55 protein-coding genes are annotated in these 51,351 nt (G+C 58.9%); 31 read left to right on the forward strand and 24 right to left on the reverse strand.

Annotated features, from left to right (window positions below):
• A partial coding sequence (locus QMM04_RS02685; protein ID WP_282995592.1) for an ABC transporter substrate-binding protein occupies positions 1–388 on the reverse strand: 388 nt, incomplete at its 3' end.
• A 384-nt stretch (positions 389–772) separates the two neighbouring features.
• On the opposite strand from QMM04_RS02685, the gene QMM04_RS02690 reads away from it, so the two are divergent.
• The 3 genes from QMM04_RS02690 to QMM04_RS02700 are packed head-to-tail and all read left to right on the forward strand — an operon-like array spanning position 773 to position 5,153.
• A complete protein-coding gene (locus QMM04_RS02690; RefSeq protein ID WP_058781055.1) occupies positions 773–1,906 on the forward strand; it encodes an ROK family transcriptional regulator in 1,134 nt (377 codons plus the stop codon).
• Between the two features lie 11 nt (positions 1,907–1,917).
• Positions 1,918–3,360 carry a M81 family metallopeptidase gene (locus tag QMM04_RS02695; RefSeq protein WP_166719399.1) on the forward strand — a complete coding sequence of 481 codons (1,443 nt, stop codon included), beginning with the start codon at positions 1,918–1,920 and terminating at the stop codon, positions 3,358–3,360.
• Complete coding sequence (locus tag QMM04_RS02700) at positions 3,357–5,153, forward strand: ABC transporter ATP-binding protein (RefSeq protein ID WP_282995593.1); 1,797 nt, start codon at positions 3,357–3,359, stop codon at positions 5,151–5,153. The genes QMM04_RS02695 and QMM04_RS02700 overlap by 4 nt, the downstream gene beginning before the upstream one ends.
• Before the next feature lie 17 nt (positions 5,154–5,170).
• On the opposite strand, the gene QMM04_RS02705 is transcribed toward QMM04_RS02700, so the two are convergent.
• Positions 5,171–6,340 (reverse strand): ROK family transcriptional regulator, encoded by a 1,170-nt coding sequence (locus QMM04_RS02705; RefSeq protein WP_058759002.1) that lies wholly within the window; start codon positions 6,338–6,340, stop codon positions 5,171–5,173.
• Between the two features lie 264 nt (positions 6,341–6,604).
• Between QMM04_RS02705 and QMM04_RS02710 the strand changes: the two genes are divergently transcribed.
• The 5 genes from QMM04_RS02710 to ugpC are packed head-to-tail and all read left to right on the forward strand — an operon-like array spanning position 6,605 to position 11,629.
• On the forward strand, positions 6,605–7,843 hold the full coding sequence (locus tag QMM04_RS02710; RefSeq protein WP_125310206.1) for an extracellular solute-binding protein: 1,239 nt from the start codon (positions 6,605–6,607) through the stop codon (positions 7,841–7,843).
• A 9-nt stretch (positions 7,844–7,852) separates the two neighbouring features.
• Positions 7,853–8,764: a sugar ABC transporter permease gene (locus QMM04_RS02715; RefSeq protein WP_021508901.1), complete on the forward strand. Its 912-nt coding sequence runs from the start codon at positions 7,853–7,855 to the stop codon at positions 8,762–8,764.
• Positions 8,754–9,593, forward strand: a complete 840-nt coding sequence (locus tag QMM04_RS02720; protein WP_021508900.1) for a carbohydrate ABC transporter permease — start codon at positions 8,754–8,756, stop codon at positions 9,591–9,593. Before QMM04_RS02715 ends, QMM04_RS02720 begins: the two co-directional genes overlap by 11 nt.
• Positions 9,590–10,543 carry a carbohydrate kinase family protein gene (locus QMM04_RS02725; RefSeq protein WP_282995594.1) on the forward strand — a complete coding sequence of 318 codons (954 nt, stop codon included), beginning with the start codon at positions 9,590–9,592 and terminating at the stop codon, positions 10,541–10,543. The genes QMM04_RS02720 and QMM04_RS02725 overlap by 4 nt, the downstream gene beginning before the upstream one ends.
• Before the next feature lie 3 nt (positions 10,544–10,546).
• Complete coding sequence (gene ugpC, locus QMM04_RS02730) at positions 10,547–11,629, forward strand: sn-glycerol-3-phosphate ABC transporter ATP-binding protein UgpC (RefSeq protein WP_282995595.1); 1,083 nt, start codon at positions 10,547–10,549, stop codon at positions 11,627–11,629.
• 119 nt (positions 11,630–11,748) lie between these two features.
• On the opposite strand, the gene QMM04_RS02735 is transcribed toward ugpC, so the two are convergent.
• Positions 11,749–13,158, reverse strand: a complete 1,410-nt coding sequence (locus QMM04_RS02735; protein WP_282995596.1) for an MFS transporter — start codon at positions 13,156–13,158, stop codon at positions 11,749–11,751.
• 115 nt (positions 13,159–13,273) lie between these two features.
• Here QMM04_RS02735 and QMM04_RS02740 point away from each other — a divergent pair, with 115 nt between their 5' ends.
• The 5 genes from QMM04_RS02740 to QMM04_RS02760 all read left to right on the forward strand — a co-directional run bounded on the left by QMM04_RS02740 (position 13,274) and on the right by QMM04_RS02760 (position 15,461).
• Positions 13,274–14,128 (forward strand): helix-turn-helix transcriptional regulator, encoded by an 855-nt coding sequence (locus QMM04_RS02740; protein ID WP_282995597.1) that lies wholly within the window; start codon positions 13,274–13,276, stop codon positions 14,126–14,128.
• A 99-nt stretch (positions 14,129–14,227) separates the two neighbouring features.
• Positions 14,228–14,473, forward strand: coding sequence for an AbrB/MazE/SpoVT family DNA-binding domain-containing protein (locus tag QMM04_RS02745; protein WP_058770344.1), 246 nt, complete (start codon positions 14,228–14,230; stop codon positions 14,471–14,473).
• On the forward strand, positions 14,473–14,805 hold the full coding sequence (gene mazF / locus QMM04_RS02750; RefSeq protein WP_058770345.1) for an endoribonuclease MazF: 333 nt from the start codon (positions 14,473–14,475) through the stop codon (positions 14,803–14,805). The genes QMM04_RS02745 and mazF overlap by 1 nt, the downstream gene beginning before the upstream one ends.
• Positions 14,806–14,910: 105 nt before the next feature.
• A complete protein-coding gene (locus QMM04_RS02755; RefSeq protein WP_021508895.1) occupies positions 14,911–15,084 on the forward strand; it encodes a hypothetical protein in 174 nt (57 codons plus the stop codon).
• 29 nt (positions 15,085–15,113) lie between these two features.
• The gene (locus QMM04_RS02760; protein ID WP_021508894.1) at positions 15,114–15,461 is read left to right on the forward strand and encodes a hypothetical protein; all 348 of its coding nucleotides are present in this window, start codon (positions 15,114–15,116) and stop codon (positions 15,459–15,461) included.
• A gap of 39 nt (positions 15,462–15,500) precedes the next feature.
• On the opposite strand, the gene QMM04_RS02765 is transcribed toward QMM04_RS02760, so the two are convergent.
• Positions 15,501–16,694: a zinc-dependent alcohol dehydrogenase gene (locus tag QMM04_RS02765; protein WP_021508893.1), complete on the reverse strand. Its 1,194-nt coding sequence runs from the start codon at positions 16,692–16,694 to the stop codon at positions 15,501–15,503.
• Positions 16,695–16,957: 263 nt separating this feature from the next.
• Between QMM04_RS02765 and QMM04_RS02770 the strand changes: the two genes are divergently transcribed.
• On the forward strand, positions 16,958–17,665 hold the full coding sequence (locus QMM04_RS02770) for a phage antirepressor KilAC domain-containing protein (protein WP_021508892.1): 708 nt from the start codon (positions 16,958–16,960) through the stop codon (positions 17,663–17,665).
• 34 nt (positions 17,666–17,699) lie between these two features.
• Here QMM04_RS02770 and QMM04_RS02775 read toward each other — a convergent pair whose 3' ends face one another.
• The gene (locus tag QMM04_RS02775; protein ID WP_021508891.1) at positions 17,700–17,915 is read right to left on the reverse strand and encodes a hypothetical protein; all 216 of its coding nucleotides are present in this window, start codon (positions 17,913–17,915) and stop codon (positions 17,700–17,702) included.
• 141 nt (positions 17,916–18,056) lie between these two features.
• Positions 18,057–19,238, reverse strand: a complete 1,182-nt coding sequence (locus tag QMM04_RS02780; RefSeq protein ID WP_058781044.1) for an FAD-binding oxidoreductase — start codon at positions 19,236–19,238, stop codon at positions 18,057–18,059.
• Positions 19,239–19,445: 207 nt separating this feature from the next.
• Here QMM04_RS02780 and QMM04_RS02785 point away from each other — a divergent pair, with 207 nt between their 5' ends.
• The 5 genes from QMM04_RS02785 to crtB are packed head-to-tail and all read left to right on the forward strand — an operon-like array spanning position 19,446 to position 25,216.
• Positions 19,446–20,351, forward strand: coding sequence for a polyprenyl synthetase family protein (locus QMM04_RS02785; protein ID WP_022547229.1), 906 nt, complete (start codon positions 19,446–19,448; stop codon positions 20,349–20,351).
• Between the two features lie 14 nt (positions 20,352–20,365).
• Positions 20,366–21,643: a glycosyltransferase gene (locus tag QMM04_RS02790; protein ID WP_282995598.1), complete on the forward strand. Its 1,278-nt coding sequence runs from the start codon at positions 20,366–20,368 to the stop codon at positions 21,641–21,643.
• Positions 21,643–22,809: a lycopene beta-cyclase CrtY gene (gene crtY, locus QMM04_RS02795; protein ID WP_282995599.1), complete on the forward strand. Its 1,167-nt coding sequence runs from the start codon at positions 21,643–21,645 to the stop codon at positions 22,807–22,809. Before QMM04_RS02790 ends, crtY begins: the two co-directional genes overlap by 1 nt.
• Positions 22,809–24,290, forward strand: a complete 1,482-nt coding sequence (locus QMM04_RS02800; RefSeq protein ID WP_132463314.1) for a phytoene desaturase — start codon at positions 22,809–22,811, stop codon at positions 24,288–24,290. The genes crtY and QMM04_RS02800 overlap by 1 nt, the downstream gene beginning before the upstream one ends.
• Positions 24,287–25,216 (forward strand): 15-cis-phytoene synthase CrtB, encoded by a 930-nt coding sequence (gene crtB / locus QMM04_RS02805; RefSeq protein WP_059009308.1) that lies wholly within the window; start codon positions 24,287–24,289, stop codon positions 25,214–25,216. The genes QMM04_RS02800 and crtB overlap by 4 nt, the downstream gene beginning before the upstream one ends.
• Here crtB and QMM04_RS02810 read toward each other — a convergent pair.
• The gene (locus QMM04_RS02810) at positions 25,155–25,688 is read right to left on the reverse strand and encodes a sterol desaturase family protein (RefSeq protein WP_022547228.1); all 534 of its coding nucleotides are present in this window, start codon (positions 25,686–25,688) and stop codon (positions 25,155–25,157) included. The genes crtB and QMM04_RS02810 overlap by 62 nt on opposite strands.
• A 308-nt stretch (positions 25,689–25,996) precedes the next feature.
• Between QMM04_RS02810 and QMM04_RS02815 the strand changes: the two genes are divergently transcribed.
• A complete protein-coding gene (locus QMM04_RS02815; RefSeq protein WP_262258335.1) occupies positions 25,997–27,187 on the forward strand; it encodes an MFS transporter in 1,191 nt (396 codons plus the stop codon).
• Positions 27,188–27,189: 2 nt separating this feature from the next.
• Here the strand turns inward: QMM04_RS02815 and sfnG are convergent, their stop codons facing one another.
• Together sfnG and QMM04_RS02825 are read right to left on the reverse strand one after the other, a co-directional pair.
• Positions 27,190–28,284, reverse strand: coding sequence for a dimethylsulfone monooxygenase SfnG (sfnG, locus tag QMM04_RS02820; protein WP_021508881.1), 1,095 nt, complete (start codon positions 28,282–28,284; stop codon positions 27,190–27,192).
• Positions 28,285–28,504: 220 nt separating this feature from the next.
• Positions 28,505–28,852 carry a helix-turn-helix domain-containing protein gene (locus QMM04_RS02825; RefSeq protein ID WP_262258336.1) on the reverse strand — a complete coding sequence of 116 codons (348 nt, stop codon included), beginning with the start codon at positions 28,850–28,852 and terminating at the stop codon, positions 28,505–28,507.
• Between the two features lie 159 nt (positions 28,853–29,011).
• On the opposite strand from QMM04_RS02825, the gene QMM04_RS02830 reads away from it, so the two are divergent.
• Positions 29,012–30,238, forward strand: coding sequence for an MFS transporter (locus tag QMM04_RS02830; protein ID WP_104187590.1), 1,227 nt, complete (start codon positions 29,012–29,014; stop codon positions 30,236–30,238).
• A gap of 53 nt (positions 30,239–30,291) precedes the next feature.
• Here the strand turns inward: QMM04_RS02830 and clcA are convergent, their stop codons facing one another.
• Positions 30,292–31,656 (reverse strand): H(+)/Cl(-) exchange transporter ClcA, encoded by a 1,365-nt coding sequence (gene clcA / locus QMM04_RS02835; protein WP_058770387.1) that lies wholly within the window; start codon positions 31,654–31,656, stop codon positions 30,292–30,294.
• 336 nt (positions 31,657–31,992) lie between these two features.
• Between clcA and glsB the strand changes: the two genes are divergently transcribed.
• The 3 genes from glsB to QMM04_RS02850 all read left to right on the forward strand — a co-directional run bounded on the left by glsB (position 31,993) and on the right by QMM04_RS02850 (position 35,510).
• Complete coding sequence (gene glsB / locus QMM04_RS02840; protein ID WP_282954467.1) at positions 31,993–32,916, forward strand: glutaminase B; 924 nt, start codon at positions 31,993–31,995, stop codon at positions 32,914–32,916.
• A 372-nt stretch (positions 32,917–33,288) separates the two neighbouring features.
• The gene (locus tag QMM04_RS02845; RefSeq protein WP_282995601.1) at positions 33,289–33,705 is read left to right on the forward strand and encodes a DUF2946 domain-containing protein; all 417 of its coding nucleotides are present in this window, start codon (positions 33,289–33,291) and stop codon (positions 33,703–33,705) included.
• A 65-nt stretch (positions 33,706–33,770) separates the two neighbouring features.
• Positions 33,771–35,510 carry a DUF2534 family protein gene (locus QMM04_RS02850; protein WP_262264101.1) on the forward strand — a complete coding sequence of 580 codons (1,740 nt, stop codon included), beginning with the start codon at positions 33,771–33,773 and terminating at the stop codon, positions 35,508–35,510.
• Between the two features lie 80 nt (positions 35,511–35,590).
• Here QMM04_RS02850 and QMM04_RS02855 read toward each other — a convergent pair whose 3' ends face one another.
• On the reverse strand, positions 35,591–36,607 hold the full coding sequence (locus QMM04_RS02855; RefSeq protein WP_021508873.1) for an NAD(P)-dependent alcohol dehydrogenase: 1,017 nt from the start codon (positions 36,605–36,607) through the stop codon (positions 35,591–35,593).
• Positions 36,608–36,730: 123 nt separating this feature from the next.
• Complete coding sequence (locus QMM04_RS02860) at positions 36,731–37,000, reverse strand: hypothetical protein (protein ID WP_010616678.1); 270 nt, start codon at positions 36,998–37,000, stop codon at positions 36,731–36,733.
• 332 nt (positions 37,001–37,332) lie between these two features.
• Between QMM04_RS02860 and QMM04_RS02865 the strand changes: the two genes are divergently transcribed.
• Together QMM04_RS02865 and QMM04_RS02870 are read left to right on the forward strand one after the other, a co-directional pair.
• Positions 37,333–38,229 carry an extracellular solute-binding protein gene (locus tag QMM04_RS02865; protein ID WP_152391540.1) on the forward strand — a complete coding sequence of 299 codons (897 nt, stop codon included), beginning with the start codon at positions 37,333–37,335 and terminating at the stop codon, positions 38,227–38,229.
• The gene (locus QMM04_RS02870) at positions 38,226–39,008 is read left to right on the forward strand and encodes an ABC transporter permease (protein ID WP_282995602.1); all 783 of its coding nucleotides are present in this window, start codon (positions 38,226–38,228) and stop codon (positions 39,006–39,008) included. The genes QMM04_RS02865 and QMM04_RS02870 overlap by 4 nt, the downstream gene beginning before the upstream one ends.
• Here QMM04_RS02870 and QMM04_RS02875 read toward each other — a convergent pair.
• From QMM04_RS02875 to QMM04_RS02905, 7 genes are all read right to left on the reverse strand, one after another.
• Positions 39,005–39,394 (reverse strand): response regulator, encoded by a 390-nt coding sequence (locus tag QMM04_RS02875; protein WP_282995603.1) that lies wholly within the window; start codon positions 39,392–39,394, stop codon positions 39,005–39,007. The genes QMM04_RS02870 and QMM04_RS02875 overlap by 4 nt on opposite strands.
• Positions 39,395–39,604: 210 nt before the next feature.
• Positions 39,605–40,381, reverse strand: a complete 777-nt coding sequence (locus tag QMM04_RS02880) for an ATP-binding cassette domain-containing protein (RefSeq protein WP_058758981.1) — start codon at positions 40,379–40,381, stop codon at positions 39,605–39,607.
• Positions 40,381–41,064 (reverse strand): ABC transporter permease subunit, encoded by a 684-nt coding sequence (locus QMM04_RS02885; protein WP_058758980.1) that lies wholly within the window; start codon positions 41,062–41,064, stop codon positions 40,381–40,383. Before QMM04_RS02885 ends, QMM04_RS02880 begins: the two co-directional genes overlap by 1 nt.
• Positions 41,065–41,073: 9 nt before the next feature.
• Positions 41,074–41,793, reverse strand: a complete 720-nt coding sequence (locus QMM04_RS02890; RefSeq protein WP_058776116.1) for an ABC transporter permease subunit — start codon at positions 41,791–41,793, stop codon at positions 41,074–41,076.
• Between the two features lie 12 nt (positions 41,794–41,805).
• A complete protein-coding gene (locus QMM04_RS02895; protein WP_058776197.1) occupies positions 41,806–42,648 on the reverse strand; it encodes a transporter substrate-binding domain-containing protein in 843 nt (280 codons plus the stop codon).
• A gap of 18 nt (positions 42,649–42,666) precedes the next feature.
• Positions 42,667–43,854: a M20 family metallopeptidase gene (locus QMM04_RS02900; RefSeq protein WP_349253910.1), complete on the reverse strand. Its 1,188-nt coding sequence runs from the start codon at positions 43,852–43,854 to the stop codon at positions 42,667–42,669.
• Between the two features lie 271 nt (positions 43,855–44,125).
• On the reverse strand, positions 44,126–45,025 hold the full coding sequence (locus QMM04_RS02905; protein WP_159377597.1) for a LysR substrate-binding domain-containing protein: 900 nt from the start codon (positions 45,023–45,025) through the stop codon (positions 44,126–44,128).
• Between the two features lie 104 nt (positions 45,026–45,129).
• Between QMM04_RS02905 and QMM04_RS02910 the strand changes: the two genes are divergently transcribed.
• From QMM04_RS02910 to QMM04_RS02920, 3 genes are all read left to right on the forward strand, one after another.
• The gene (locus QMM04_RS02910; protein ID WP_058758976.1) at positions 45,130–45,834 is read left to right on the forward strand and encodes an SDR family oxidoreductase; all 705 of its coding nucleotides are present in this window, start codon (positions 45,130–45,132) and stop codon (positions 45,832–45,834) included.
• Between the two features lie 208 nt (positions 45,835–46,042).
• A complete protein-coding gene (locus QMM04_RS02915) occupies positions 46,043–46,174 on the forward strand; it encodes a hypothetical protein (RefSeq protein WP_254919537.1) in 132 nt (43 codons plus the stop codon).
• 29 nt (positions 46,175–46,203) lie between these two features.
• Positions 46,204–46,335, forward strand: a complete 132-nt coding sequence (locus QMM04_RS02920; protein ID WP_262258341.1) for a hypothetical protein — start codon at positions 46,204–46,206, stop codon at positions 46,333–46,335.
• 1 nt (position 46,336) lies between these two features.
• Here the strand turns inward: QMM04_RS02920 and QMM04_RS02925 are convergent, their stop codons facing one another.
• Positions 46,337–47,269 carry an AraC family transcriptional regulator gene (locus QMM04_RS02925; RefSeq protein WP_021508860.1) on the reverse strand — a complete coding sequence of 311 codons (933 nt, stop codon included), beginning with the start codon at positions 47,267–47,269 and terminating at the stop codon, positions 46,337–46,339.
• Positions 47,270–47,429: 160 nt separating this feature from the next.
• Between QMM04_RS02925 and QMM04_RS02930 the strand changes: the two genes are divergently transcribed.
• On the forward strand, positions 47,430–48,164 hold the full coding sequence (locus QMM04_RS02930; protein ID WP_275029570.1) for an SDR family oxidoreductase: 735 nt from the start codon (positions 47,430–47,432) through the stop codon (positions 48,162–48,164).
• A gap of 79 nt (positions 48,165–48,243) precedes the next feature.
• Here QMM04_RS02930 and corA read toward each other — a convergent pair whose 3' ends face one another.
• From corA to QMM04_RS02945, 3 genes are all read right to left on the reverse strand, one after another.
• On the reverse strand, positions 48,244–49,212 hold the full coding sequence (gene corA, locus QMM04_RS02935) for a magnesium/cobalt transporter CorA (RefSeq protein ID WP_021508858.1): 969 nt from the start codon (positions 49,210–49,212) through the stop codon (positions 48,244–48,246).
• A 96-nt stretch (positions 49,213–49,308) separates the two neighbouring features.
• Positions 49,309–49,629, reverse strand: a complete 321-nt coding sequence (locus tag QMM04_RS02940) for an AzlD domain-containing protein (protein ID WP_021508856.1) — start codon at positions 49,627–49,629, stop codon at positions 49,309–49,311.
• Positions 49,619–50,293, reverse strand: coding sequence for an AzlC family ABC transporter permease (locus QMM04_RS02945; protein WP_058758973.1), 675 nt, complete (start codon positions 50,291–50,293; stop codon positions 49,619–49,621). The genes QMM04_RS02940 and QMM04_RS02945 overlap by 11 nt, the downstream gene beginning before the upstream one ends.
• Before the next feature lie 102 nt (positions 50,294–50,395).
• Between QMM04_RS02945 and QMM04_RS02950 the strand changes: the two genes are divergently transcribed.
• Positions 50,396–50,944: an XRE family transcriptional regulator gene (locus QMM04_RS02950; RefSeq protein ID WP_125311237.1), complete on the forward strand. Its 549-nt coding sequence runs from the start codon at positions 50,396–50,398 to the stop codon at positions 50,942–50,944.
• Positions 50,945–51,073: 129 nt separating this feature from the next.
• Here the strand turns inward: QMM04_RS02950 and nadS are convergent.
• The coding region (gene nadS / locus QMM04_RS02955; RefSeq protein WP_282995605.1) for a NadS family protein at positions 51,074–51,351 on the reverse strand (278 nt) is incomplete at its 5' end.

Genomic DNA, 51,351 nt, shown 5'->3' on the forward strand with positions numbered 1-51,351 from the left:
CGGAGGCCAGCACAGGTAAAAACGCCGGATTAAGTTTCTTCAGTGTAAAGGTGACGGGTAAGTCATCTTTTTTCTGCACGTCCTGAATAAAGGTGCGAATTTTCCCACTTCCGGCAAGACCGCGCTTCGTATCCAGATGACGCTGAAAGTTTTCAACGACCGCATCGGCATTAAATGGCGTGCCATCGTGGAATTTAACGTTGGGACGCAGCGTAAATTCCCAGTGCAGTCCGCTGTCGTCGGCATGCCAGGAGAGCGCCAGGGCCGGCATGATTTTGCCATCGTCACCGAGCCGCGTCAGGCCTTCATACATCGGGTCCAGCACCGTGCCGGTAAAGGTCGCGGTCTGATTGCCCGGGTCCATGCTGCGCGGCGGTTCGTTTTGCATAATGACCAGCTGAGCAGCCAAAACCGATGCGCTGGAAAACGACGCCAGAATACCCGCGGCAAGTGTCAGTATCCTGAAATGCTTGAGTGTGCTTTGCATGAAGGCCTCAGTGAATCAGTGACAAAGAGTGAAGAGTCATTGCCCGGCAGGCAGCTGACTGTCATTGCACGCCATCGCCTGCCATACGCTTTGATCATGTTAACGGCAGCAGAAGAACGGGCTCGACGCTATATAAGGCACACTCTGCAAACAAAAGCCAAGATGTCAGTTCATATATTTTACTTATAATTCGATCTGCATTCAGAAAATAAACTAAATACGCTTGAATTTGTTTTCATGGCTGATTATTGTCGGCCAAATACAGCCTGTGCCGTGAGAATCCGGATGCTTAATGCTCATCAGCAACAAATTCTGCGTTTATTAATTTCTTCGCATGGCATGAGCCGCACGGCAATTGCGGAAAAAATGAAGCTGAGTAAAGCCGCAATCAGCACATTAATCAAAGAGATGCTTAGCGCAGGACTGCTTGAGGAGAGCATTCCGGAAAGTAACGGTCAGGGTCGGCCTTCGGTGTTATTAAAAATGCGTGCCGACAGCGCCTATTTTCTCGGTGCGTCGTTGCTCGGTGACGATGTGTATCTGGTGCTGACGGATATGCACGGTCGCATCCTGGCCAGTACCCACATGCCGCTGAATCCCGATCCTGCGCTGCTGGCTGGTGCGCTGGCCGCCGCCATCCCCGGTCTGCTTGCACAAAAAGGCATCTCCGCCGACCAGCTTATCGGGCTGGGCGTCACGCTTTCCGGCTTTGTGGATGAAAACCAGGCGGTGTGCGTTCAGTCTGCCCTGCTGGGCTGGAAAAACGTCCCGCTGGCGGCACTGCTTAACGCGCAAACCGGTCTGGAGGTGTCACTGGAAAACGATGCCAAAGCTCTGGCGGTCAGCGAAAAGATTTTCGGCGTGGCGAAAAAGGCACGGAATTTCACCCTGATTTCCCACGGCGACGGCATTGGCTCCGCGCACTTCTTTCAGGGGCAGCTGCACCGCGGCGCGCACGGTGGGGCCGGTGAAATTGCTCACTGTACCGTAGAGCCCGGCGGGCGTCCGTGCCGCTGCGGCAAACGCGGCTGCCTTGATACGCTGGCATCGCTCACTGCGATGCGTGAAAGCATGCGTGACAAACAGCTGCCCTGCACCAGCGTTGCCGAACTGGAAGCGCTGGCGGTAAAAGGCAATAGCGCCGCGATCGCCATTCTGCACCAGGCAGGTGACGCACTTGGCCTCGCCATCGCCAATATCATTCAGATGAACGATCCGGAGATGATTGTCATCGCCCATCAGCCGGATGCATTCGACGGCCTGCTCAGAACCGTGGTGATGCAGGCGGTAGATAGTCACGTGTTGCCTTCAATTATGGGTAAGACGCCCATCGCCAGCATGGCGATTGATCAGTTGAGCTGGGCCCGCGCCGCAGCCAGTGTGGCGGCTTACCGTTTTATCGTTCACTTACCCGACTAGCGGAGTCTGTTATGCGCATTGCCTATGGTGGAATTCATACTGAATGCAGTACCTGGAATCCGGTGCTCAATTACGCCGACGACTTCCGCATCGTGCGCGGTGAAACGATGACGTCCAATCCCTATTTCGCCTTTCTGCAGGATTACGCGGCCGAATTTCTGCCGACCTTTCACGCCCGCGCCATTGCCGGTGGGCCGGTAGCACGTGTGACCTATGATGCCTTCAAACAGGAGTTTCTCCGTCGGCTTGAGGCGTATTTGCCCGTGGATGGCGTTTACCTGGCGATGCACGGCGCGGTTTATGTCGAAGGGATGGAAGACGCGGAAGGCGACTGGATTAGCGCGACGCGCGAGCTGGTCGGGCCCGATTGTCCGATTAGCGTCAGCTACGATCTGCACGGCAATGTCTCGCAGCGCATCATCGACGCGATCGATATGTTTTCAACCTACCGCACGGCACCGCATATCGATGTGGAAGAGACCATGCGCCGCTCCGTCTCAATGCTGGTCAATAGCCTGCAAAGCGGCATCCGACCGGGTGTGGTGTGGGCACCGATCCCCGTGGTGCTGCCAGGCGAGCGCACCAGCACGGAAGATGAACCGGCCAAAAGCCTTTACGCCAGCCTGCCCGGGATTAACGCACTTGAACATATCTGGGATGCTTCGCTGATGGTTGGCTATGTCTGGGCGGATGAGCCACGCGCCACGGCGGCAGCCATCATGACCGGTACCGATGCCGATGTGCTGTCTGAGCAGGCGGCCAAACTGGCGCTGGCTTACTGGCAGGCGCGTGAGCAATTTGTGTTTGGCTGCGTGACCGGCAGTACTGAAGAGTGCGTACGCATGGCGATTTCCAGCCCTGGAGGACCGGTGATTCTCGCCGACTCCGGTGATAACCCGACCGGCGGCGGCGTGGGCGATCGGGCCGATGTACTGGCCGAGCTGCTGCGGCAAAATGCGCAGGATGTCATCGTTGCCGGCATTACCGATAAACCGGCCACGGAGGCGGCCTTCGCCGCGGGCGTCGGGGCCCGGCTCTCCCTGACTATCGGTGCCACGCTGGATCCTGCCGGCGGCAAAGTCAGCGGCGAGTTTGACGTGTTGCTGCTGAGTGATGATGCCCGTTCGGTTGCCCGTCAGGCGCTGCTGAAGATTGCAGGCATTACCGTGGTGGTTGCCGATCGGCGTCGTCCTTATCACAACCTGGCGGATTTTGCCCTGCTTGGACTCGATCCGCGCCAGGCAAAAATTGTGGTGGTGAAATCCGGTTACCTGTCGCCCGAGCTGGCGCCGATTGCCAATCCCAACCTGATGGCGCTGTCGGAAGGTGTGGTCGATCAGTATGTTGAACGGCTGGTGCGCAAGCGCAAGCTGCAGCCGGCTTATCCGTTCGATACTGATTTTACCTTTGTGCCGGTCAGCACCCGCTCGGCGCGCTTTGTGGCGGCACAATGAATCGCGCTGACCCGCCGGTGCTGAGCATCGAAAATCTCACCGTCGCGTTTCGCAGTGATGACCGCTGGCGTGAGGTGGTGAAAAACGTCTCTTTTACCCTCGGTGCCGGCGAAACGCTGGCGATTGTGGGTGAGTCGGGCTCAGGCAAAAGCGTAACCTCGATGGCGATCATGCACCTGCTGAATAGTCGTCACGCACGTATCAGCGGCAAAGTGCTGCTGAACGGCGTGGACTTGCTCACGCTGAGCGAGCGTGCAATGCGCGATATCCGTGGCAATGCCATTGCGATGATATTCCAGGAGCCGATGACCAGTCTTAATCCGTCGTTCACTATCGGTCACCAGATTGCTGAGGCGCTGATCGCGCACCGCAAAATCAGTGCACGCGCCGCCCGCGAGGAGACTATCCGGCTGCTGGAAAAAGTGCGTATTCCCAACGCGGCCAAACGCTTCAGCGATTACCCGCACCACTTTTCCGGCGGTATGCGTCAGCGCGTGATGATCGCCATGGCGCTGGCGCTGCGTCCAAAACTGCTAATTGCTGACGAGCCGACCACGGCGCTCGACGTCACGATTCAGGGTCAAATCCTTGACCTGATCAAGACCCTGCAGGAGGAGGAAGGCACCGCCGTACTGTTCATCACCCACGATATGGGCGTGGTGGCAGAAGTCGCCGACCGCACGCTGGTGATGTATCAGGGCGCGATGGTGGAAACCGGCAGCACCGCCGCGATTTTTTCAGCCCCGGCGGCAGAGTATACCCGCACTCTGATTGCGACCGTGCCGCAGCTGGGTGCCATGAGCGGCATCGATGGACCGCGTAAGTTTGCGCTCAACGGCGAAGCGCCGGTGGCGCAGGCGCGGCAGACGCCACAAGGGCAAACGCCGCTGCTGTCGGTGAAGAACCTCAGCACGCGCTTCAGCATTCACGAAGGGCTGTTCAGCCGTAAAACCGGTGCGGTGCACGCCGTGGAGAATATCTCGTTTGATCTGCTGCCGGGTGAAACCTTGTCGCTGGTCGGCGAATCCGGCTGTGGCAAATCCACCACCGGCCGCTCGCTAACGCGGCTGGTGCAGCCGAACTCCGGGCAGATTGCTTTTGACGGCAGCGACGTGCTCACCCTCTCCCGGCAAGAACTGCGCAAGCTGCGCTGCGCCATGCAGATGATTTTTCAGGATCCGTTTGCCAGCCTTAACCCGCGCATGTCAGTCCTTGAAGCCCTCACCGAACCTTTTTTACAGCATCGGCTGGGCAGTAAGGCCGCTGCACAGAGCAAAGCGGCCGAACTGATGACGCGCGTTGGCCTGCCCGCAACTATGCTGAAACGCTATCCGCACGAATTTTCCGGCGGCCAGCGTCAGCGCATCTGCATTGCCCGTGCGCTGATGCTCGATCCGAAAATGATCATTGCCGACGAGTCGGTGTCCGCCCTTGATGTCACCGTGAAAGCGCAGATCATCAATCTGCTGCTCGATCTGCAACACAGCCTGAATCTGTCGTATCTGTTTATCTCGCATGATATGGCAGTAGTGGAGCGCATCAGCCATCGTGTGGCGGTGATGCTGCTGGGAGAGATTGTTGAGATTGGACCGCGCGCGGCTATTTTTGAGAATCCGCAGCACCCTTACACACAAAAACTGCTCGCGTCGGTGCCGGTGCCCGATCCGGCGCGCCGCCATTTAAAACGGTACATGGACGTCAGCGAGCTGAAGAGCCCGGTGCGTGCCAATGGATTTGTGCCGGAAACACGGCATTATCAGGAAGTGAGCGCCGGACACTGGGTGATGCGGTAAAACGCTGGCCGCGTTTTTCACTTCATCAGCACCTGGAACTGCGGATTAAACTCATCAAAAATTGGCAGAGCCGCTGCGCCCAGGGCGGCGGTGTCGCTGCCGGTCATGCCGGTCTTGAGTCGCGTGCCGGTCAGATAGCGGCCGCGCACCGATTGGTAGAGCGGCGGCAGGCGCTGGATAATTTTATCCAGCAACACCGCAGGCATCATGCCGCCGATAATCACGCTCTCGGCATCAAAGATACACTCCAGCATATTAATACCCTGGCGCAGCGGCGTGAGCACAGTATCGATCCAGCGATCAAACAGCGCCGGATCAACCTGCAGTAAATCTTCCGGCAGCGCGCTCATTGGGTCCAGCCCGCAGAATTCGTAAGCGGCCTGCAGCGAAACATAACGCTCCAGGCAGCCGTGATTGCCGCAGTAACACTCACGTCCACCGGGTTCAACCACCACGTGCCCCACTTCACCGGCGTTGTGCGCATGGCCGCTGTACACATGGCCATCCATGATGATGCCCGCGCCCAGGCCCGTGCCAATATACAGATAAATAAAGGAATTAAGATGACGCGCCACACCGTGAAAGCGTTCGCCAATCGCCGCGACGGTGGCATCATTCTCCAGCGTGACCGGCAGTCCGCTCATCTCAGCGAGACGCGCCGCGATATCGACATCCTCCCAGCCGTGCAGCGTGGTCGGCCCCATTGACGAGATACCCTCCACACCAAACGGCCCCGGCATCACTACGCCAATACCCAGCACTTTTTGCCAGCGCGGCCCGGTCTGCTGTTTGATCTCCGCCAGCACCCCAGCAATGCGCGCTAATGTGGCATCCGGCTGCGGTTTTTGCACCATAATAAGGCGGCGAAAATGGATTTCACCGGTCAGGTCCACCAGCACAATCAGTAGCGTCTGATGGTCGAGATGGATGCCGATGGAAAACGCACTGGCAGGATTCAGGGTGACCGGAATCGCCGGCTGACCGCGGCCCTGCTTACGCGGCTGACGGCTGGTGAGCAGTTCCGCCTGCTCCAGTTCAGCGACAATATTCGAGACGGTTTGCGGCGTTAACGCGGTCAGTCGCGCCAGCTCGGCACGGGTCAGCTCACCGTGCAGGCGTATCGCTTCGATAATCACCCGGCGATTGTGCGCGCGCGCATGTTCCAGATTGGTTCCCGACGTTTTCATCCTGCTCGCTTCCCTCTTTTAACCACCGCTGCGGACCGCCGCCTCAATATCTATGATCGGCAACACATTTTACAACCTGTTTACCTGACAGCGGCAAAAATCTGTGCAAAGTAGTGTCGGATGGCAGCGTTGTTTTCTGCCCTGGCACGTCCCTTGCTTTAGCTCACTGCTGTCAGCCACTGCGCGCTGGCAATCTGTGCGCGATATTAAATCAATCAAATTGATTTAATTAAACACCCTCTACTGCATGAAGGCGAGAACGCAATGAAAAATCAGATGAAAGGTTGTTTTGCCGCCGTACTGTTCGCCTGCGCGGGCAGCGCGGCAGCGGCTACCACTACGCTCAACGCCCTGTTTATGACGCAGGCGGCCTACAGTGAAAATGATATCCGCGCCATGACTCAGGCGTTTCAGACAGCGCACCCGGACGTGCAGGTCAATCTCGAGTTTGTTCCTTACGAAGCGCTGCACGATAAGATCGTCGCGGCACGCGGCGCGGGCGGCAACGGTTACGATGTGGTGCTGTTTGATGCCATCTGGCCGGCGGAATTCAGCAAGTTCGACCTGTTGCAGGATGTCAGCAGTCGCATCAGCGCAGATGAAAAAGAGAAAATCTTCCCCGGCGCAATGAACACTGTGGTGTTCAAAGGCAAAACACTGGGCATGCCGTGGATCCTCGACACCAAATATCTCTACTACAACAAAGCGATGCTGGAAAAAGCCGGCATCAAAGATCTGCCGCAAACCTGGCAGCAGGTGATGGATGATGCGCGCATCATTAAGCAGAAAAATATCGTTAAATATCCGCTGGTATGGAGCTGGTCACAGGCGGAAGCGCTGGTGTGTGACTACACCACGCTGGTCTCCGGCTTCGGCGGCAAATTCTATAACAACGGTAAGCTCGATTTCTCTACGCCAGCCTCGCTGCAGGCGGTGAAGCTGATGAAAAGCTCGCTCGATGAGGGTCTGACCAACCCGGCTTCGCGCGAATATCTGGAAGAGGACGTGCGCAAAGCCTTTTCCAACGGCGATGCGGCTTTCGCTCTCAACTGGACCTACATGTACAACATGGCCAACGATGCCAAGCAGAGTAAAGTCGCCGGCCAGGTTGGCATCATGCCCGCACCCGGCGATGCGCCCAATCGTTTCGGCGCGGTCAACGGTTCGATGGGTCTGGGCATTGCCAAAGGCAGCAGCCATCCGGATCAGGCGTGGCAGTACATCAGTTACATGACTTCGCAGCCGGTACAGAATAAATACGCCACGCTCAGTCTGCCGATCTGGAAAAGCTCCTACCAGGATCCCGCGGTCAGTAAGAATCAGGAGAGCCTGATCGCTGCTGCCGACAAATCGCTGAATGTCATGCTGTCGCGTCCGGAAACCGCTGATTATTCACGTCTCTCCAACACCCTGCAGCAGCAGCTGCAACAGGTTCTGGTCGGCAGCGCGACACCGGAAGCAGCCATGCAGGCGGTAGACAAAAGTGCGGCGCGTCTGCGTTAAGGGGTCAGTATGCTGAGTTTGCGTCAACGCGAACAACGGCAGGCGTGGGTGCTGCTGGCACCCATGCTACTGGTGATGCTGTTGCTCACCGCCTGGCCGCTGCTGCGCACTATCTGGCTGAGTTTTACCGACGCCGCGCTGATTGGCAGCGGCGGGGAAGCGCCGCAATGGATTGGCCTGGAGAACTATCTCTACGCCATTACCGATGCGGATTTTCAAACCTCGCTGTGGCGCACGCTCTACTTCACCGTGGTGTCGGTAGCGATTGAAGGCGTCATCGGCGTGCTGGTTGCGCTGCTGCTCAACCAGAAATTCGCCGGACGTAACGTGCTGCGCGTGCTGGTGATTCTGCCGTGGGCGCTGCCAACCATTGTGAACGCCATGATGTGGCGCCTCAATTTCAATCCGGACTACGGCAGTATCAACGCCCTGCTGACGCAGCTCGGTATCATTGATGGCTACCGCAGCTGGCTGGGGTCGCCGGCTTCCGCGCTCAACGCAGTAATGTTTGCCGACATCTGGAAAAACTATCCGCTGGTGACGCTGCTGGTGCTGGCGGCGCTGCAGTCGGTGCCGGAGGATCTTTACGAAGCGGCACGGCTGGATGGCGCATCGGCATGGCGGCGTTTTCGTGCCATCACCTTTCCGGCGATTGTCGGATCGCTCAGCGTGGCGCTGGTGTTACGCACCATCGACGCCTTTAAGATCTTCGACATCATCTATGTGATGACGCGCGGCGGTCCGGTCGACAGCACCAAAACGCTGAGCTTTTACGTCTATCAGGAATCATTCAGCTACCTGCGCGCCGGCAGCGGTGCGGCTTATGCCATGTTAATGACGCTGCTGTGCGCGGTGCTGATCACCCTTTACATGCTATTACTGTGGCGGCAGCGCCGTCGGGGAAGTGCCTATGAAGGTTAAACTGCGTACCTGCGCTAAATACGCGGCGGCGCTGCTGGTGGCGCTCTCCGTCGTGGCACCGATGGGCTGGCTGTTTCTGATGAGCGTCAGCGCCACCAGCGATCTGACACGCGTGCCGCTGGAGTGGCTGCCGCGCCAGTGGGATTTCAGCCGCTACGGCAGGCTGATCTCGCTGGAACCCGGCCAGCCCGGCGCGCTGTTTCTACATGCGCTGGGTAATAGCCTGCTGGTGGCAACCGGCGCAACACTGGTATGCCTGCTGCTGGCGATCCCGGCGGCGTTCAGCTTCTCGCGCTATCGCGGCCGTGACGGCTGGCTGTTCGCGTCTCTGGCCATCTATATGGTGCCGCCGGTGGCGTTTGTGCTGCCGCTCTACTTTCTGCTGCAGCAGTTCGATCTGCTCAACACCCGACCCGGTTTGATCATCGTGTACTGCTCGCTGATTCTGCCGTTTCTCACCTGGATGCTGAAAAACCAGTTTGATGCCCTGCCGCAGGATATCGAACAGGCCGCGCGTCTTGATGGTCTGCGCGTCTGGCAGGTGCTGCTGCGCATTACGCTGCCGCTGGCGAAACCGGTGCTGGGCGCGGCGGCGCTGTTTGGCTGGCTGCTGGCGTGGGATGAATTTTTCTACGCCCTGCTGTTCACCAGTAACATCGCCGCACAAACCCTGCCGGTCACCATTGCCGGCTTTACCGCAGGCCGCGCCACTGACGATGGGCTGATTGCCGCCGTCGGTATTCTGGCGTCGGTTCCTCCTCTCTTTATCGCTATCTGGCTGCAAAAAACGCTGGTCAGCGGCCTTGCCAGTGGCGGGAGCAAAGGATGATGAGCAATAAGGAAGCCCGCGCCACGCTCTACGTGGTGGGCAATATCAATGTCGATGTCATCATGGGTACGCTGGACAGCTGGCCGCAGCGCGGCACCGAAGTGATGCTGCAGCACAGTGAGCTGCGTCCGGGCGGTTCGGCGGGCAACTGCGCACTGGCGCTGGAAGCGATGCAGGTGCGCCATCGCGCCGTCGCTAATCAGGGCGATGACGGCCTCAGCGCATGGCTGGCGAGCCATTTTCCGCACAGCGCGGCGCACTGGACACGCTACCCCTGCGAAACCTCGCTCACCGTTGGCGTTACGCACTCCGATCACGAGCGATCGTTCCTCAGCAATCTCGGTCACATTGTGCGGCTCAGCGCGCAGGACGTGCTGAGCCAGCTCCCGGCGCAAGCCAGCAGCAGCGATATCGTGCTGTTGTGCGGCACGTTTCTCTGCCTGCAACTGTATGACGACTACCCGCAGTTGCTGGCCGAACTGCAGCAGCGCGGGTTTATCACTGCCGTCGATACCGGCTGGCCGCCACAGGGCTGGAGCGATGAGGTACGCGCGCAGATCGCCCGCTGGCTGCCGCAGTGCGACTGGCTGCTGCTCAATGAAGTCGAAACGCTCGGGCTGAGTGGCGCAGATGATCTGCACACCGGTGCGCACCAGCTGGCGCAACGGCTCAGCGGGCGCGGCGGCTGCGTGGTGAAATGCGGTGCGCAGGGCGCGGGCTGCTGGCAGCGTCAGCGCAGCCTGCAACAGCCTGGTCGCGCGGTCGCGGTGGTCGACACCATCGGTGCCGGCGACAGCTTTAACGCTGGTTTTCTTACCGCGCTGCTGCATCAGCAGGAGCTTGCCACCGCGCTGCAATGGGGCATTGCGGTGGCCTCACTGGCAATCAGCACGCAGCCACGTCGTTATCCCGACTGGCAACAACTGCAACTATGCGCACAGGAGTTTTAAATTATGGCCGGTGTTGAACTCGTTAAAGTGGCCAAGCGCTACGGTAAACAGTCGGTGCTGCATCCGCTCGACCTGACCATTCCCGACGGCAGCTTTACCGTGCTGGTCGGCCCGTCCGGCTGCGGCAAGTCGACGCTGCTGCGCCTGCTCGCCGGACTGGAGAGCCTTTCCGACGGCGCGATTCTGATGGATAAGGTGCAGATTAACGATCGCGATCCCGCCGATCGCGACATTGCGATGGTGTTTCAGAGTTATGCGCTCTATCCGCATCTGACGGTGGCCGAAAACCTGGCGTTTCACATGCAGGTAAAAAAGGTACGTCGCGATGAGCAGCAGCAGAAAATCGCGCGCATCGCCGCGATTCTTGGCATTGATAAGCTGCTGCAGCGCTACCCGCGCGCGCTCTCGGGTGGGCAGCGTCAGCGCGTGGCGATGGGCCGCGCCATGGTGCGTAATCCGCAGGTGTTTCTGTTTGACGAACCGCTCTCTAACCTTGATGCCCAGCTGCGTATGGAGCTGCGCGCCGAGATCAAGTCACTGCATCAGCGTTTCAAAACCACCATGGTGTATGTCACGCACGATCAGGTAGAAGCGATGACGCTGGCCGACCAGATTGTGGTGATGAAAGAGGGACGCATCGTGCAACAGGGCGCACCGCTGGCGATCTACGATCGTCCGGCAGATACCTTTGTGGCGCGTTTTATTGGTTCGCCGCCCATGAACCTGTTACCGGCACAATTGCTGACGCACGATGGCGTGACGGGCGTGCAGTGTCAGGACTGGTGGCAGCCGCTGCCCGCGCAGTGGCAGGCGGTGGCACAGGAACGTGAAGGCGCTGCCGTGACGCTGGGGGTGCGCCCGCACGATCTGTGCGAAGTGCAGGACGGCGCGCCTGCGAGGGTAAACGTGGTGGAGATTACCGGGGAATCAACCCTGCTGCACCTTGACTGGCACGGTCATGCGCTGCATATGCAGATGGCCGGACGGCATGCGGCCAGCAGTGGCGCGACGCTGCGCATCGGTTTCAATCCGCAAAAAATTCATCTGTTCGATGCCGAAAGTGGTTTACGCCTGGCGGAAAAGTAAGCGCGGCGCGGTTTTCAGGTGCCGGGGCGCATCAATGCGCACCCGGCCCAAAAACCTGTTATTACCTTGCAGGGTCACGGTCTACGGTGACCAGACGGGCTGACTTTTTCCCTCCGGCGTCAGCCTTCAGCCGTCGCCGGCTGGAACGTCCGGCGGTTGACGCTGGTCAGCACCACCAGCAGTGCCATCATCAGCAACTCCACCGCCAGCGTACCGCTGATGGCTGCCAGATGATTACCATGCTGATTGATCTGGGTGAACACGCCGCCGAGCAGCATCGGTCCCAGTCCCAGCGCCGATTGCTGCACGGTAGACAGCACCGCACTGCCTGCGCCGGCCTGATGATGCGGCACCCCGCTCATGCCAATCCGGTAGAAGGTGCTGACAATAAACGACTGGCCAAAGCCAATCAGCGCGGTAGCCGGAATCAACGTAGCAATGCCCACCTGCGGCCACTTCAGCTGCAGCGTCGCGATCAGCGCCACCAGCCCGACCATCTGAATCGCACAGCCAGACAGTAACGTGGCACGTTTACCATAGCGCTCAACCATGCGGGTAGTACGCATTGAGCCGATAAAATAGGCCGCACCCAGGGCAATAAACGCATTGCCGGACTGGAAAGCGGTCATGCCGATGCCGGATTGCAGCGTCAGCGCCACCGCGAACATAAAGCCGCTCCAGCAGGAGAAGAACAGCACCGCCAGCGTCAGACCAAAACGCACGCTGGAAAGACGCAGCAGCGAGGGCGGCAGCAGCGGCGATCCGCCAGCGGCTTCCAGTCGCAGCGCGCTGTGGCGCAGCCAATGCAGAAACAACGGAAACAGCGCCAGCAGTAACAGGCACGGCCACGACCAGTGCAGCAGCGGCCCCAGCGCGAGTGCCAGCATCAGACAGCCGATCGCGCCAGCCAGCAGCAGCGTACCGCTCACATCCACCGGCACCCGCTTGAGGTTATGCGTTTCCGGTACGAAGCGGCGCGCGGTCAGCAGGACGAACAGGCAGATCGGCAGGTTGATGAGAAACACGCTGCGCCAGCCGTAGCCGCCAATATCGGCTTTGATCAAAAAACCGCCCAGCACCTGGCCAACAATAAAAGCCAGCCCGCCGATACCGCCGTACAGGCCAATCGCCCGCGCATGCGCCCTGCCCTGCAGCGTAACGTGCAGCGTGGCGAGAATCTGCGGCACCATAAAAGCGGCACCGACGCCCTGCAGCGCGCGCGCAAACATCAGCATGCCGACGCTGTTAGCGATGCCGCACAATAATGACGCAATGCCAAAGATCCAGACGCCAGCCAGAAACACGCGACGGCGGCCAAAGTTATCACCCAGGCGTCCGCCCATCGCCAGACAAATAGCAAAAGCGATACCGTACACCGCCACGATCAGCGCCAGCGCGATCGGCGAGGCACGCAGCGATTGCGCCATCGCATCCAGCGCGACGTTGACTATGGAAAAGTCGATCATCGGCAATAGCTGCCCGGCCAGCAGGACCACCAGTCCTGCACGTTGAAGTTGCGATGTCTGCATAGCGTTAACCTTGTTTTTAGTTTCACTACGGCATAGCATCACCTAACCATTAAACGGGTACCAGTTCTTGATTATCATGGTATAAATTCTACCCGTCTCGTCTGGAGAGCTGCTGATGAGCACCGCGCAAACCCTTACCCCCGCTGAGCTGAACAACCGTAAATTACTCGGTACCTTTTTACGTACGCGCCGTGAGAGCCTGGATCCTAACCGCCTCGGTTTACCGCGCATGCGTCAGCGCCGCACGCCGGGTTTACGCCGTGAAGAGGTAGCGCAGCTGGCGGATGTCGGCGTCACCTGGTACACCTGGCTGGAACAGGGGCGCGATATCAAAGCCTCCACCAAAACGCTGACGGCCATCGCCAGCGCCCTGCAATGCAATGATGTTGAGACGCAGCATCTTTTCTCGCTGGCCGGACACACCCTGCCATCGACGCGCGTCGCCGCTGCCTGCTGCAAACTCGCCGGACATAATCAGCAAATGCTGGATGCCATTCAGCTGCCGGCGATCATCGAAACGCCGCGCTTCGATATCCTCGGCTATAACCAGGCGTGGTGTGCACTGATGGGCGTCGATTTAGCCCAGATCGCGCCGGAAGATCGCAACTGTATCTGGCTGGCGTTCAACCATGCCGGCTGGCGCAACGTGATGACCGACTGGGACGAAGTAATGCCACAGATGGTGGCGATGTTTCGCGGTCAGATGGGCGAGCATCTGGGCGATCCGCACTGGGAGAGCTTCCTGGCGCGATTGCTGAACAGTTCCGATGAGTTCGCGCGCACCTGGCAGCGCTACGAACTGGGCAAGGTAGAAAACCGCGTGAAACGCTTTTACCGTGCCGAAGTGGGCGAAATGACGCTGCGCCAGAACAACTGGTGGTCGGCGTCACGCAACGGCGACCGCCTGCTGGTGTATGTGCCGGATGATGCCGCCAGCGCAGCGGCGCTGCAACAGTTAACGGCGCGCTGAATCCTGCCGCTTTCTTAACATGTCAGGCTGAAGGTGTTTATACGTTGTATCAACATCATCACGGCTATACAATGTATACACATTCTTCGGAGGCCTGTTATGACGACCGTCACCTTAAAGAAATGGGGCAACAGTCCCTCGATTCGCATTCCGTCCAGCGTGATGCAATCCGCGTCGCTCAGCGTGGACGATAAACTGGAACTCAGCGTTGAAGATGGCAAACTGATCCTTGTGCCGCTCAGGGAAAAGGTGTATTCACTGGACGCTCTGCTGGACGAAATCACCGACGATAACGTTCATGATAAAATTGATTTTGGACCTTCAGTGGGCAAGGAAAGAATCTGATGGTGTCACGTTTTGTTCCCGATGCAGGCGATCTCATCTGGCTGGATTTTGATCCCACCCTCGGCCATGAACAGGGCGGCCATCGTCCTGCGGTTGTGCTGAGTCCCTTTGCCTATAACAACAAGGTCGGCATGTTGTTGTGCGTCCCGTGTACCACCCAGGTCAAAGGCTATCCTTTTGAAGTTTCCCTTACCGGTAGCCGTGATAGTGTGGCGCTGGCCGATCAGGTCACCTCCATCGACTGGCGCGCCAGAAAAGTGGTGAAAAAAAGCCATGTGACCGCCGAGGAACTGAGTGAGATTCGCGCTAAAGCTAAAGCGCTGATTGGCTGACGTCCGTTATCTTTGCCATCGCCACCGATAAGAATGTCCTGCGCTATCCCCAACCTTATTTATCCTGTCTATGCTTATCAGACGATAATAAATTCAGGAGAGCGCATGAAACTACTTTATTTCGTTTCGCTTATTGCTGCAGCCGGTTATTTACTGGCTTTCTTACCTAAACTGCGCACCCGTCGCGAGCCTGTGGCTTATTGGGGGTGCTGGGCTTATTTAGGTCTGAACGCGGTATATTGGGCAGTATTTGCGTTTCGCTATTATTTTCTGCGCTAACCGTGGTAACGTCATGAAGGAGTTATGTTATGTCAGAAAACAATCGCGATCGGATGCCCTATTTACTCTATTTTTCCCGTCAGCGTTTACTGGTGGAAAATATCGATGGCCACATCGTTGATATTGGCGGTGCGGAAAGAGTGGGCGATCGTTATCGCTGGCAGCTGGACGGTAAAGATGCCGGGGGAGAAACGGAGCAGGAAGTGGACGAATTACTGGCGGAGGTGGAAAAACACCTGAGCTTTTTGTTCGTCGATGGCCAGTTTACCAGCCTGCCCGATGTCAGTGCTGATTATGGCGATCGGCTGGATAACGCGCCCTCACGGCAAATTGCACTACCCGAGCTCAACGATCGCGATGAAGATATCGTGCGTTAAGCCACTGAAGCAGGCTGCCGTCAGGCAGCCTGTCAGCACTCAGGCCGCCGGCGTGGTACTGGCCATACCGGGCACCAGAATCACTTTGCGGCAATCCTCTTTGCGTTTTTCAAAGATTTCATAGCCGCGCGCGGCCTCTTCCAGCGGCATATGGTGCGTCACAATCTCTTCCGGCGTCAGCAGCCCTTGCTCAATCAGCGACAGCAGGCGCGGTAAATAGGCCTGCACATGCGTCTGGCCCATTTTAAACGTCAGTCCTTTATCGAATGCATCGCCAAACAGGAAGCCGTGGATAAAGCCGGCATACACGCCCGGCACGCTGACCACACCGCCACGGCGCACTGCCGCAATACACTGCCGCAGCGCCTTCCCGCTGCTGCCCTCCAGCTTCAGATTACTCATCACCGTTTCCGTCAGGCTGCCCTTGGCTTCAAAACCTACCGCATCGATTACCGCATCAACGCCCCGGTGGCCTTGGGTATGATCAATGATCCAGCCAGCAGGATCGTCGATTTCATCAAAATTGATCGGCGTAACCCCATAGCGCTGGCGGGCAAATTCCAGTCGATAAGCGTTGTGGTCAATCATAAAGATCTCTTCCGCGCCTGCCAGGCGCGCGCAGGCGGCGCTCAGTAACCCGACCGGGCCAGCGCCAAAAATGGCGACGCTGGAGCCTTTATCAAGTCCGGCATTTTGCACTGCCTGCCAGGCGGTGGGCAGGATATCGGAGAGAAACAGCACTTTCTCATCCGGTAGCGCCAGCGGCACTTTAAACGGCCCGACATTGGCTTTTGGCACCCGTACATATTCCGCCTGGCCGCCCGGCACGCCACCGTACAGTTTGCTATAGCCAAATAACGCTGCAGGCGGGGTAATATTTTTCTTGTTTAAAATAGCACCGCGCCCGCTATTGGTATTTTCACAGGCCGCATACTGATGCAGATGACAAAAGAAACAGTCGCCACAGGCAATAACAAAGGGCACCACAACGCGATCGCCAATTTTCACATTGGTAACCTCACTCCCCGCTTCGACCACTTCACCCATAAATTCGTGACCAAATATATCACCGTGATCGGTACCGGGAATTTTTCCGCGATAAAGATGTAAGTCGGAGCCGCAAATTGCCGTCGCGGTGACGCGTAAAATAATGTCGTCCGGCTGCTCTAAAATCGGGTCAGGAACAGTTTCAACGCGCACCCGATGTGGGCCATGATAAGTTAACGCTTTCATAATCAGCTCCTCATAAATAAGCGTAACGAAAGGTTGTCTTTATTTAACCTGAATCGCTTAAGCCTGGTAGTAATAGTCGAATAGGCAAGCGTATCGGTATCGGGTGCAGAGCGGGGTCCGGCGCAGTTGCGCTTTGTGCGATATCTCGCAGAGAGGCATTTCTTAAAGTAACGGCTAAAAATAATACTGGATATGCAAACAGTATATTGTATACTTATCCAGCAGTCTGATGGACTGTTCCACGTTTGTAAGAGGTGATACTGATGATGATCTCAACGGAAAGTCTTGCTGCTCTCAACGCAACTCTGCTGATGAGCAGCCGTGAAATTGCCAGAATAACCGGCATCACGCATGGCGAAGTGAAGCGCCTGATTAAAAGCCTGGAAACCGCGCAGCGCCTTTCCCAGCCTGTCACGGTGAATCATTACGAGCATGAAGGTGAGACACGTCAGGAGTTTCAGCTGAATAAACGTGACTCGCTGCTGGCGGTTGCTCGTCTTTCCCCTGGCTTTACCGCCGAACTGCTGGACCGCTGGCAGGAGCGGGAAAAATTCACCCATCTGCCCGACTTCACCAATCCGGCGGAAGCGGCACGTGCCTGGGCAGAACAGTTTGAGCAACGCCGTGCGGCGGAACAGCAACTGGCGCTGACGGCCCCAAAGGCAGAATTCTTTGATCGATTTGTGGATGTGCATGAGTCGCTGGGTTTCCGCCAGCTGTGCAAAATGCTCAAGGTGAAAGAGCCGGAGTTTCGGCAGTTTCTGCTTGAGCGCAACATTATGTACCGTGACAAAGGTGCGCTGACGCCACAGCAGCACCATCTGCAAGCTGGCTATTTTGCGCTGCGCAGCGGAATGGGTGAAAACCAGCATGCTTTTTCGCAGGCACGGTTTACCGCGAAAGGTGTGAAGTGGGTTGCCAGCCTGTGGGCCGGTCATGTCGCTGCACGGCCGAATGGTGTCGCTGCCTGATATTCAGCCGGTCAGGACGACCGGCTGGATTCGCTTAGCGCTGATGGCGGCGGCGCTGGAGCCGATGGCGAAACTGCCTGACCTCTTCGCGTGACCAGCAGCGAGAGGAGAGCGGCAGGCTGTCATCAACCGCCGCCGGCAGCGGCAATTTTTCCAGCGTGCCACGATTACACATAGCACGCGCCAGCGTGGTACAGGGGATATCAAGGTAATGCGCCATCTGCGGCAGCGTCATCAGGGTGGTACGCATACTCACCTCCATTTGGCTTATGTTTCGCCTTCCATGGTTGAGCAGCCCGGCTGATGTTTTTTTGATCGCGATCAGCCTACGCCTTAATTCAGGTTAAAAATTAATCAACCCGCTACCCTGTGGTCTGCACCATCGCTTCGCTCACTGTGCCGCAGGAAAGTTTCGCCGAATCGGTGCAAATGCGCTGGCGGTTTTGCCGATCAGCCGTTGTGGCCGGAACTCTTTCAGCAGGTCGCTGGGACTGTCGCCGCTCAGTTCTTGCGCCACCAGCCGGCCAATCAACGGTGACAGCGTGATGCCACTGTGCGTCACCGCGACATACACGCGCTGATGCGGGGTGACAAAGCCCAGTGCCGGCAAGCCATCAGCCGGACGCGCCCGCTGCCCGACGACAATCTGCTCGATCTGCAACGCACCAGCCGTGGCAAACAGCGCACGGTAGCGCTCACGAAACTGATCGGCAATGGCACCATGAGTCGACGGCGGCGCGCCCGGATCGGCCAGATGATCGAGATCCAGCGCCTGTAACAGTAACCGCCCGCCGCCGTCCGGCCGCACGTTCAGCTGCGGAGAAATCAGGTTGGTGCCAAGCGATAACGGCTGCGGTGCGGTGCGCGCCAGAAAGCTGCAGGCCACTGCATCAGGCTTGCTGGTGTCAATCAGCGCCAGTTCCAGACCAAGCGTATGCAGCAGCTGATTGGCCCAGCGTCCGGTCGCCAGCACCAGACGATCACCCTGCCACTGCTCACCCTGCTCCAGCTGCACCGTCACGCCTTCCGCATTTTCACTGATGTGCTGAATCGCCTGATGCTGATGCAGTACCGCGCCGTGCGCCTGCGCCTCTGACCACAGCCGTGCCAGATACAGCGCCGGATAGAGCACCGATTCCGTTGGAAAATGCCAGATGCTGCCGTGCACCGCAGACGCGCGCAGTTCAGGAATTTCCTGCTGCAGCTCGGCCAGCGTCCTTTGCCGTGCCGCATAGCCAGCGGCCTGCAAGGCGGTGGCACGCTGCTGCAGTTGCTGTTCGGCTTCACCCGCGCCGGCCCACTCCCAGGTGCCACAAGGTTCCAGCCAGCGCACGCCATTGGTCTGCGTCAGCTGCAGCCGGATATGCTCCTCCATCGCCAGCGCATTGAGGCGGTGATAGCTGGCAGGCTGTTTGCCGTTCGAGTTCACCCAGGCAAATGTGGTGCTGCTGGTGCCCGCGCCCATGTGTTGCCGGTCAAAGAGGGTCACCTGCGCGCCCTGCCTTGCCAGCGCCCACGCCACGGCAAGACCGATCACACCCGCACCGATTACCGCCACTTTTTGCGTCGTCATAGCTGTCTCCTCTGATTGCCCGTCATCATAGCAGCCACCGCAGCGAAAACTGGCCTGAGGGTCATAGGAATTACTTCTCAGATTATTCAATAAATAAAAAAAGCGTGACGGTGCGTTAAAGTCGCTTCGCTCGCTGGCGCACTCCCCTTACCGGGTCTACGGTTAATTGAAAAAGCACAAGAATTTAACTAACCATGGAAAGCCGCTATGACCGCCCATGTCGATACCACAGCAAGCCAGGAAAGCGATCTCCTTCAGTTGCATCACGCATTGCAGGCTCATCTTGAACATTTATTGCCTGCCGGGCAGCAGGCCGATCGCGTTCGGGCTGCCATGCGTGCCGGCACGCTGGCACCGGGCAAACGTATTCGTCCGCTCTTGCTGCTGCTGGCAGCACGCGATATGGGCTGTGACGTGGCGCAGCAGGGCATCCTTGATCTTGCCTGTGCAGTCGAAATGGTGCACGCCGCCTCACTGATCCTTGACGACATTCCATCAATGGATAACGCCCGGATGCGACGTGGGCGCCCGGCAATCCACTGTGAATATGGGGAAAACGTGGCGATCCTGGCAGCGGTCGCGCTACTCAGCCGCGCCTTTGAGGTGATTGCACTCGCGCCGGGTCTGCCGGCAACGCACAAAGCCGAAGCCATTGCCGAGCTCTCCTCTGCCGTGGGCCTGCAGGGACTGGTTCAGGGTCAGTTCCAGGATCTGCATGACGGCGCACACAGCCGCAGTCCGGAAGCCATCACCCTGACCAACGAACTGAAAACCAGCGTCCTGTTTCGCGCCACGCTGCAGATGGCGGCGATTGCGGCCGATGCGTCAGTGCAGGTGCGTCAGCGTTTAAGCTATTTTGCGCAGGATTTAGGTCAGGCATTCCAGTTACTGGACGACCTGGCAGATGGCTCTAAACACACCGGCAAGGACTGTCATCAGGATCAGGGCAAATCCACTCTGGTGCAGATGCTGGGTCCGGAAGGGGCTGAACGTCGTCTGCGCGACCATTTAAGCAGTGCCGATGCACACCTTGCCTGTGCCTGCCATCGCGGTGTCGCCACCCGCCAATATATGCACGCCCTGTTTAATCAACAGCTGGCGATGTTTAACTGAAGCCGGTCATACCTATGGGGCATTTTGCCGTTATTGCGCCACCGCTCTACAGCCACTTTCACGCATTGCAGGCGCTGGCGCAAACGCTGCTGGCGCGCGGACACCGCATCACCTTTATTCAGCAAAGCGATGCACGCACCTTGCTGAGCGACGAGCGTATTGCCTTTGTGGCCGTCGGCGAGCGCACGCATCCTGCCGGATCGCTCTCCAGCGAACTCAGGCGGCTGGCCGCACCGGGCGGGCTGTCGCTGTTTCGCGTGATTCACGATCTGGCCAGCACCACCGATATGCTGTGCCGTGAACTGCCCGCGGTGCTGAAACGGCTGCAGGTCGATGGTGTGATTGCCGACCAAATGGAAGCGGCTGGCGGTCTGGTGGCAGAGGCGTTACGGCTGCCGTTCGTGTCGGTGGCCTGCGCGCTGCCGGTCAATCGTGAAGCGGCCATTCCGCTGGCGGTAATGCCCTTTCGCTTTGCTCAGGATGAGAAAGCGCTGCAGCGCTATCAGGCCAGCAGCGACATCTACGACCGCATCATGCGTCGTCATGGCGCTGTAATTGCTCGTCATGCGCGCATCTTCGGCCTGCCCGAACGCCATGGCTTACATCAGTGTCTGTCGCCGCTGGCGCAAATCAGTCAGCTGGTGCCCGCTTTTGATTTTCCACGTCAGCAACTGCCAGCCTGCTATCACAGCGTGGGCCCGCTGCGGACCCAGGTCGCTAGCGGCGCGCTCGCCGCTCCCTGGCCAGCGCTGCGCCAGCCGGTGGTGTATGCCTCGCTGGGCACGCTACAGGGGCATCGTTTTCGCCTGTTTCTGCATCTGGCTCAGGCCTGCCGCAATCAGCAGCTGTCGCTGGTGGTGGCACACTGTGGCGGGTTGACCGCCAGCCAGGCACATCAGCTGAGACTGGCCGGGGCTGCGTGGGTAACCGATTTTGTGGATCAGCGGGCGGCGCTGCAGCATGCGCAACTGTTTATCACTCACGCCGGTCTGAACAGTGCGCTGGAAGCACTGGAGTGTGGCACGCCGATGCTGGCGCTGCCGATCGCCTTCGATCAGCCCGGCGTGGCGGCACGTATTGAGTGGCACGGCGTCGGCCGGCGCGCCTCACGTTTCAGCCGCGTCGCGCAGCTGGAGCACCACCTGCAACAGTTGCTGAGTGACGATCGCTATCGTCTGCGCATGTCAGCCATTCAGGCGCAGCTGCAGCGGGCCGGTGGCTGTACGCGCGCGGCGGATATTGTCGAGCAGGCGCTGTGTCAGCAGCAAATCGTGCTGGCGGAGGCCACCTGATGCGCGCACCTTACGATGTCATTCTGGTCGGTGCCGGCCTGGCTAACGGGCTGATTGCGCTGCGTTTACGCCAGCTGCAGCCCGCACTTAAGGTTTTGCTGCTGGAGAGTGAGGCGAAGCCGGCCGGCAATCATACCTGGTCGTTCCATCGCGAAGACGTCAGCGAAGCGCAGTTCCGCTGGCTCGAACCGCTGCTTTCGGCGCGCTGGCCCGGTTATCAGGTACGCTTCCCCACCCTGCGTCGCCAGATGGATGGTGAATATTGCTCCATTGCCTCGGAGGATTTTGCCCGGCACTTGCAGCAGGTGCTCGGTGCCGCGCTACGCACCGCAGCGCCGGTCAGCGAGGTCTCGCCCACCGGGGTCAGACTGGCGGATGGCGGGATGTTACAGGCGCAGGCGGTGATTGACGGACGCGGGCTGCAGCCGACACCGCATCTGCAGCTCGGCTATCAGGCATTTGTCGGTCAGGAGTGGCAGTTGGCCGCGCCGCATGGCCTGCAGCAGCCAATATTGATGGACGCCAGCGTCGATCAGCAGCAGGGTTATCGCTTTGTTTACACCCTGCCGCTCAGTGCCAGCCGTCTACTGATTGAAGATACCCATTATATCAACCATGCCACGCTGGATGCCGCACAGGCGCGCCGGCACATCACGGACTATGCCCACCAGCGCGGCTGGAATCTGCGCCAGCTGCTGCGCGAGGAGCACGGCTCGCTGCCGATCACGCTCAGCGGCGATATCGATCAGTTCTGGCAACAGCAGCACGGACAACCGTGCAGCGGGCTGCGCGCCGGACTGTTTCACGCCACCACCGGTTACTCGCTGCCTGCGGCAGTGGCGCTGGCGGAGAAGATTGCCAGCACGCTGCCCGCCGATGCCCACACGCTGAGCCACTGCATCGAATCCTTTGCCCGTCAGCACTGGCGCGAGCAGCGCTTTTTCCGTCTGTTAAATCGCATGCTGTTTCTTGCCGGACGGCCTGAACAGCGCTGGCGCGTAATGCAGCGTTTTTACCGGCTTGACGCCGGATTGATTAGCCGCTTTTACGCCGGGCAACTGCGCCTCAGCGATAAAGCACGCATTCTGTGCGGCAAACCGCCGGTCCCTCTCGGCGAAGCGCTGCGCGCATTGATGATGACCTCTCCGTTACCAGGGAAGAAATAATGAAACGCACCTATGTGATTGGCGCAGGCTTCGGTGGCCTGGCGCTGGCGATTCGTCTGCAAGCGGCCGGCGTGCCGGTCACGCTGCTGGAACAGCGCGATAAGCCCGGCGGGCGCGCCTATGTTTATCAGGATCAGGGTTTTACCTTTGATGCCGGTCCGACGGTGATTACCGATCCCAGCGCTATCGAGGCGCTGTTTACGCTGGCAGGCAAGCAACTCAGTGATTATGTCGACCTGATGCCGGTGACGCCGTTTTATCGCCTGTGCTGGGAAGACGGCAGGCAGCTGGACTACGACAACAACCAGACACAGCTCGAGCAGCAGATTGCCACCTTTAACCCGCAGGATGTCGCCGGTTACCGCCAGTTTCTGGCCTATTCACAGGATGTGTTTCGTGAGGGCTATCTGAAACTTGGCACCGTGCCTTTTCTGCATTTCCGCGACATGCTGCGTGCCGGGCCACAGCTGGGTCGGCTGCAGGCCTGGCGCAGTGTCTACAGCATGGTGGCGAAATTTATTCAGGACGATCATCTGCGCCAGGCTTTTTCCTTTCACTCGTTGCTGGTCGGCGGTAATCCTTTTGCAACGTCTTCGATCTATACCTTAATTCACGCACTGGAGCGCGAATGGGGCGTGTGGTTTCCGCGCGGCGGTACCGGTGCGCTGGTTGATGGCATGGCGCGACTGTTTCGCGATTTGGGCGGTGAATTGCTGCTCAACGCCGAAGTCAGCCAGCTGGAGACCGAGGGTAACCGCATCAGCGGTGTCCAGCTGAAGGATGGGCGCCGTTTTGCCGCCGCCGCCGTTGCGTCAAATGCTGACGTGGTGCATACCTACGATCGCCTGTTGAGCCAGCACCCTGCGGCGCGTAAACGCGCGGCGACGCTGAAGCGCAAGCGGATGAGCAACTCGCTGTTTGTTCTCTATTTTGGTCTTAATCATGCCCACCCGCAGCTGGCGCACCACACCGTGTGCTTTGGTCCGCGCTATCGTGAATTGATCGATGAGATCTTCAATAGCAGCCAGCTGGCGGAAGATTTCTCGCTGTATCTGCACGCGCCCTGCTCCAGCGATCCGTCGCTGGCACCGGCAGGCTGCGGCAGTTTTTACGTGCTGGCGCCGGTGCCGCATCTCGGTACCGCCGCAATTGACTGGCAACAGGAAGGACCGCGCTTGCGCGATCGCATTTTTGCTTATCTGGAGGAGCACTATATGCCGGGTCTGCGACAGCAGTTAGTGACACACCGTATGTTTACGCCGTTTGATTTTCGCGACACGCTGCACGCGCATCAGGGCTCAGCGTTTTCGCTCGAACCCATTTTGACGCAAAGTGCCTGGTTCCGGCCGCATAACCGCGATGCCGACATCACTAACCTTTATCTGGTGGGGGCTGGCACGCATCCCGGTGCCGGTGTGCCAGGCGTGATCGGCTCCGCGAAAGCGACCGCCCAGTTGATGGTGGAGGATCTGACCGGATGAACCAACCGCCGCTGATTGAGCAGGTCACCCAAACCATGGCGCAGGGCTCCAAAAGTTTCGCCAGCGCTACCCGGCTGTTTGATCCTCCAACGCGCCGCAGTACGCTGATGCTGTACGCATGGTGTCGTCACTGTGACGATGTGATAGATGGTCAGACGCTGGGCGAAGGCGGCACGCAGCACGCGGTGGCGGATGCCCAGGCGCGGATGCGCCACCTGCAAATCGAAACCCGCCGCGCCTACAGCGGTGCCCACATGGATGAACCGGCGTTTCGTGCCTTTCAGGAAGTGGCGCTGACGCATCAGCTTCCCCAGCAGCTGGCGTTTGATCATCTGGAAGGGTTTGCGATGGATGCGCGTGAAGAACGTTACGCGTGTTTCGGGGACACGCTGCGTTACTGCTATCACGTGGCCGGCGTGGTGGGGTTAATGATGGCGCGCGTGATGGGCGTACGTGATGAGCGCGTACTCGATCACGCCTGTGATTTGGGTCTGGCGTTTCAGCTGACCAATATCGCACGGGATATCGTTGAGGACGCGGAGAATGGCCGTTGCTATCTGCCACAAAGCTGGCTGGATGAGGCCGGACTGAGCGCCGCTCAGCTTGCCGATCCGCAACATCGCGCAGCGCTGGCCCCGCTGGCGGCGCGTCTGGTGCGCGAGGCTGAACCTTACTATCAGTCAGCGCGCAGCGGGCTACCCGGACTGCCGCTCCGTTCGGCGTGGGCGATCGCCACCGCGCGCGGCGTCTATCGGGAAATTGGCGTAAAAGTGCAGCATGCCGGTGCCCGGGCGTGGGATGCGCGCCAGCGTACCAGTAAAGGCGAAAAGCTGGCGCTGCTGGTGAAAGGTGCCGGCGTCGCGCTTACTTCGCGCCTTGCTCATCCCCAGGCGCGTCCTGCCGGTCTGTGGCAGCGTCCGCGTTGACACGACGCCCATGGCGCTGGCGCAGCGTCGCCTGCAGCTTGTGCAGCGGCGGGGCGTAAAGAAAGCCAAAGGAAACGCAGCCCTCACGTCCCCGCACCGCATGATGCATGCGGTGCGCCATATACAACCGCTTCAGATAACCTTTACGCGGAATGTAGCGGAACGGCCAGCGCTGATGGACCAGGCCGTCATGCACCATAAAATAGAGCGCGCCATAAGTCGTCATGCCAGCGCCAATCCACTGCAGCGGCCAGACACCGTTGACACCCAGCCAAATCAGGCCAATCGACAACAGCGCAAACACCACGGCATACAGGTCGTTGAGCTCAAATTTGCTCTCATGCGGTTCATGATGCGACAAATGCCAGCCCCATCCCCAGCCATGCATAATGTATTTATGCGACAGCGCCGCGACGATCTCCATCAGTATCACGGTAGCCAGCAGGATAAGCGCATTCCATAACCAGAGCATCATTGGTCCATTTGCGAAGAGTGAGAGTATAAAGGTGGACGTGGATAGCGAAAGGCGCAAGTCCCCGGCAAAAAAACGCACCGGCAGCGTAAATACCAGCCAGGTCACAGATGCGTGCTGTCACCGTCAGACAAGCAAAGCGGCAAGAAGGTTATCCTGCATGGCGGCCGGGTGGGTCTGCTTTACATCGTTCTAACAGCTGGCTAGTATAGCCAGCTGTTCAGCGGTCCAGGCTGCTGCGTACGCGTTAACGTCAATCAACGCACCATATGCAGAGACTTTCTGCCTCATTTCTATGGTGCGCAAACATGACCCATACCGCTTTATCTGCTGATTCTGCCCTGCGTCGTTCCGGCTTTTTCCTGCTGCTGCTGTTACTCACCGCCGCCAACTTACGCACGCCCATCACCGCCACCGGGCCGGTACTGGAAAATATTCGCCTGACATTTGGCCTGAGCGCCAGCGCTGCCGGCGTGATTAACTTTTTACCGCTGCTGATGTTCGCCACGCTGGCACCGCCAGCCGCCTGGTTTGGCAATCGCTTTGGCCTGGAGCGCAGTCTGTGGGGGGCGTTACTCCTGATCGTCCTGGGTTCACTGCTGCGAATCAGCGGCAGCGAAACGGCACTGTGGCTGGGTACGCTGATTCTCAGTAGCGGGATCGCGGCGGCCAACGTCCTGCTGCCGCCGCTGATTAAGCGGGATTACACCGCGCACACCGCACGTTATATCGGGCTGTATGCCATGACCATGGGCATCACCGCCAGCATCGCTTCCGGCGTGGCCGTGCCGCTGGCCGAACTCAGCAGCGCCGGCTGGCGTCTGTCGCTGGCGGTCTGGCTGATTCCGGCGCTGATCGCGCTGCTGGCATGGCTGCCGCAGCTGAAAAATCCCGTGACGCATGCGCAGCGCGCGACAGAGGTCACCGTAACGCGTTCGCCGTGGCGTTCCGCGATTGGCTGGCAGGTGTCGCTGTTCATGGCCAGCCAGTCGCTGCTGTTTTATACCCTGATTGGCTGGTTTACCCCGTTCGCACAGGATAATGGCATCAGTCAGCTGCAGGCGGGCGGCATGTTGTTCATCTATCAAATCGTGGCGATCGCCTCCAATCTGGCCTGTATGCGGGCGCTGAAGCAGCTGCGCGATCAGCGTCTGATCGGGCTGCTGGCTTCGCTGTCGATCTTCATCGCGGTGACCGGCCTGCTGCTGGCACCCGCATGGTCGCTGTTGTGGCTGATTCTGGCAGGCCTCGGTGCGGGCGCCTCGCTGCTGATCAGCCTGTCACTGTTTAATTTACGCACCCGGGACCATCGCCAGGCCTCGAAACTCTCCGGCATGGCGCAGTGCGTGGGTTACGGGCTGGCGGCGCTGGGACCGCTGTGCTTCGGCATGCTGCATGATGTCAGCAGCAGCTGGCAGCTCCCGCTGCTGATGCTGTTGGCGGTAAGCGCGCTGCAAATGGCGATGGCGCTGCTGGCCGGACGCGACCGCGCTATCTGACCTCAGACCGTGACGGCGTTAAGCGCCTCCTGTCGTTCCAGTTCGCGCACGCGTGGGATAACTTCACGCCCAAAGAACTCCACCTCTTCATGGAAATGCAGAAACGCCAGCAGCAGTAAATCCACGCCAGCGCGTTTCTGCTCCATGATGCGCTCAGCAATTTGCTGCGGGGTGCCAATCAGATTGGTTTTGAAACCGTCGTTGTATTGCACCAGATCCTCGAAGGAGGATTTGGCCCAGTTGCCCTCGCCTTCCGGCGACGCGCTGCCGGCATTTTTCACCTCATGCTGGAAGCCTTTCACTGCATCCGGATTGGCTTTGGCGATGATCTCCTGCAGCACCGCCTGGGCTTCCTGTTCGCTCTCGCGGGCGATGACAAAACCATTCAGGCCGATTTTAACGGCGTGCTGATTGACGGCGGCTTTGGCGCGGATATCGTCTACCTGCTGCCGTACGCCCTGAGGCGTGTTGCCGTTGGTGAAGTACCAGTCAGACACCCGTGACGCCATGTCGCGCGCGGCGCGCGAGCTGCCGCCCTGGAAAATTTCCGGTAGCGGATCGAGTGGTTTCGGCTTGAGCGCGTAGTCGCGGAAGCGATAAAAATCCCCGGCGAAGCTGAAGCTGCTTTCACGCCAGATGCCGCGCAGGCAGCGAATGAACTCTTCCGAACGCAGATAGCGCTCTTCGTGATCGAGCCAGGGTTCACCAATCGCTTTGAACTCGCCGCGAAACCAGCCGCTGACAATGTTCACCGCGATGCGCGGACCGTAAAGATGGCTGATGGTGGCGATCTGCTTCGCCGCCAGCGTCGGGTTCCACGGCCCCGGCAGCAGCGCGGCAATCACTTTGAGTTTTGTGGTGTGGCTCAGCAGATCCTGAGAGAAGGTGACTGATTCGTGCTGATTATCAGCGCCATAGCCAGCGGTGAAGCGAATCTGCGTCAGGGCATAATCGAAGCCAGCGCGTTCAGCGATTTTCGCCAGTTCACGGTTGTACTCCGCGTCCCAGCGCGTGCGCTGCTCGATCTGACTGATGACTAAACCACCTGAAACATTAGGTACCCAGTAAGCAAACTGCAGCGGTTTTACCTGTGACATAGGTTTCTCCTGAGACTTCTTATAGCTGGACTAACGGAAAATTATCTTCATTAATGCTTTTGGCTATAAGAGGCTATGCAGTGAGCGTGCCAGTTCCTGGCAGAGATTAAACGCCTGATTTGCGGGCTAACTGAATGAGAGGATGAGGAATGTCTGTTGCGGATGCAGCAGCCGCTGTCGCCAGGCTGTTGCAATTGCAGCCGCTCCGGCGAAAAGGGCGCTACTCCGCGTGCTGAAAAGCCTGCAGCGCGCTTCGGGTGGCGGCATCATCGGCGGCGGCGCTGAGCAGCGCATCAAGCAGACCGGGAAAGCGCGCGTCCAGATCGTCGCGCCGCAGTGACAGCAGATTCTCGCGGCCAGAGGGTTTTTGCCAGATTACGCCGCTGTCACGCAGTACCCGCCAGTGGTGGGTTAAGGTTGATTTGGATACGCCATGCAGCAGCGAACCGCAGCTGCGCTCCTCCCCCTGTGCCAGCAGCGCGACGACCGCCATGCGCATCGGATTGCCCAGCGCGGCCAGCACATTCTCCAGCCTGATGGCGTCACGCGACGGATGATTTTCCAGCATTGCTTATCTCTGTAAGGGCGTAAGACAGCAAATTATCCGTGAGTCGGCGGACGATGTATAGCGCAGTACGAGCGGTGCGCCAATCGCGCTGCGCTAATTTACGATGTCACATTGCTGCTCTATGCTTGTCACCATCCTCCACTCTTTCTTCATCACAACATGAATGCAAATCCGATAGCGCATCCCGCTGCTTTGCGGTCTCTCCAGGCGTTGTGCCTGGTCAATTTTTTCATGGCCGACGTGCGGGATGGACTCGGCCCTTTCCTGGGGATCTTTCTTACCGAGCATGGCTGGAGAGCGGATGATATTGGCTGGGCGATGACTGCCGGCGGTTTAGCCGGTCTGCTGGCTACGCTGCCGGCGGGTCTGGCAACCGATGCCACGCACCATAAAAAAGGGCTGCTGATTCTGGCCTCACTGCTCATTACGCTGGCCACCCTGATGCTGTGGTGGTTTCCTTACGGTGGAGTGGTGGTTGCCTCGCAGGTGGTTACCGGCCTCGCGGCCGCTCTTATTGCCCCGTTACTGACCGGCGTCACCCTCGGCCTGACCGGCTCTCAGGGGTTCAGCCAGCAGATGGGTAGAAACGAGGCGTTCAATCATGGCGGCAATATGACTGCCGCGCTGTTTGCCGGGTTTGCCGTCTGGCTGTGGGGCACCGATGCGGTTTTTATTCTGATGACCGCGATGGCACTGTGCGCATGTTTTGCCGTGGCCGCCATTCAGCGTAACGCGATCGATGACCGCGCGGCGCGCGGCGGTGCCGGACAGCAGGCCGCAGAGCTCCCTGGTTTCTCTGCCCTGCTGCGCAATCCGGTGCTGCTGATTACCGGCCTGACGCTGCTGCTGTTTCACCTCGGCAACGCCGCGCTGTTGCCAATGCTGGGCATTCGCGCGGCGGCAACGCACAGCGGACAGCTCAGCCCCGGTGTTTATACCGCTGCAACCGTGGTGATTTCGCAATGCGTGATGATTCCCGTGGCGTTATTCGCCGCCCGAAACGCCAGCCGCCTCGGTTTCCCGCTGCTGATCACCCTCGCGCTGGTGGTGCTGCCGGTGCGTGCCGGCATCGCCTCCCTGTTCGATGGCACCTATGCGATGGTACCGGTACAGATTCTTGATGGTCTGGCCGCCGGGCTGCTGGGCGTGGCAGTACCGGGCTACATCGTCAGCGTGCTTGACGGCAGCGGACACACCAATGCCGGCCAGAGTTTCGTCATGCTGATGCAGGGCGTGGGCGCGGCATGCAGTCCGGCACTGACCGGCAGCATCGCCGCCGCCTGGTCTTATCAGGTCGCTTTCGCCGTGCTCGGCAGCATCGCCCTCGCCGCACTGATGCTCTGGAGCCTCAGCCAGCGCATCAGATGGGTTAAAAGCCGGGCGTGAGGTGATATCTTTCCACCCGGCTTTAGTCGCGCTTCGATAAGCCGGGATAATACCTATTCCGTCCGGGCGCTGGCGCGGTTAGTGAGCTGTGCTTTGGCCAGGGTGCGCGCCAGGATTGAGGAATAAAGCGGTTTGCCACCAAAGAACTGCGCCGCCAGCGTTGCGCCCAGGCAGGTGATGATCATCGGCAGAATCAGTTGATAGTTATTGGTCATCTCCAGCACCAGCACGATGCCGGTAAGCGGCGCGCGCACCGAGGCGGCGAACAGCGCGCCCATCCCGGCGACGGCAAAGGTGGCGGCTTCCAGCTGATAATGCGGGAACCAGTCGGCGCTCAGCTGACCAAAGCAGGTGCCCAGCAGCGTGCCCAGCGTCAGCATGGGCGCAAAAATGCCGCCCGGCGCGCCTGAAGAGAAGCAGCAAATGGTGACTAGCGTGCGCAGCGCGAAGAGAGCAAACAGCGCCAGCGCGCCATAGTGTCCGGTAGCGAAATCCGGAATCAGCGTCGTTCCGCCGCTCACCGCCTGCGGCAGCAGTAAACCCAGCATGCCGCACAGTCCGGCCAGCAGGCTACCGAACAGCACCCAGCGCCCGGTACGTCCGAGATGCAGGCGCTGAAACTGGTCCTGTGCGAGAAATATCAGCCGGTTGAACGCCACGCCGCAGCCACCAAACAGCACACCCAGCACCAGATAGAGCCACAGCGTCTCGGTGGGCGCGTCACGCAGCTGACCGATATTAATGATGGCTTCATTACCGTTGAGCACGCGAAAGACAATACTCGACATGATCACGCCAACAAACACCGCTTTTATCGATATCAGGCTATAGCGAAACTGCGGGCGCATCTCTTCGATAATGAACAAAATGCCGGCCAGCGGCGCGTTGAACGCCGCCGAAAGCCCCGCCGCGGCACCGGTCGCCAGCAGCGTATGACGCGATTCGGAATCGCGCACGCGAAACAGATCGAGGCACATACCGCCGATGTTGCCGCCAATCTGTACCGTGGGTCCTTCGCGCCCCAGCACCATGCCAGAACCCAGCGCGCCCATGCCGCCGATAAATTTAACCGGCAGCACGCGCCACCAGCGCACCGGGCGCAGCTCTTCCAGCGCGCCCTCGATTTCCGGAATGCCCGAGCCTCCTGCCTCCGGCGCGAAGCGGCGCACCAGAAAATAGCCGATGCCGCCCAGCAGCGCCGAGATAAAAAACGCGCTCAGCAACGCCATGGCCAGGTTATCCGCACGCTCTGTCAGCCAGCCGATCCGCAGGTGGAGAATAAAATTGACCGCGCGATCGAAAGCCACCCCCACCAGCCCGGTGAGGATACCGACCAGCGCGGCCAGCAGCAGCAATGCCAGCGGGGTTTTATCGCGTCGCAGCAGTTTTTGCAGCAGCATAAAGCGCCCGGCGCGCATCGCGTTGGCAGGCTCGGTGGCATCAGGTAAGGCAGACATCGTCATCCTCAATTACAACAGTTGAGCGCATTGGCTGCGCCGGAAAGAGTTTGGGCTTAGCATAACCAAAATTGCCTGATCGGTAACTCAATCATTCGCAACATAATTTTACCTCAGGCCGCGCGATGTGGCGTGGGCGCCAGGCTGGGTTGCGATCGGGCGCAACAAAACGCGCAGAAAATCCGCAATGCAGTGCAGGCTTGCTGCAGCATGCTCACAGAATTTTGCGCGGTGGATTGACGCGCCGACGGCAAATCACCATGATCGCGCCAGGATTAGTCACCCCGGAGCCACAAGGTGTCGGAACTCAGTAATGCATTGCTTGAAGAGATTGTCACGGACGTACGCCCCCTCACCCGTCAGGGCAAAGTGGCAGATTATATCCCGGCGCTGGCCGGCGTGGATGCCGATCAACTGGGCATCGCCATTGCCACCGCCGATGGTCGCAGCTACCAGGCCGGCGATGCGGGCACGCGCTTTTCAATCCAGTCCATCTCCAAAGTCCTGTCGCTTACCGTCGCGCTGACGCTGTACGAGGACGCCGAGATCTGGCAGCGCGTAGGCAAAGAGCCATCCGGCCAGGCATTCAATTCACTGGTGCAGCTTGAACTGGAACAGGGAAAACCGCGCAATCCATTCATTAACGCCGGCGCGCTGGTGATGTGCGATTTGCTGGAAAGCCGGCTCACCGCGCCGCGCCAGCGCATGCTGGAGTTTGTGCGTCGTCTGGCACAGCAGCCGGACATTCAGTATGACCGTGCGGTCGCGCGCTCTGAATATGAGCACTCGGCGCGTAACGCCGCCATTGCCTGGCTGATGAAGTCGTTTGGCAACTTTCATAATGACGTCAGTAAAGTAATGGAAACCTACTTTCACTACTGCTCGCTGGCGATGAGCTGCAGCGAACTGGCGCGCACGTTTCTCTATCTCGCCAATCACGGTCGCACGCTGGATGATGAGTGGACGGTGATCTCTGCACGCCAGGCGCGGCAGGTGAACGCACTGATGATGACCAGCGGCATGTACGACGGCGCCGGAGAGTTTGCCTGGCGCGTGGGCATGCCGGCTAAATCCGGCGTCGGCGGCGGGATTGTCGCAGTGATTCCCGGTGAGATGAGTATTGCCGTCTGGTCACCGGCGCTGGATCATTCCGGTAACTCGCTGGCCGGCACCGCCATGCTGGAGAAACTCACGGAGCGGCTGGGGAGATCGATATTTTAAGGCCCGGCTCATACTGAGAGTCTTCCCTGTAAATGAAAAGAGTTAAACAATGAGCCGCCCGTTTATATCGGTGCGGATCAATGCGCACCCTGTGCAAATAGTGCAAATACCTTGTAGGGTCGCCATTAATGGCGACCACAAATTCTGAGCAATGACAGGTTATGCCATCAGACTCCGCTCATCCTTCAGCAATGAGAAATAGTGTTTCTCTAATGTACTCATCAGGTTGCAATTAAGTTAACAAACGCACCACGTTAAGTGACCCTTTTCAAAAGGTGCGAATTTTGTCGCTCCCAGCCTCACTTTTATTAACCCTTGTGCGGCAATCGCGTTACACTTCGGCCTCATTTGTTGAAGCACTCAGTATTTGCCATGACGTTTTCCTATCACTTTCGCCAGCGCCTGACCGCCTGCGTCGCCATTGTGGCGGTGCTGCTGCTGTTCGTCGCGCCGATTGTGTCGAAAACGCTGCTGGAGCGGCAAACGCGCATTGACCCCGTGGCGTCGCACAGCCCTTCATCTGCCATGCCAATGCACCATCACGATATGCCGATGGAGATGGCGATGCCGGGCATGATGCCTCACAACATGGACGACGGCGAATTTGCCTGCGGCTATTGTGATTTGCTGGTGCATGTTCCGCTGATGATGTGGGTGTTTATCCCGTTCATCTGGCTGATGCTGGTGATCTCGCGCGCGCCACCGCTGCCGCCGCTGGTGGCACCCCGGCCGCGCCGCTTCAGCGGTACCCATCGTCCGCGCGCGCCACCGGTTTTTCTTTCCTGCTGAATCTCATTAATCGGTACAACGCCTGCGCTGTGCCCTGACATTCTCTTATCGGAAGGAAGACGGCTTTGTCTGCTGTTCACTCTGCAGCACCGCGCGGCGCGGTGCTTAATCTGCTACGCCGCTTACATTTTTACATAGGCCTGTTTGTCGCGCCGTTCATCTTCGTGGCGGCGCTCAGCGGCACGCTGTATGTGCTGACGCCGCAGCTGGAAAATCTAATCTACGCCGATGCGCTCACCGCGCAGCCGCAGGGCAATGCGCAACCGCTCTCGGCGCAGATCGCCGCGGCACGCGCCTATGCGGGCGAAAATCAGCACATTTATGCGGTTCGACCCGCGCCCGCCGCGCGCGATACCACGCGCGTACAGTTCAGCGATGCCACACTCGGTCCGTCGCAGTCGCGTGCGGTATTTATCGATCCCTACAGCCTCAAAGTAACCGGCGACATGACGGTGTACGGCACCAGTGGCGTGTTGCCTCTGCGCACCACGCTCGATCTGCTGCACAGCAGCCTGTTACTCGGTGACTTTGGTCGCAACTACAGCGAACTGGCGGCGAGCTGGCTGTGGGTGGCCGCGCTCGGCGGCGTGCTGCTGTGGCTGGGCACGCGACCAAAACGCCGGTTGAAAACCGTGCGAAAGGGGTTTGCCTTCACCCGGCACTGGCACATCACGCTAGGGCTGACGCTGCTGCTCGGGCTGCTGTTCTTCTCCGTTACCGGCCTCACCTGGTCACAATGGGCAGGTAGCAATATCGATAAGATGCGTACCGAGCTTAACTGGCTGACGCCACAAGTGAATACGGCGCTCAGCGGTGATGCGCCCGCCGCGCCGGCGGATCCTCATGCCGATCACCGCAGTATGCCGGACATGGACATGACCAGCATGCCGATGTCGTCGATGGCGAAACCGGCGACGCAGCCAGCGAAGTCACTGCCGGCAAATGCCGCCGACGCTGACTGGGATCGCGTGCTGGCGGCGGCGCGTCAGGATGGCATCCGCGCGGCTAAAGTGGAGCTGCGCCAGCCGAAAAGCGAGGGCAAAGCCTGGACGGTGAGTGAGATTGATCGCAGCTGGCCCACCCAGGTGGATGCGGTGTCCGTGAATCCGCAAAGCTTCGCGATTGTCGATCACGTCTGGTTTGATCGCTTCCCGCTGGTGGCAAAACTGACGCGCTGGGGCGTCGATGCGCACATGGGCGTGCTGTTTGGCTGGCCTAATCAGCTGTTGCTGGCGCTGTTTGGCCTGGGTTTGTGCAGCATGATTGTGCTGGGTTATCGTATGTGGTGGCTGCGCCGCCCGGCTCTCGATCAGGCCAGCCCGGCGCAAACCCTGAGCGCAAGCTGGCTGGCGCTGCCGCACTATGCCAAAGGGGTTTGCCTGATGCTGGCGCTGGCGCTCGGTTATGCCCTGCCGGTGATGGGCGTCAGCCTGCTGGCCTTCGTGCTGGTGGATGTACTGCGCTGGCGCAGACAACAGCGGGCGCCGATGAGCGAAGCGGAAATTCTCGCCGCGCAGCAGTCGCCGCTCGGTATCGTGCGGGCGCGCTTCACGGTGAAACGCAAGGAGATGCGTTACTACCTGCGTGGGCTGTTTATTCTGGCGCTGATTGTCGGTACGGTGATGAGCAATGCGATTATCGGCGGCGTGATCGATCAATACGGCATCCCGTTCAGCCACTGGACGCTGACCATGTATCTGACGCAGGGCTTTATGATCGCGCTTTACACCACGGTGTTCACCGCGCTGATGTCGATTCCGCTGTGGTATTTCTTCCTCGGCGAAAAGGATGATTCGCAGGGATAAGGCGTAAAAAACGGCGGCAGATCCCCTGGCCGCCGTTTTGTTTAACAAATGTCAGCGTGTTATCCGCCTCAGATTCCGACTCAGAAATCGGCCTTCAGCACCACGCGGTAATTAGCTTTACCGGCGCGTACGTGATCCAGCGCTTCATTGATTTTTGACATCGGGAACTCTTCCACCTGCGGTGCCACATCGGCGCGTGACGCCAGACGCATCAGCTTACGCAGCTGGCCCGGTGAACCGGTAGAAGAACCCGTTACCGCGCGATCGCCCAGAATCAGACTGAACGCCGGCACCTCAAATGGCTTCATCACCGCGCCCACGGTGTGGAACTTACCGTGCGGAGCCAGCGCCTGGAAGTACGGCTGCCAGTCCAGATCGACGGCTACGGTGCTGATAATCAAATCAAACTGCCCGGCCAGCGCGTTCAGCGCCTGCGGATCGCGGCTGTTGACCACACGATCGGCGCCCATGGCTTTGATGGATTCGGTTTTGCTGGCATTCGAACTGAACGCCGTAACTTCAGCACCCATGGCGCGCAGCAGTTTGATCGCCATATGGCCGAGGCCGCCAATACCGATTACGCCGACGCGGCTGGTGGCCGTTACATGGTGCATCAGCAGCGGTTTGAATACGGTAATGCCGCCACACAGCAGCGGACCGGCAGAGGTGATGTCCATGGATTCCGGCAGCGGAATCACCCACTGCCAGTCGGCGCGCAGATGGCTGGCGAAACCGCCTTTGTTCATGATGGTGGGCACTGAACCGTTCTCACAGTTGACCTGCTCGCCATTGATGCAGGCATCACAGTGCTGGCAGCTTTTCGCGGTCCAGCCGATACCCACGCGCTGGCCGACCTTCAATCCTTTGTCCTGCGCCGCATCGCCGAGTGCGCTGATGCGACCAATCACTTCGTGACCGGCAATGACCGGATAAGAGGAAATGCCCCACTCGTTATCAATCATCGACAAATCAGAATGGCACACACCGCAGTAATCGACCTCAACCAGCACTTCTTCCGCCGCCAGCGGACCGGTTTCGTACTCGTACGGTACCAGCGCATCACCGGCGTTGTGTGCGGCATAACTTTTGATTTTCATTACTGTCCTCTGTTTTCAGCGTTGTTAACCCAGGAAGTCTAGCAGAGCGTATTGCATGATTATGATTAAATTTCAGCCAATTAGAGTCTGTTAAGCGCAACGGGGAAAGAAAAGCATTTCGCGTTAAAGCGAATCGTGACTGGGCGGACTGCGGAACGCATGGCGCGCCTCTTCTATCAACTGGCTGGCGGTGACGGTGGGCGGCAAACGCGTCAGCACTTTGCTGGCCTGCCAGTAACACAGCACCATCTCCTCGTTAGTTTCGTTCTCCGCCATTTCCCTTAAGCGCCTGCGCAGGCTCAGCACGTCCAGCGTTTGCTGTTCATCCACCATCTCAGCGATGGTTTGGTTGATGACCTGATGAATAATTTTCCAGGAAAGATCGGCAAACACATTAAACCTCGTGACGTAGTAACGGGCTCCAGGCAAATGAGGAAAAGGTGCACGCCCAGCGGCACGCAAATAATCTAACTGGGATAACTATAGCCGCTTATTTAACCAGCAAACGGCTGGCCGCCTGCGTATGCGGTAGCTTGCGGATCGGTAAATGAATTTTTTTCTCTCAGCGCGTGATGAACTGGCACTAAAACCCGGCGCTGGCGCGCGACCGCAGGATTTCGCAACAGATTTTACCTTGCGCTAAAACGGAGAATTCCGATAATCGCTATCTACTCATTTATATAGCGAATAGGAATCTACGCGTGAAGACGCTTACCCTACTGTTAATGACTGCCGCCGGCGGATTGAGTTTACCGGCGCAGGCCGCCATGGATATCCGCGTGACGTATGCCGGCTCGATGGGAAAAGTGATGGATCAGGCACTGGGCCCGGCATTTGCACAACAGCATGACGGTAAGTATGAAGGTCAGGGCCAGGGGGCTTACGGCATGGCGCGCCTGCTGGCGAGCAAAAAAATCACTGCTGACGTGTTCGTGTCTATTACTCCCGGTCCGATGCAGATCCTGAAAGACGCCGGACTGATCGACAACGCAGTACCGGTAGCCAGCACCAGCATGGTGATCGCCTATAACCCGAAGGGGCCGTTTGCGCCGCAGTTTGCCGCAGCCAAAGGCAATGATGGCCGCTGGCTTCAGCTGCTGGCAGCGCCGGGACTGAAATTTGGTCGGACCGATCCGGTAAACGATCCTAAAGGCCAGAACATCATTTTCACCCTGCTACTGGCGCAGAAGTATTACCGGCAGCCCGGCATCGCTGACCACATTCTCGGCGGTTACCAGAATCCCGCACAAACCCATCTGGAAGGTGGCTTGCTGACGCGGCTCGAGAGCGGTCAGGTGGATGCGGCTGCGGGCTATGAAAGCGAAGTGATCTCTGCCCATCTCCCTTACATCGCGCTGCCCGATGAAATCAACCTCAGCAATCCGGCGATGGCGACTAAGTGGTACAACACGGTCAGCTTTAGCGTCAAAGACAGCCAGGGTAAAGATAACGTGCTGCACACCCAGCCGCTGGTTTATTACGCGGCGGTGCTGAGGAATGCGCCGCACGGTACGGCCGCTGGCCAGGCTTTTGTCGATTTCATGCTGAGCGCGTCAGGCCAGGCGCTGTTTAAACAGCAAGGTTATGCCGCACCGAAGGGCGATGGGCTTTATATCCCATGAAAATCCGCCATGCTGGCGCGCTGTGGCTGTCGCTACCCGCCCTGGTGCTGCTGGCCGTACCGTTTATCACCCTGACGGGCGTCACACACTGGCAACACCTGCGGCTGGCGTGGGGTGACGGCGCGGCGATTACCACGTCGCTCAGTCTGGGAGCGATCGCGCTGGTGCTGATCTTTCTGACCGGCTTACCGCTGGCCTGGTGGCTGTCGCAGGCGCGGGGAAAAATACGCTGGCTGGTGGAAACGCTGGTGATGATCCCGCTGCTGACGCCGCCGCTGGCGATGGGAATCCTGCTGGTCAGCGCGTACGGTCCGTACAGTTTGCCCGGCCAGCTGCTGAGCAAGCTGGGCTGGACGCTGGTGAACAATCCCGCCGCCTTTATTCTGGCGCAGTGGTATGGCGCGCTGCCCTACTTTGTCACCAGCGCACGCTCGGCGTTTATCGCGGTGCCGCAGGAGATCCTTGAAGCGGGTCGGACGCTGGGTGCCGCGCCGTGGCCACGCTTCTGGCGGCTGGCGCTGCCCCTGGCCGCACCGGGCCTGGCGTGGGCTACGGCGCTGGCATGGGTGCGGGCGATGGGCGAATTCGGCATTGTGATGATTTTCGCCTGGTTTCCCCACGGAATGCCGGCGCAGCTGTACAACAATCTGCAAAACGACGGCGTGGATGCGGTGTATGTGCTGTTGTGGCTGTTACTGCTGTTTACCCTGCCGGTGCCGCTGCTGTGCGCGCTGGCTTCCCGGCGCGCGCTTTCCGGCAACACGGTGCGGCATCATTAGAGGCTGGCGCGCTGCTCACTCTCACGCATCGCCAGCCGGACCGTCTCCAGCAGCGATTCAATCTCCAGCGGCCGGGTGAAAAAGGCAAAGGCGCCCTGAGCAAACAAGCGCCGGCAGGCCTCCAGCGTGTCGTGCCCGGTCATGATGATCACCGGCAGCAGCGGATGGCGTGCGCCCTGCCTGGCCAGCCAGCTCAGGCCGCTACTCTCTGGCTGTCGCACGTCAAGCAGCAGACAGCCGCATACGGCTTGCTGATCGGCGGCGGCGGTTTCGAACGATGCCAGGTCAGCAAAGTCGGCGACCTCGTAGTCCACGGTTCGCAGCAGAAATCCCAGCGACTCGCGCACGGATACATCATCATCCACTAACCACACCTTCGCGCCCATTACGTACTCCGCCTGTAGAAAAATGAGGAAAATTTCGGCCCTCTCTGTCGCGCGGTAACGCAACAGCAGCCAGACCTGACGGTAGCTGGTTATCGATGGACGTGAAGTGCGCGACGACGTGCACCTTCCCTGCGCCGATAAAAAAGCCCTCCGTTGAGGGAGGGCGATTTTTCCATAATTTGGCTTAGAACACCATTGGCACAAATCTGGTTAGCTGTTGCGCTGCAGGTGGCTGCTGACAAAAGCGCGACAGCGCGCCGAGATCGGTTCGCTAAACACCTGCTGCGGCGATCCGGACTCTTCGATTTTGCCCTGATGCAGAAACACCGCTTTGTTTGATACATCGCGCGCAAACCCCATTTCGTGGGTGACGATAATCATGGTGCGCCCCTCTTCCGCCAGGCTGCGGATGACGCGCAGCACTTCGCCCACCAGCTCCGGGTCGAGCGCGGAAGTGGGTTCATCAAACAGTATCGCTTTCGGCTGCTGCGCCAGCGCCCGGGCAATCGCCACGCGCTGCTGCTGGCCACCGGAGAGCTGCGATGGCCACGCGTTGCGCTTTTCGTATAACCCGACTTTTTGCAGCAGCGCTTCGGCCTCGGCAACGGCCTCCTGATGACTGCGCTTCTGCACATGGATCGGCGCCTCAATGATGTTCTGCAGCACGGTTTTGTGCGGCCACAGATTGAAGCCCTGAAACACAAAGCCGAGCTGCATGCGCATCAGCTTAATGCGGCGGCGCTGTTCACGGCTCAGCTTTTCGTCCGCGTTATCGAGGGTGACCACTTCATCGCCCACGGCAATCTCACCGGCCTGTGGCACTTCAAGAAACGGGATGCAGCGCAGCAGCGTACTTTTACCGGAGCCGCTGGCGCCGATCAGCGAAATGACGTCGCCATCCTGCGCCGTCAGGCTGATGTCATGCAGCACTTCATGCCCGCTATAACTTTTTCTGAGATGGCTCAGGGCAATAGTGGGTTTGTTCATTAACGTGCTCCAGCGTGATAAGGGGACAAACGGCGCTCCAGCAGCGCCACCGCTTTGCTCACCAGCACGGTCAGCAGCAGATAGATAATCGCCGCGCTGATAAACACCTCCAGCGCGCGGAAGGTTTCTGACACGATGGAGTCGGCGATGCCGGTCATCTCCATCAGGCTGATGGTGCTCACCAGCGATGTGGATTTGATCATCGAGATGATCTCATTGCTGTAGGCCGGCAGCGCCTGTCGCACCGCCAGCGGCAGCGTGATGCGCCGCAGCGTAGTGAAGCGCGACATGCCGCACACTTTCGCCGCTTCCAGTGACTGCACGCTAACCGCATTCAGTCCGCCGCGCAGGATCTCGGCGGTGTAAGCCGCGTCGTTGAGAATCAGCGCAATTAACCCGCACCAGTAGGGCTCACGCAGCAGCGGCCACAGCACGCTTTCGCGCACCGCCGGCAGGCTGCCGAGGCCATAGTAAATCATGAAGATTTGAATCAGCAGCGGCGTACCGCGGAACAGCCAGACATAAAAACGCGTAACGTAGCTGCCGAGGCGATGCTGACGCAGCAGATTCAGCAGCAGCGCCAGTATCCCGCCGCCCAGCAGGGATAATACCGCCAGGTTGAGCGTCAGCGGCAGTCCGCGCAGCAGCGCCGCCAGCGTGTGCTGTAAAAAGGTGAAATCCATCGTGGCTCCCTACAACCGCGCGCGTTGTTGCCCGCGCATGGCCACTTTTTCCACATAGCGGAAGAAGAAATCTGAACAGGTGGTGATAATCAGATAAATCACCGCGCCTACGCTGTAGAAGAAAAACGGCATCTGGGTGGAATTCGACGCGGTGGAAATCTGGTTCATGGTTTCCACCAGCCCGGTCACCGATACCAGCGCCGACTCCTTAATCACCGATTGCCACTGATTACCCATGCCCGGCAGCGCGGTGCGCAGCGCCTGCGGCACAATCATGCGGCGGAACAGCATAAAACGGCCCATACCGGTGACCGTAGCGGCTTCCAGCGTGCCGGCGGGAATCGCGTAAAACGCGCCGCGAAATACGCTGCTCTGATAAGCGCCGGAAATCAGCCCGATAGCGATCGCGCCGGCAACGAAGCCGTTAACGTCAAACGGTCCCTGCAGGCCGATAGCTTCACCGATAAACCCGACCACCTGTCGGCCGCCAAAGTAGAACAGGTAGATCACCAGCAGCTCCGGCACGCCGCGAAACAGCGTGATGTAGCCGCTGGCAAGACGCTGCTGCCAGCGGCCGCCACCAATCTGCATCCAGCACAGCAGGCTGCCGAGCATCGCGCCCAGCAGCCACGCACACAGCGAGACCGTTACCGTGACGGTGGCGGCGTCCAGCAGCACGCCGCCCCAGCCTTCGTCACCAAAACCCAACAGTTGCCAGTCAATAGTCATAAGCGCTCAGCATTATTCCGCAGGCGCGACGTTCTCGCCGAACCATTTCTCAGACAGTTGCTTCAGCGTGCCGTCTTTGATCATCGATACCAGCGCCTGATCCAGCGCGGCTTTCAGCTCCGGATTGTTTTTACGAATGGCAATCGCCGAGCCCTGGCCCAGTACACCCCCCACAAAGCCGTAACCGGTGCTGTTTACCGTATCCGCGTGTTTTTTCACATAAGCATTGAGATTGGTGCGCGATGCCATGACCGCATCAACCCGGCCATTGAGCAGATCGGCGAAGGTTTCCGGGCCGGCCTGATAGGTACGGATAGTCGCGACATCACCGAGGTATTTGTTGAGAAAATCGGCCTGAATGGTAGCGACCTGCACCGCAATGGTTTTGCCTTTGAACTTCGCCTTCAGCGCGTCGATGGCTTTGTTCATACCGGCTTCATCGGTCGCCTGTACCACTTCACCGTTGCCCGGCAGGGTATCCACTGCGCTGCCCTTCAGCGTGACGAAGCCCGAAACGCTCACGGTGTACTGATGGGTAAAATCCACCACTTCTTGACGTTTTGGCGTCACGGTGACGGCATCGACCACTGCATCATATTTGCCATCAGCGAGGCCGGGGATCAGTCCGGACCACTTTTGCGCGACGATTTCATATTTGAATCCCGCGCGTTTCGCCAGTTCGGCCACCATATCGGGCTCGTAGCCGACAATTTTGCCGCTCGGCGTGGACTGGTTAAACGGCGGATAGGCCGCTTCGGTAGCGAATTTTAACGTGCCAAAATCTTTTGCCTGAACCACGGCAGAAGCCAGCAGCAACAGGCCCGCGGAGGCGGAGAACAGCCCTTTACGCATCATCATAAAACCTCATTATTATCAGGAGAGTAAGTCGATCGCTATACGGGCCAGAGCCTGTGTGCCAGCGTGAATGCTGCGTTCGTCCGGCTGATAGTCGGAGTTGTGCAGATGGTCGTCGCGCCCCGGCGCGCCAGAGCCGATATGGATCTGACAGCCCGGCACACGCTCGGTAAACAGCGAGAAATCTTCCGCGCCAAAGCTGCTGCTGGGTTTTGCCACCACCGGCTTGCCGAACTGGTGCGACAGAATCGGCTCCAGTGCATCAATCAGCGCATCATCATTCATCAGCGGCGGTACGCCTCGCTGATAATTGACCTCAATCCGCGTATTGAGCGACAGTGCGACACCGGCACAGATGCGGCGGAAAGCGTCTTCCATGTGAGCGCGCGCCTGCGGTGATTTAGCGCGGATGGTGCCCTGAATCAGGCAGCTGTCGGAGATGATGTTATGGGTGGTGCCGCCGTGGATATGGCCAATCGTCAGCACAGCAGAGTTCGCCGGATCGAGCTCGCGCGACACAATGGTCTGCAGCTGCGTTACCAGGCTGGCGGCGGCAATGATCGGATCGGTACCCATGTGCGGCCGGGCGGCGTGGGTGGATTTGCCATGAATCACTACGTCGAATTCATCGCTGGAGGCGGTGCTGGCACCGCGCGTCAGGGCGATTTCTCCTGCGGCCAGCTCTGGTTTATTGTGCAGCGTGATCGCCACATCAATGCCGTCCGCTGCGCCGGCAGCAATCATGGCTTGCGCGCCGCTCTCTGGCGTCTCTTCCGCCGGCTGAAAAATCAGCCGCACCATGCCGTGCAGCTGGCTGCGCAGGTCCGTGAGGATCGCTGCAACGCCGAGCAGCGTAGCCGTGTGGATATCGTGGCCGCAGGCGTGCATTTTACCCGGCCAGATGCTGCTAAACGGCAGGCCGGTTTGCTCATGAATCGGCAGCGCATCCATATCGGCACGCAGCAGCACGGTCCTGCCCGGCTGCGCGCCGGTAATGTCCACCATCACGCCGGTGCGGCCCACGCCGGTTTGCGGCGTCAGCCCGAGGCGCAGCAACTCCTGTTCCACGATGGCTGCGGTGCGGACGGTGTCGAAACCAAGTTCCGGATGTGCGTGAATATCGCGCCGGATGGCGATGAGGTGCGCCTGCATGCTTTCACTTCTGGCGCTGATATCCCTGGCTAAAAGAATTTTATGATCGGTCATGGTGGTAATACGGTTATGCAGGCTGTCGCCTGGCCGTTATGGCATTTTTATGAAATTCAGCGTTTTATTTATTCACAGCCCTCAGCAGATTGCAACGCACAATTCCTTTCCTTAATAGCTGAATTTGCGTGATATTTTTCTAAAACCCTGCCTGTGCAGGATAAACCTTATAAAATGCATGCTCAGTCAGTTATAACATTCATAATTCGCAGACGATCATCAGTTTTACTGATTTTGTTATTGAACATAAAAGCATCGCGTTGCTCAGCCATCAATCTTTGCTCTGCTCCGCCTGACTGAGTAGCCACGCACGAACCGCACTCACCGTTGCCTGCTCACGCGGACGACGCGGAGCCACCAGATACCAGCCGGCATCAACGGGCATCTCACGATGCCAGGCGGGAACCAGCCGACCGCTGGCCAGATCGTTCTGCACAAAATGCGGGCTGGTCAGTGCGATACCCTGACCACTCAGCGCCGCTTCCAGCGCCAGCGCGGTCTGGTTGAAGCGCAGATGATGCTGATGCTGCAGCGACTGGCCGGGGAACATAAACGCCAGGAACGCCGGCCACAGGTGATGGCCATCGTGCAGCAGCGGATAGCGCAGGCAATTTTCTGGCTGCGCTGCATCATCGTGTTGTGCCAGCAGCGCCGGGCTGACCACCGCCAGCACCGTCTGGCTAAACAGCAGCGTGGCCTCCAGCCCGCTACCAAACGGCGGCCGGCCATAGCGCACCGCCAGGTCGACGCCTTCATGGTGAAACTGCACCAGCCGTTCAGAGGCCAGCACGCGCAGGTCGATATCCGGCCAGGCCGCGGTAAATGCCGGTAAACGCGGCAGCATCCAGCGGCTGGCAAAGGTCGGTGTTACGCTCAGCGTCAGGCGATCCGGCTCCGGGCGCAGCGTGCGCGTCGCCTCATCAATCAGCTCAAATGCCTGTCGAATGTGCACCGCATAGCCTGCACCGGCAGCGGTCAGCGCCAGCGAACGCGGCAACCGATCGAACAGTTTCAGGCCCAGGCTGGCCTCGAGACCGCGAATATGCTGCGCAACCGCACCCTGCGTCACGCCGAGCTCTTCAGCGGCGAGGCGAAAATTAAGGTGCCGCGTCACGGCTTCAAATACCCGAAGTGCATTCAGCGACGGTAATGCCTGAAAGCCCTGATTCATCCTGTAGTTTTCCTATCGTCAATTGCCAGCTGAGCTGACTCTCTGCGGCATCTCCCGGCCATTATACTGGCATCACAGGATATTTAATTGATGAGGTTACTCACATGACAGTAGAAAAAGTTGCGGTAATTGTCGCAGGTGGCAGCGGTATGGGCGCAGCGGCAGCGGAGAAGCTGGCCAGCGAGGGTTTCAGGGTCGCGATTCTTTCCTCCTCCGGCAAAGGCGAGGCGCTGGCGAATCGTCTGGGCGGGCTCGGTATTACCGGTTCGAATCAGTCAGTGGACGATTTGCAGCACCTGATTGATGCCACTCTGGCGCGCTGGGGACGTATTGACGTGCTGGTTAACAGTGCCGGTCACGGTCCGCGCGCGCCAATCCTCGAATTAAGCGATGATGCGTGGCAGCAGGGAATGGAAACCTACTTCCTCAACGTGGTGCGCGCTGTACGTCTGGTCACGCCGATCATGCAGCAGCAGGGTGGCGGCAGTATCATCAATATCTCATCGGCATGGACGTTTGAACCCACCGACATGTTCCCGACCTCGGCCGTGTTCCGTGCCGGTCTGGCTTCTTTCAGTAAAATCTTTGCCGACACCTACGCAGCTGAGAATATTCGTATCAACAACGTCCTGCCAGGCTGGATTGATAGCCTGCCGAAAACGGATGAACGGCGCGACAGCGTGCCCATGCAGCGCTACGGCACGGCTGCAGAAGTGGCGGCTACCATTGCGTTTCTTGCTTCGCCCGGCGCGGCTTATATCACCGGGCAGAATCTTCGCGTGGACGGCGGCGTCACGCGCAGCGTGTAACCGGCTTTGCTGTGCCAGATGGTCACAGCGGCACCTGATGTCCGCTGTGGCTATTGCCTGCCTGCTAAGGAATTTCTCAGCCTGTTTTCAAGACTGGTCTTGTCGTTTCGCGGCCTTATAACACGTCAGAATGTTCTTATTCGCTGACAGAATTTTCTGTTCTCAGCTGCCGGATATTCCCTATAAAACTTTCTGATTTGAGGTCGCTATGCCACTGCTTCTTCGTATGCGTCTGCACACGCTGCTGACTCCCGAACGCCATCTTGTCTGGCGTTTTCTGCTAACAGGTTGTGCATTTTTCTGGATTCTGCTGGTGGTTGCCGTGATGGGGCTGCGCTGATGAATTGCTGGCTGTTGTGAGGGATGATTATGGTATTAATGTTATCGCCGCGCCTCAGTGCGCTGCTGAATTTTTCCCGCCGGTTACTGTGCCAGCTGGCACTGGCTGCCAGCCTGCTGTTCTGGATTGGTGTGGTGGCGGCAATCGTCATCGCGTACTGACCTAATGTGCCTGTAGCCGCGCGGATAATTGTTCCGGCGGCAGCAGCGCAAAGGCGCGTTTCATCACCCGCGCCTCGTCAGCTGGGGTGCGACCAAACATCCGCTTAAACTCCCGGTTAAACTGTGAATCACTTTCGTAACCGACACGTGCGGCGGCACCGGCGGCGGTGAGATTATCGCGAATCATCATCAAACGCGCCTGATGCAGCCGCAGCGACTTGAGATACTGAATCGGCGAGGTCTGCGTGACGCTTTTGAAATGCAGATGGAAGCGCGGAACGCTCATGCCCGCTTCGCTGGCCAGATGCGGCACATCCAGCGGCTGCTGCCAGTCAGCATGAATGCGCTGCAGCGCCCGCGCGATGCGGCCAAAATGCCCCTGATAGGTCAGCGCTGCGCGCACCGCACCGCCCTGCTCACCCAGCAACACACGAAAGCAAATCTCTTCTACCCGTGCCGGGCCTAAAACCTGCGCTTCCAGCGGATCGCTCAGCGCCTGCAACAGGCGCAGCGTGCTGTCCGCCAGCGTCTCATTTACCGGCGTCGAAATAATGCTGGCTGGTGTCTCCGCCAGCGGAATGTCTGCCGCTGCGACCTGCGTCACCAGGCGCGCCAGCGTGGCCGCATCCAGACGAATAGCCAGCCCCAGCAACGGTTCGGCGGAGGTCGCTTCAGTTTCAGCGGAGAACGGCAGCGGCACCGACAACACCAGATAGTGCTGTGCGTCGTAGCGATACATTTTGTCGGCAAGAAACGCCCGCTTCGAGCCCTGACAGATAATGATGATGCTCGGCTCATAAAGAACCGGCGTACGCGCCCACTGCCGGTCGGCACGCATAAAGCGCACGCTGTCGAGCAGTGAGGCCGTGTAACCTTCCTGCGGTGCCAGCTGGCGCAGCAGCGCGCAGGTCTGCTGTTGTACGGTTTGCGACATAACGGGTTTCCGGTGAGAGGTTCAGGCAAAGCATAGCCAGGTTTCTTTCTTACTCACAATAGTGACGAGAGAATCAGGCAATGATGCGCCACAATCCGGTCTGTTCGCTTTAGCCGGCGTTTTCCACAATAGCCTCGTCAACCAACACGAGGAAACCATCATGGCTCATTCCAATGCGAAAGTGATTATTCTGACCGGCGCCAGCAGCGGCATCGGCGAAGCGATAGCACGTCTGCTGGCCAGTCAGGGGCATAAACTGGTGCTCGGCGCGCGCCGTACCGATCGGCTGGCAATACTGTGTGATGAACTGCGTGCCAGCGGCGCGCAACTGGATTATCTGGCCACCGACGTGACGCAGCGTGCCGATACGCAGCAGCTGGCCGATTTTGCCCGCGATAAATATGGCCGGGTTGATGTGATGATCAACAATGCCGGCGTCATGCCGCTGTCGCCGCTCAGTTCGCTGAAGGTGGATGAATGGGACCGTATGCTCGACGTCAACGTGCGTGGCGTACTTTACGGTATTGCTGCCGTGCTGCCAGTCATGGAATCGCAGCAAAGCGGCCATATCATCAATATCGCCTCGATTGGTGCGCTGGCGGTATCGCCGACGGCAGCGGTGTACTGCGCCACAAAATTCGCGGTTCGCGCCATCTCGGATGGCCTGCGTCAGGAATCGCGCCAGCTGCGTGTGACGGTCATTAATCCCGGCGTGGTGGAATCGGAACTGGCGGACACCATCACTGACGAGACCGCACGCGTGGCCATGCAGAGCTATCGTCAGATTACGTTAAAACCCGAAGCCATTGCGCAGGCGGTGAGCTGGGCCATTAATCAGCCTGGCGAAGTTGATGTCAATGAGATCACGGTGCGCCCTACTGCCAGCGCGCATTGAGGCAGATTGGGCCTGGCGATTTCAGGCTGAAATCGCCCTGGCCTGCGCGTCTGGTGACAGCGCGCGCAGGCCATCATGCTTACAGCCAGCCCGCTTTTTTCAGCCGCCACCACATAACGAAACAGATCACCAGCGTGACCGCCAGCGCCGCCGGATAGCCAAAGTGGCTGTGCAGCTCTGGCATGTCTGAGAAGTTCATACCGTACATACTGAAGATGATAGTCGGCACAATCAGTATTGCCCCCCAGCCGGCCAGCTTTTTATTCACCTCACTCTGCTGTACCGAGACCAGCGCCAGATTCACCTGCATGGCGCTGGCCAGCGTTTCGCGCATGTCTTCGGCATCAATCATGACGTGGTGCGCGTGATCCTGCACGTCGCGCAGATAGGCGCGCAGATTTTTCGGGATGATATCTTCATGGAAGCGCACCAGCTGCGGGCAGATCTCTGTCACCGGCATCGCCGCATTGCGCAACGACAGCAGCTGACGCCGCAAGTGGTAGACATTCTCCAGCGTGACGCTGTCAAAGCGGGTGGTGAACATGCCGTCTTCCAGGTCAGCAATACGTTCACTCAGCGATTCGGTGATTTTGCTGTAGTTGTCGACGATAAAATCGAGAATGCAGTAGAGCGCATAGCCGGGTCCCTGGCACAGCATGGCATGATTTTTCTCGGCTTTAGCGCGGATCGCTTTATAGCCCTCAACCGAACCGTGACGCACGGTAATCAGAAAATTTTTGCCGAGGAAAAAGTGGGTTTCGCCAAAGCTGATGCGCTGGCGATCTTCCATGTGTGCGGTTTTCACCACGATAAATACCGATTCGCCGTACTGCTCAATCTTGGGACGCTGATGCGCCACCAGCGCATCCTCAATCGCCAGCTCATGCAGGCTAAACTCTTCCTGCAGCGTTTGCATGAACGCCGGATCGGGTTGATACAGGCCAAGCCAGACGAACGATTTTTCCTCTTTCAGCACTTCGCTGATTTGATCGACTTCGACATGCTCTTCGCGTTTGCCGTGGCGATACACCACGCAGTTAATCACCATTTTCGCGTTGTCCTTGTTGTACTCTCTATCCCTAATCATAGCTGCAAAGCAGGTGCCAGTGCGCCGTCATCTTTGCGCCGGTCATCACGCCGCCGCTTACGGTACGCCAAAATAGCGCAGCAGCGCCGTCATCACCGCCGCACCGATGATTACCAGTATCAATGGCGCGCGACGCCAGGCGAGAAACACCGCGAACAACACGCCGGTGAGCCGTGCGACGCCGGCGAAATCGGTGCCCTCAAACAGCGCGGTGGTGACAGCGACAGCCAGCAGCAGCACCGTTGCCGCGTCGGACAGCATGTTGCGCACACGTTCTGACATGTGCATCCGGCTGCCCAGCCGGTAACCGGCAAAGCGAATCGCATACGTCCCTGCAGCCAGCAGCGCGATGCCGGCAATCACTAAACTATTTTGCATCTTTGCGCTCCCGCCAGCTCAGCAAACCGAGTAAAGAAAACAGCACCGGCATACCGGCTGGCACAAAAGGCGTCGCCAGCACGGACAGCAGTGCCCCGAGGGTGGCCGGAATGCGCGTGCGACGCTGGCGCAGCGCCGGGAAAATCAGCGCGATCAGGATGGCCGGAAACACCGCGTCCAGGCCAATCGCCGACACATCAGGAATAAAGCGCCCAATCACCGCACCGGCAATCACCGTGAGCGGCCAGATGGCAAAAATACCCAGTCCGCAAACCCAGTAAGCCGCCCGACGCTGCGCCAGCTTCGGCTGTGAAATACCGAACACCACGCTCTCGTCATTCATGATATGGCAGCCCAGCAGGCTGCGTCCGCCCTGCCCGACCAGGTCTTTCACCGCAATGCCAAACGGCAGATGACGCGCGTTGACCAGTAAACCGGCTGCGGCAGCGGTTAACGGACTGCCGCCGCCTGCCACGATGCCAATAAACAAAAACTCGGACGCACCCGCCAGCACCAGCGTCGAGAGCGCAATCGGCACCCAGAGCGGAAAACCGTCGGCAGCGGCAAGAGAACCATAGGAGAGGCCAACGATGCCGTCGGCCAGACAAACAAGGAAGATCGCTTTCAATACGCCGCGATCAAGCGGTACGGCACCCAGACGCATCACAATTTGATCTCATAACGAACAAGAAAGCCGTTATAATGAACGCACCGTACGTGTTTTACAAGATGAACAAAACGTTCGATATAAAGAACAGGAGTAATTGTGACCCCGCCCATTGCTATCATTGCCGCCGGACTGGTGCGCGAACGCCAGCGCGCCGGACTTTCGCTGACGGAAGTGGCGCGCCGCGCTGGCATCGCCAAGTCAACGCTGTCGCAACTGGAGGCAGGCAACGGTAACCCCAGCATTGAGACGTTATGGTCACTGTGTGTGGCGCTGAATATTCCGTTTGCACGGCTGATGGAGCCGGAAGTGAAAAAGATGCAGGTGATTCGGCGTGGCGAAGGCATGGTGGTGTCAGCAGAGTTAGCGGACTTTCAGGCCGCGCTACTGGCCAGCTGTCCGCCGGGCGGCCGCCGCGATCTGTACTTGATTACCAGCCAGCCCGGCGCACCGCGCGCGTCAAAACCGCATCCACCGGGTTCAGTCGAACACATCATCCTGGCACGCGGTCGCGCGCGGGTCGGCCCGATGGACGCGCCGGTCGAACTCTTCCCCGGCGATTATATTTGTTATCCCGCTGATGAACCGCACATCTTCGAGGCGCTCGACGCCGATACCATGGCGGTCCAGCTGTCGGAGCAGAATTAGACGTTATAAGCTTCAAACATGCCTTAGCTCACAGCTAAAGTTTGTGAGCTCAATCCGTCTGGTGGTTGCTGAAAGCGCCGCAACAGGCAATCTGCCAGGCCATGATAATAATCGGTAGCGCAACTGGGATTACAACGCCTGTAATGCGTTAATCAGTAAGGGCTGCTGCTGAATGAGATAAAGCATTTTTAATGCTGGTCCGGTAGGGCTGCGTCTGTGTTGCTCCCAGCTACGAATAAGATCCACGCTCACGCCCATCGCATCGGCAAACTCAGCTTGCTTTAGCCCCGCATTTTTTCTGATCAGCTTTACATCCGGCAGTTCATGACGGTGGATGCGGTTTATGTCCGGTGATTCATGGACCTGCTCAATGGCGGCCATTTCCTGCACGCTTTCAACCAGGTCGT

This window comes from Pantoea sp. Pa-EAmG (assembly GCF_030024295.1).
GTDB classification, from domain to species: domain Bacteria; phylum Pseudomonadota; class Gammaproteobacteria; order Enterobacterales; family Enterobacteriaceae; genus Pantoea; species Pantoea dispersa.

What these genes read in the sequence shown, in the direction of transcription:
- QMM04_RS02690 (WP_058781055.1), top strand. Translation starts at nt 773, where the DNA reads ATGCTTAATGCTCATCAGCAACAAATTCTGCGTTTATTAATTTCTTCG.
- QMM04_RS02695 (WP_166719399.1), top strand. Translation starts at nt 1,918, where the DNA reads ATGCGCATTGCCTATGGTGGAATTCATACTGAATGCAGTACCTGGAAT.
- QMM04_RS02700 (WP_282995593.1), top strand. Translation starts at nt 3,357, where the DNA reads ATGAATCGCGCTGACCCGCCGGTGCTGAGCATCGAAAATCTCACCGTC.
- QMM04_RS02705 (WP_058759002.1), bottom strand. Translation starts at nt 6,340, where the DNA reads ATGAAAACGTCGGGAACCAATCTGGAACATGCGCGCGCGCACAATCGC.
- QMM04_RS02710 (WP_125310206.1), top strand. Translation starts at nt 6,605, where the DNA reads ATGAAAAATCAGATGAAAGGTTGTTTTGCCGCCGTACTGTTCGCCTGC.
- QMM04_RS02715 (WP_021508901.1), top strand. Translation starts at nt 7,853, where the DNA reads ATGCTGAGTTTGCGTCAACGCGAACAACGGCAGGCGTGGGTGCTGCTG.
- QMM04_RS02720 (WP_021508900.1), top strand. Translation starts at nt 8,754, where the DNA reads ATGAAGGTTAAACTGCGTACCTGCGCTAAATACGCGGCGGCGCTGCTG.
- QMM04_RS02725 (WP_282995594.1), top strand. Translation starts at nt 9,590, where the DNA reads ATGATGAGCAATAAGGAAGCCCGCGCCACGCTCTACGTGGTGGGCAAT.
- ugpC (WP_282995595.1), top strand. Translation starts at nt 10,547, where the DNA reads ATGGCCGGTGTTGAACTCGTTAAAGTGGCCAAGCGCTACGGTAAACAG.
- QMM04_RS02735 (WP_282995596.1), bottom strand. Translation starts at nt 13,158, where the DNA reads ATGCAGACATCGCAACTTCAACGTGCAGGACTGGTGGTCCTGCTGGCC.
- QMM04_RS02740 (WP_282995597.1), top strand. Translation starts at nt 13,274, where the DNA reads ATGAGCACCGCGCAAACCCTTACCCCCGCTGAGCTGAACAACCGTAAA.
- QMM04_RS02745 (WP_058770344.1), top strand. Translation starts at nt 14,228, where the DNA reads ATGACGACCGTCACCTTAAAGAAATGGGGCAACAGTCCCTCGATTCGC.
- mazF (WP_058770345.1), top strand. Translation starts at nt 14,473, where the DNA reads ATGGTGTCACGTTTTGTTCCCGATGCAGGCGATCTCATCTGGCTGGAT.
- QMM04_RS02755 (WP_021508895.1), top strand. Translation starts at nt 14,911, where the DNA reads ATGAAACTACTTTATTTCGTTTCGCTTATTGCTGCAGCCGGTTATTTA.
- QMM04_RS02760 (WP_021508894.1), top strand. Translation starts at nt 15,114, where the DNA reads ATGTCAGAAAACAATCGCGATCGGATGCCCTATTTACTCTATTTTTCC.
- QMM04_RS02765 (WP_021508893.1), bottom strand. Translation starts at nt 16,694, where the DNA reads ATGAAAGCGTTAACTTATCATGGCCCACATCGGGTGCGCGTTGAAACT.
- QMM04_RS02770 (WP_021508892.1), top strand. Translation starts at nt 16,958, where the DNA reads ATGATGATCTCAACGGAAAGTCTTGCTGCTCTCAACGCAACTCTGCTG.
- QMM04_RS02775 (WP_021508891.1), bottom strand. Translation starts at nt 17,915, where the DNA reads ATGCGTACCACCCTGATGACGCTGCCGCAGATGGCGCATTACCTTGAT.
- QMM04_RS02780 (WP_058781044.1), bottom strand. Translation starts at nt 19,238, where the DNA reads ATGACGACGCAAAAAGTGGCGGTAATCGGTGCGGGTGTGATCGGTCTT.
- QMM04_RS02785 (WP_022547229.1), top strand. Translation starts at nt 19,446, where the DNA reads ATGACCGCCCATGTCGATACCACAGCAAGCCAGGAAAGCGATCTCCTT.
- QMM04_RS02790 (WP_282995598.1), top strand. Translation starts at nt 20,366, where the DNA reads ATGGGGCATTTTGCCGTTATTGCGCCACCGCTCTACAGCCACTTTCAC.
- crtY (WP_282995599.1), top strand. Translation starts at nt 21,643, where the DNA reads ATGCGCGCACCTTACGATGTCATTCTGGTCGGTGCCGGCCTGGCTAAC.
- QMM04_RS02800 (WP_132463314.1), top strand. Translation starts at nt 22,809, where the DNA reads ATGAAACGCACCTATGTGATTGGCGCAGGCTTCGGTGGCCTGGCGCTG.
- crtB (WP_059009308.1), top strand. Translation starts at nt 24,287, where the DNA reads ATGAACCAACCGCCGCTGATTGAGCAGGTCACCCAAACCATGGCGCAG.
- QMM04_RS02810 (WP_022547228.1), bottom strand. Translation starts at nt 25,688, where the DNA reads ATGCTCTGGTTATGGAATGCGCTTATCCTGCTGGCTACCGTGATACTG.
- QMM04_RS02815 (WP_262258335.1), top strand. Translation starts at nt 25,997, where the DNA reads ATGACCCATACCGCTTTATCTGCTGATTCTGCCCTGCGTCGTTCCGGC.
- sfnG (WP_021508881.1), bottom strand. Translation starts at nt 28,284, where the DNA reads ATGTCACAGGTAAAACCGCTGCAGTTTGCTTACTGGGTACCTAATGTT.
- QMM04_RS02825 (WP_262258336.1), bottom strand. Translation starts at nt 28,852, where the DNA reads ATGCTGGAAAATCATCCGTCGCGTGACGCCATCAGGCTGGAGAATGTG.
- QMM04_RS02830 (WP_104187590.1), top strand. Translation starts at nt 29,012, where the DNA reads ATGAATGCAAATCCGATAGCGCATCCCGCTGCTTTGCGGTCTCTCCAG.
- clcA (WP_058770387.1), bottom strand. Translation starts at nt 31,656, where the DNA reads ATGCGCGCCGGGCGCTTTATGCTGCTGCAAAAACTGCTGCGACGCGAT.
- QMM04_RS02845 (WP_282995601.1), top strand. Translation starts at nt 33,289, where the DNA reads ATGACGTTTTCCTATCACTTTCGCCAGCGCCTGACCGCCTGCGTCGCC.
- QMM04_RS02855 (WP_021508873.1), bottom strand. Translation starts at nt 36,607, where the DNA reads ATGAAAATCAAAAGTTATGCCGCACACAACGCCGGTGATGCGCTGGTA.
- QMM04_RS02865 (WP_152391540.1), top strand. Translation starts at nt 37,333, where the DNA reads ATGACTGCCGCCGGCGGATTGAGTTTACCGGCGCAGGCCGCCATGGAT.
- QMM04_RS02870 (WP_282995602.1), top strand. Translation starts at nt 38,226, where the DNA reads ATGAAAATCCGCCATGCTGGCGCGCTGTGGCTGTCGCTACCCGCCCTG.
- QMM04_RS02875 (WP_282995603.1), bottom strand. Translation starts at nt 39,394, where the DNA reads ATGGGCGCGAAGGTGTGGTTAGTGGATGATGATGTATCCGTGCGCGAG.
- QMM04_RS02880 (WP_058758981.1), bottom strand. Translation starts at nt 40,381, where the DNA reads ATGAACAAACCCACTATTGCCCTGAGCCATCTCAGAAAAAGTTATAGC.
- QMM04_RS02885 (WP_058758980.1), bottom strand. Translation starts at nt 41,064, where the DNA reads ATGGATTTCACCTTTTTACAGCACACGCTGGCGGCGCTGCTGCGCGGA.
- QMM04_RS02890 (WP_058776116.1), bottom strand. Translation starts at nt 41,793, where the DNA reads ATGACTATTGACTGGCAACTGTTGGGTTTTGGTGACGAAGGCTGGGGC.
- QMM04_RS02895 (WP_058776197.1), bottom strand. Translation starts at nt 42,648, where the DNA reads ATGATGCGTAAAGGGCTGTTCTCCGCCTCCGCGGGCCTGTTGCTGCTG.
- QMM04_RS02900 (WP_349253910.1), bottom strand. Translation starts at nt 43,854, where the DNA reads ATGACCGATCATAAAATTCTTTTAGCCAGGGATATCAGCGCCAGAAGT.
- QMM04_RS02905 (WP_159377597.1), bottom strand. Translation starts at nt 45,025, where the DNA reads ATGAATCAGGGCTTTCAGGCATTACCGTCGCTGAATGCACTTCGGGTA.
- QMM04_RS02910 (WP_058758976.1), top strand. Translation starts at nt 45,130, where the DNA reads ATGACAGTAGAAAAAGTTGCGGTAATTGTCGCAGGTGGCAGCGGTATG.
- QMM04_RS02915 (WP_254919537.1), top strand. Translation starts at nt 46,043, where the DNA reads ATGCCACTGCTTCTTCGTATGCGTCTGCACACGCTGCTGACTCCCGAA.
- QMM04_RS02920 (WP_262258341.1), top strand. Translation starts at nt 46,204, where the DNA reads ATGGTATTAATGTTATCGCCGCGCCTCAGTGCGCTGCTGAATTTTTCC.
- QMM04_RS02925 (WP_021508860.1), bottom strand. Translation starts at nt 47,269, where the DNA reads ATGTCGCAAACCGTACAACAGCAGACCTGCGCGCTGCTGCGCCAGCTG.
- QMM04_RS02930 (WP_275029570.1), top strand. Translation starts at nt 47,430, where the DNA reads ATGGCTCATTCCAATGCGAAAGTGATTATTCTGACCGGCGCCAGCAGC.
- corA (WP_021508858.1), bottom strand. Translation starts at nt 49,212, where the DNA reads ATGGTGATTAACTGCGTGGTGTATCGCCACGGCAAACGCGAAGAGCAT.
- QMM04_RS02940 (WP_021508856.1), bottom strand. Translation starts at nt 49,629, where the DNA reads ATGCAAAATAGTTTAGTGATTGCCGGCATCGCGCTGCTGGCTGCAGGG.
- QMM04_RS02945 (WP_058758973.1), bottom strand. Translation starts at nt 50,293, where the DNA reads ATGCGTCTGGGTGCCGTACCGCTTGATCGCGGCGTATTGAAAGCGATC.